This is a genomic window from Nocardia sp. NPDC005366, assembly GCF_040606855.1.
In the GTDB taxonomy this organism is placed as follows: Bacteria; Actinomycetota; Actinomycetes; order Mycobacteriales; family Mycobacteriaceae; genus Nocardia.
In genome coordinates this window covers 57,285-114,955 of record NZ_JBEXFQ010000016.1, presented here as the reverse complement: position 1 = coordinate 114,955, position 57,671 = coordinate 57,285, and the positions used below count along the sequence as shown (strand labels likewise).

Annotated in this window: 44 protein-coding genes and 8 pseudogenes (2 of these 52 cut by a window edge); 27 read left to right on the top strand and 25 right to left on the bottom strand. The window is 64.2% G+C overall.

All coding sequences use genetic code 11. The annotated features are described in order from the left end of the window. From ABZS43_RS19800 to ABZS43_RS19785, 4 genes are all read left to right on the top strand, one after another. Positions 1-534 carry the 3' portion of a transposase gene (locus ABZS43_RS19800; protein ID WP_355037432.1) on the top strand. It extends 201 nt beyond the left edge of the window, so 534 of the gene's 735 nt are visible here — the last part of the coding sequence; its start codon lies off the left edge, out of view; the stop codon is at positions 532-534. 773 nt (positions 535-1,307) lie between these two features. Next, positions 1,308-2,054 carry an acyl-CoA thioesterase gene (locus ABZS43_RS19795; protein ID WP_355037368.1) on the top strand — a complete coding sequence of 249 codons (747 nt, stop codon included), beginning with the start codon at positions 1,308-1,310 and terminating at the stop codon, positions 2,052-2,054. Between the two features lie 123 nt (positions 2,055-2,177). Then, positions 2,178-2,708 (top strand): MaoC/PaaZ C-terminal domain-containing protein, encoded by a 531-nt coding sequence (locus ABZS43_RS19790; RefSeq protein WP_355037367.1) that lies wholly within the window; start codon positions 2,178-2,180, stop codon positions 2,706-2,708. 309 nt (positions 2,709-3,017) lie between these two features. Further along, a complete protein-coding gene (locus ABZS43_RS19785; RefSeq protein WP_355037366.1) occupies positions 3,018-3,605 on the top strand; it encodes a helix-turn-helix domain-containing protein in 588 nt (195 codons plus the stop codon). A gap of 101 nt (positions 3,606-3,706) precedes the next feature. On the opposite strand, the gene ABZS43_RS19780 is transcribed toward ABZS43_RS19785, so the two are convergent. Continuing rightward, entirely contained in the window at positions 3,707-4,540 is an 834-nt protein-coding gene (locus tag ABZS43_RS19780; protein WP_355037365.1) for an SDR family NAD(P)-dependent oxidoreductase, read from the bottom strand. A gap of 112 nt (positions 4,541-4,652) precedes the next feature. Here ABZS43_RS19780 and ABZS43_RS19775 point away from each other — a divergent pair, with 112 nt between their 5' ends. The 3 genes from ABZS43_RS19775 to ABZS43_RS19765 are packed head-to-tail and all read left to right on the top strand — an operon-like array spanning position 4,653 to position 7,588. Continuing rightward, a complete protein-coding gene (locus ABZS43_RS19775) occupies positions 4,653-5,564 on the top strand; it encodes a TetR family transcriptional regulator (protein ID WP_355037364.1) in 912 nt (303 codons plus the stop codon). Positions 5,565-5,573: 9 nt separating this feature from the next. Next, positions 5,574-6,182, top strand: coding sequence for a CoA transferase (locus ABZS43_RS19770; RefSeq protein ID WP_355037363.1), 609 nt, complete (start codon positions 5,574-5,576; stop codon positions 6,180-6,182). Continuing rightward, on the top strand, positions 6,179-7,588 hold the full coding sequence (locus ABZS43_RS19765; RefSeq protein ID WP_355037362.1) for an amidohydrolase family protein: 1,410 nt from the start codon (positions 6,179-6,181) through the stop codon (positions 7,586-7,588). The genes ABZS43_RS19770 and ABZS43_RS19765 overlap by 4 nt, the downstream gene beginning before the upstream one ends. Before the next feature lie 319 nt (positions 7,589-7,907). On the opposite strand, the gene ABZS43_RS19760 is transcribed toward ABZS43_RS19765, so the two are convergent. The 3 genes from ABZS43_RS19760 to ABZS43_RS19750 all read right to left on the bottom strand — a co-directional run bounded on the left by ABZS43_RS19760 (position 7,908) and on the right by ABZS43_RS19750 (position 9,307). After that, positions 7,908-8,654, bottom strand: a complete 747-nt coding sequence (locus ABZS43_RS19760; RefSeq protein ID WP_355037431.1) for an acyl-CoA dehydrogenase family protein — start codon at positions 8,652-8,654, stop codon at positions 7,908-7,910. 6 nt (positions 8,655-8,660) lie between these two features. After that, a complete protein-coding gene (locus ABZS43_RS19755; protein ID WP_355037361.1) occupies positions 8,661-8,879 on the bottom strand; it encodes a hypothetical protein in 219 nt (72 codons plus the stop codon). 95 nt (positions 8,880-8,974) lie between these two features. Then, positions 8,975-9,307 (bottom strand): acyl-CoA dehydrogenase family protein, encoded by a 333-nt coding sequence (locus ABZS43_RS19750; protein WP_355037430.1) that lies wholly within the window; start codon positions 9,305-9,307, stop codon positions 8,975-8,977. A gap of 294 nt (positions 9,308-9,601) precedes the next feature. Here ABZS43_RS19750 and ABZS43_RS19745 point away from each other — a divergent pair, with 294 nt between their 5' ends. Together ABZS43_RS19745 and ABZS43_RS19740 are read left to right on the top strand one after the other, a co-directional pair. Beyond that, on the top strand, positions 9,602-9,886 hold the full coding sequence (locus ABZS43_RS19745; RefSeq protein WP_355037360.1) for a hypothetical protein: 285 nt from the start codon (positions 9,602-9,604) through the stop codon (positions 9,884-9,886). 39 nt (positions 9,887-9,925) lie between these two features. After that, entirely contained in the window at positions 9,926-11,434 is a 1,509-nt protein-coding gene (locus ABZS43_RS19740; protein WP_355037359.1) for a long-chain fatty acid--CoA ligase, read from the top strand. 102 nt (positions 11,435-11,536) lie between these two features. Here ABZS43_RS19740 and ABZS43_RS19735 read toward each other — a convergent pair whose 3' ends face one another. Further along, positions 11,537-12,346: a GntR family transcriptional regulator gene (locus tag ABZS43_RS19735; RefSeq protein WP_355037358.1), complete on the bottom strand. Its 810-nt coding sequence runs from the start codon at positions 12,344-12,346 to the stop codon at positions 11,537-11,539. A 164-nt stretch (positions 12,347-12,510) separates the two neighbouring features. Between ABZS43_RS19735 and ABZS43_RS19730 the strand changes: the two genes are divergently transcribed. Continuing rightward, complete coding sequence (locus tag ABZS43_RS19730; RefSeq protein ID WP_355037357.1) at positions 12,511-13,788, top strand: MaoC family dehydratase N-terminal domain-containing protein; 1,278 nt, start codon at positions 12,511-12,513, stop codon at positions 13,786-13,788. A gap of 72 nt (positions 13,789-13,860) precedes the next feature. Here ABZS43_RS19730 and ABZS43_RS19725 read toward each other — a convergent pair. Together ABZS43_RS19725 and ABZS43_RS19720 are read right to left on the bottom strand one after the other, a co-directional pair. Beyond that, a pseudogene (locus ABZS43_RS19725) lies at positions 13,861-14,031 on the bottom strand (IS3 family transposase); the annotation flags it as partial. 5 nt (positions 14,032-14,036) lie between these two features. Beyond that, a complete protein-coding gene (locus ABZS43_RS19720; RefSeq protein WP_355037356.1) occupies positions 14,037-15,329 on the bottom strand; it encodes an IS630 family transposase in 1,293 nt (430 codons plus the stop codon). 838 nt (positions 15,330-16,167) lie between these two features. On the opposite strand from ABZS43_RS19720, the pseudogene ABZS43_RS19715 reads away from it, so the two are divergent. Continuing rightward, positions 16,168-16,524: pseudogene (locus ABZS43_RS19715) on the top strand (recombinase family protein); the annotation flags it as partial. A gap of 20 nt (positions 16,525-16,544) precedes the next feature. Here ABZS43_RS19715 and ABZS43_RS19710 read toward each other — a convergent pair. Both ABZS43_RS19710 and ABZS43_RS19705 read right to left on the bottom strand, forming a co-directional pair. After that, positions 16,545-18,275, bottom strand: coding sequence for a hypothetical protein (locus ABZS43_RS19710; protein ID WP_355037355.1), 1,731 nt, complete (start codon positions 18,273-18,275; stop codon positions 16,545-16,547). Positions 18,276-18,362: 87 nt separating this feature from the next. Continuing rightward, positions 18,363-18,950, bottom strand: a complete 588-nt coding sequence (locus tag ABZS43_RS19705; protein WP_355037354.1) for an FAD-dependent oxidoreductase — start codon at positions 18,948-18,950, stop codon at positions 18,363-18,365. Positions 18,951-19,658: 708 nt separating this feature from the next. Between ABZS43_RS19705 and ABZS43_RS19700 the strand changes: the two are divergent. The 3 genes and pseudogenes from ABZS43_RS19700 to ABZS43_RS19690 all read left to right on the top strand — a co-directional run bounded on the left by ABZS43_RS19700 (position 19,659) and on the right by ABZS43_RS19690 (position 23,965). Next, positions 19,659-20,874, top strand: a pseudogene (locus ABZS43_RS19700) (IS256 family transposase). 165 nt (positions 20,875-21,039) lie between these two features. After that, positions 21,040-22,298 (top strand): IS3 family transposase gene (locus tag ABZS43_RS19695; protein ID WP_355037353.1). Its coding sequence is split into 2 segments (ribosomal slippage): positions 21,040-21,313 and positions 21,313-22,298, totalling 1,260 coding nucleotides; the frame shifts between segments, so codons are not numbered across the junction. Between the two features lie 608 nt (positions 22,299-22,906). Next, positions 22,907-23,965 (top strand): annotated as a pseudogene (locus tag ABZS43_RS19690) (IS110 family transposase). A 43-nt stretch (positions 23,966-24,008) separates the two neighbouring features. Here ABZS43_RS19690 and ABZS43_RS19685 read toward each other — a convergent pair. The 5 genes and pseudogenes from ABZS43_RS19685 to ABZS43_RS19665 all read right to left on the bottom strand — a co-directional run bounded on the left by ABZS43_RS19685 (position 24,009) and on the right by ABZS43_RS19665 (position 27,988). After that, the gene (locus ABZS43_RS19685; protein ID WP_355037352.1) at positions 24,009-24,263 is read right to left on the bottom strand and encodes an IS3 family transposase; all 255 of its coding nucleotides are present in this window, start codon (positions 24,261-24,263) and stop codon (positions 24,009-24,011) included. 89 nt (positions 24,264-24,352) lie between these two features. After that, positions 24,353-24,433: pseudogene (locus ABZS43_RS19680) on the bottom strand (hypothetical protein); the annotation flags it as partial. Between the two features lie 244 nt (positions 24,434-24,677). After that, positions 24,678-25,472, bottom strand: a complete 795-nt coding sequence (locus ABZS43_RS19675; RefSeq protein WP_355037351.1) for a GntR family transcriptional regulator — start codon at positions 25,470-25,472, stop codon at positions 24,678-24,680. A gap of 540 nt (positions 25,473-26,012) precedes the next feature. Next, positions 26,013-27,017, bottom strand: coding sequence for an NAD(P)-dependent oxidoreductase (locus tag ABZS43_RS19670; protein ID WP_355037350.1), 1,005 nt, complete (start codon positions 27,015-27,017; stop codon positions 26,013-26,015). After that, positions 26,918-27,988: an acyl-CoA dehydrogenase family protein gene (locus tag ABZS43_RS19665; RefSeq protein ID WP_355037349.1), complete on the bottom strand. Its 1,071-nt coding sequence runs from the start codon at positions 27,986-27,988 to the stop codon at positions 26,918-26,920. Before ABZS43_RS19665 ends, ABZS43_RS19670 begins: the two co-directional genes overlap by 100 nt. Positions 27,989-28,160: 172 nt before the next feature. Here ABZS43_RS19665 and ABZS43_RS19660 point away from each other — a divergent pair, with 172 nt between their 5' ends. From ABZS43_RS19660 to ABZS43_RS19645, 4 genes are read left to right on the top strand one after another with little or no spacing between them, the layout of a single operon-like run. Beyond that, positions 28,161-29,702, top strand: coding sequence for a fatty acid--CoA ligase family protein (locus tag ABZS43_RS19660; RefSeq protein ID WP_355037429.1), 1,542 nt, complete (start codon positions 28,161-28,163; stop codon positions 29,700-29,702). Positions 29,703-29,708: 6 nt separating this feature from the next. Beyond that, positions 29,709-30,857 (top strand): acyl-CoA dehydrogenase family protein, encoded by a 1,149-nt coding sequence (locus ABZS43_RS19655; protein ID WP_355037348.1) that lies wholly within the window; start codon positions 29,709-29,711, stop codon positions 30,855-30,857. A gap of 12 nt (positions 30,858-30,869) precedes the next feature. Then, positions 30,870-32,018, top strand: coding sequence for a thiolase family protein (locus ABZS43_RS19650; RefSeq protein WP_355037347.1), 1,149 nt, complete (start codon positions 30,870-30,872; stop codon positions 32,016-32,018). Further along, positions 32,018-32,815, top strand: coding sequence for a crotonase/enoyl-CoA hydratase family protein (locus ABZS43_RS19645; protein ID WP_355037346.1), 798 nt, complete (start codon positions 32,018-32,020; stop codon positions 32,813-32,815). The genes ABZS43_RS19650 and ABZS43_RS19645 overlap by 1 nt, the downstream gene beginning before the upstream one ends. 74 nt (positions 32,816-32,889) lie before the next feature. Here the strand turns inward: ABZS43_RS19645 and ABZS43_RS19640 are convergent. From ABZS43_RS19640 to ABZS43_RS19630, 3 genes and pseudogenes are all read right to left on the bottom strand, one after another. After that, a pseudogene (locus ABZS43_RS19640) lies at positions 32,890-33,036 on the bottom strand (IS1380 family transposase); the annotation flags it as partial. 199 nt (positions 33,037-33,235) lie between these two features. Beyond that, the gene (locus ABZS43_RS19635; RefSeq protein WP_355037428.1) at positions 33,236-34,078 is read right to left on the bottom strand and encodes a transposase; all 843 of its coding nucleotides are present in this window, start codon (positions 34,076-34,078) and stop codon (positions 33,236-33,238) included. A gap of 30 nt (positions 34,079-34,108) precedes the next feature. Continuing rightward, positions 34,109-34,207 (bottom strand): annotated as a pseudogene (locus ABZS43_RS19630) (hypothetical protein); the annotation flags it as partial. Positions 34,208-35,013: 806 nt separating this feature from the next. Here ABZS43_RS19630 and ABZS43_RS19625 point away from each other — a divergent pair. Continuing rightward, complete coding sequence (locus tag ABZS43_RS19625) at positions 35,014-36,078, top strand: IS630 family transposase (RefSeq protein ID WP_355037345.1); 1,065 nt, start codon at positions 35,014-35,016, stop codon at positions 36,076-36,078. Positions 36,079-36,261: 183 nt separating this feature from the next. Further along, positions 36,262-36,522: pseudogene (locus tag ABZS43_RS19620) on the top strand (transposase); the annotation flags it as partial. 230 nt (positions 36,523-36,752) lie between these two features. On the opposite strand, the gene ABZS43_RS19615 reads toward ABZS43_RS19620, so the two are convergent. Beyond that, positions 36,753-36,929, bottom strand: coding sequence for a hypothetical protein (locus ABZS43_RS19615; RefSeq protein WP_355037344.1), 177 nt, complete (start codon positions 36,927-36,929; stop codon positions 36,753-36,755). An 18-nt stretch (positions 36,930-36,947) separates the two neighbouring features. Beyond that, positions 36,948-37,502, bottom strand: coding sequence for a reverse transcriptase N-terminal domain-containing protein (locus ABZS43_RS19610; protein WP_355037343.1), 555 nt, complete (start codon positions 37,500-37,502; stop codon positions 36,948-36,950). Between the two features lie 1,725 nt (positions 37,503-39,227). On the opposite strand from ABZS43_RS19610, the gene ABZS43_RS19605 reads away from it, so the two are divergent. The 4 genes from ABZS43_RS19605 to ABZS43_RS19590 all read left to right on the top strand — a co-directional run bounded on the left by ABZS43_RS19605 (position 39,228) and on the right by ABZS43_RS19590 (position 45,493). Beyond that, a complete protein-coding gene (locus tag ABZS43_RS19605) occupies positions 39,228-42,230 on the top strand; it encodes a branched-chain amino acid ABC transporter permease/ATP-binding protein (protein WP_355037342.1) in 3,003 nt (1,000 codons plus the stop codon). After that, complete coding sequence (locus ABZS43_RS19600) at positions 42,227-42,940, top strand: ABC transporter ATP-binding protein (RefSeq protein WP_355037341.1); 714 nt, start codon at positions 42,227-42,229, stop codon at positions 42,938-42,940. The genes ABZS43_RS19605 and ABZS43_RS19600 overlap by 4 nt, the downstream gene beginning before the upstream one ends. A 73-nt stretch (positions 42,941-43,013) precedes the next feature. Next, positions 43,014-44,261, top strand: coding sequence for an ABC transporter substrate-binding protein (locus tag ABZS43_RS19595; RefSeq protein ID WP_355037340.1), 1,248 nt, complete (start codon positions 43,014-43,016; stop codon positions 44,259-44,261). Between the two features lie 143 nt (positions 44,262-44,404). Beyond that, positions 44,405-45,493, top strand: a complete 1,089-nt coding sequence (locus ABZS43_RS19590; protein ID WP_355037339.1) for a phosphotransferase — start codon at positions 44,405-44,407, stop codon at positions 45,491-45,493. Positions 45,494-45,676: 183 nt separating this feature from the next. On the opposite strand, the gene ABZS43_RS19585 is transcribed toward ABZS43_RS19590, so the two are convergent. Beyond that, on the bottom strand, positions 45,677-46,819 hold the full coding sequence (locus tag ABZS43_RS19585; RefSeq protein WP_355037338.1) for an acyl-CoA dehydrogenase family protein: 1,143 nt from the start codon (positions 46,817-46,819) through the stop codon (positions 45,677-45,679). A 229-nt stretch (positions 46,820-47,048) separates the two neighbouring features. On the opposite strand from ABZS43_RS19585, the gene ABZS43_RS19580 reads away from it, so the two are divergent. The 3 genes from ABZS43_RS19580 (at position 47,049) to ABZS43_RS19570 (ending at position 52,705) form a co-directional block, all read left to right on the top strand. Beyond that, positions 47,049-49,499: an alpha/beta fold hydrolase gene (locus ABZS43_RS19580; RefSeq protein WP_355037337.1), complete on the top strand. Its 2,451-nt coding sequence runs from the start codon at positions 47,049-47,051 to the stop codon at positions 49,497-49,499. A 190-nt stretch (positions 49,500-49,689) separates the two neighbouring features. After that, complete coding sequence (locus ABZS43_RS19575) at positions 49,690-50,898, top strand: cytochrome P450 (RefSeq protein WP_355037336.1); 1,209 nt, start codon at positions 49,690-49,692, stop codon at positions 50,896-50,898. Positions 50,899-51,055: 157 nt separating this feature from the next. Continuing rightward, positions 51,056-52,705 carry an FAD-dependent oxidoreductase gene (locus ABZS43_RS19570; RefSeq protein ID WP_355037335.1) on the top strand — a complete coding sequence of 550 codons (1,650 nt, stop codon included), beginning with the start codon at positions 51,056-51,058 and terminating at the stop codon, positions 52,703-52,705. A 125-nt stretch (positions 52,706-52,830) separates the two neighbouring features. On the opposite strand, the gene ABZS43_RS19565 is transcribed toward ABZS43_RS19570, so the two are convergent. The 5 genes from ABZS43_RS19565 to ABZS43_RS19545 all read right to left on the bottom strand — a co-directional run. Further along, a complete protein-coding gene (locus tag ABZS43_RS19565; RefSeq protein ID WP_355037334.1) occupies positions 52,831-54,312 on the bottom strand; it encodes an aldehyde dehydrogenase family protein in 1,482 nt (493 codons plus the stop codon). Between the two features lie 25 nt (positions 54,313-54,337). After that, entirely contained in the window at positions 54,338-55,192 is an 855-nt protein-coding gene (locus ABZS43_RS19560) for a mycofactocin-coupled SDR family oxidoreductase (protein ID WP_355037333.1), read from the bottom strand. A 374-nt stretch (positions 55,193-55,566) separates the two neighbouring features. Next, positions 55,567-56,871, bottom strand: a complete 1,305-nt coding sequence (locus tag ABZS43_RS19555) for an acyl-CoA dehydrogenase family protein (protein WP_355037332.1) — start codon at positions 56,869-56,871, stop codon at positions 55,567-55,569. A gap of 21 nt (positions 56,872-56,892) precedes the next feature. Next, a complete protein-coding gene (locus ABZS43_RS19550; protein ID WP_355037331.1) occupies positions 56,893-57,324 on the bottom strand; it encodes a nuclear transport factor 2 family protein in 432 nt (143 codons plus the stop codon). After that, positions 57,321-57,671 carry the 3' portion of an acyl-CoA dehydrogenase family protein gene (locus ABZS43_RS19545; protein WP_355037330.1) on the bottom strand. 777 nt of this gene lie beyond the right edge of the window, so the window shows 351 of its 1,128 coding nt (coding positions 778-1,128); its start codon lies beyond the right edge, outside the window; the stop codon is at positions 57,321-57,323. Before ABZS43_RS19545 ends, ABZS43_RS19550 begins: the two co-directional genes overlap by 4 nt.

Sequence of the window (57,671 nt, the reverse complement as noted above, 5' to 3'; positions counted from 1 at the left end):
CAGCGCCTGGCACTGTCCGGCGAGACAGCCACAACGATGCCGGTCAAACGCATCGCGCGCAAGGTGCTGGATCTGGACCGCGAGATCAAGGACACCGACAAACTCATCACTACCCGATTCCGGCGACACCCCTCGGCGCGCATCATCGAATCCCAACCCAGCATTGCCCCCGGACTTGAGGCGGAGTTCCCCTTCGGCACCGGCGGCAACCCGGCCACCTTCGCCCACGCGGGCCGCCTGGCCTCCAACGTCGGCCTTGGTCCGGCCCGCCGCGACTTCGGCCGCGTCAGCGGCAACCTGCACCGCTCGAAGCGCTATAACCGGTGCATTCGGCGGGTGTTCTACAAGACCGCTCTGTCGAGCCTGCGCTACGCCAAGGCGCCCTCGCGACGGTTCTGCGACCGAAAACGCGGTGAGCGACTCATCCATGTGCAAGCCCTTCTCGCCCTGGCCCGCCGCTTCGTCGACGTGTTGTGGACGCTGCTGCGAGACGGCCGCGAATTCAGTATGGAGAACCCGACTCCGGCGGTTTGACATGGTCATCGAGAGTCCCCTCCTCGGACAACACGGGACACAACTCGGCTGCATCACTCGGCGGTGGTGGGGGCACAAGCCGAGGTGTAGGTGAACGTAAGCACGGAAGCTATATATGTCAATAAGTGATCTAGGTTTACCAGGTCGCGGGATGAGGGGCTTGCCTGGTCGACCCCGTTTTGGCGCATCATGCTCTGCTGTTCAGTGCGGTATACAGGTACGGGGCGGTCGGCGGCAATGTCGCGTGGGGGCCGATCGGGTACGTCTTGCCCGCCACTCGACCCTTGCGAGACAACTAGAAAGTAATCTATGTTATCTATGTTCTGAGAGTTGGTGGCGCCACGCGGAGTACTTCGAGAGGTCGGCAGTGTGGAGACGGTCGTGACGTCCCGACTGGCGGAAACACGATCCCCAACCCCTGGGCCACGGCCAACCACGCCTGACAGCAGACACCGTGGAGAGCCCGTTGCGTTGAGAGACGCACGGCGGGTTCGGTGAGCGGCTCGCAGAGACGGGCCGGCGGCAACACCGGCACCGCGCTGCGAGCCGACTCAACCAGACCGGGCTTCAGGCTGCTCCGACCTGAGCCGTCGACTCGACGCTCTATCAGCTGAAGTTTCGCCAGCATATCCAAGCCTGCGGTGTCGAGGCGTTGCCTGTATGTCTTGCCGCGCTATCTCGGCACCGGCTTGAGCTGCTGAGACGACGTGATGCGGCCGAACTCGCACGCGGCGGCCGTCAGCTGGGAACGTGACAGAAGTAAGTGTCGGGCAGTGGCCCTGTCGAACTTCGCGTTCGCGAATGACTGTTCTCGCGCTGTGGATGAGGTTTCCGTTCGTGCGGTGGCCGGCGTCGATGCTGCGATACGACTGGACGAGATCGGTGCTCTTTACCAGCGGGGTGGCCCCGAGGGTGAGCACTTGCCGCACGAACTAGTATTACTAGTTAAAATAAGTGTGGTTCCATCGGGGTGCACCCAGGGCCGTGCGGCAAAAGAAGGCGAGTTCATGAGCAGCGGTGTCGAATCAGTTGATGATTCACTGTCGGATACGACCGGTCGCCCACATCCTGCGCGGTCCAGGGTCGAACTGTATCCCGTGATCGGAAGAACCCAGGCCCGCTATACCGACATGGACCCGAATGCGCATTTGAACAACCTGGCGCTGGAGTCGTTGCACGAAGACGCGCGTGCCGGCCTGACCGCGCGGGTGTTTCCCGGTGTACATGACCCCGGGGCGCGGCAAGTGCGGTTGGTCACGTCTCAAAACGTCGTCCATTTTCTCGCCGAAGCGCACTGGCCCGCAGTGATCGAGACCGGAGTAGGGATCGGTCGCGTGGGCCGAACCTCGTTCGTGGCATCCTCGGCGCTCTTTCGTGACGGAATATGTCTGAGCATCTGCGATACCGTGCTCGTCGCGGTGGGTGACGATGGACCCGTACCGATAGTGGGCTTTGCGCGAGAGATGCTACAAGAACTGCGGTTACGCGCGAGTTCCATATCGGCTGACCACAAGAGGTAGCCCGGAGCGCCTCGGTTACTTTGTGGAACTGCCCGGGTTGCGTCGTGCCCGGCTGCGTCGGCTGAGTACACAGCCAGCTTTTGTCGACGCCTGGTCGGCGGACGAGATGAATGGATGGCGTGAATGGATCACATACGTGAGTCTGCCTGGGCAGACGATCTCCACGTCGGTGACTCGTATCGGTTGGGCGAATACCAGGTCTCCGAGGATGAGCTGATCAGATTCGCACGACAATGGGATCCTCAGCTGTTCCATACCGATCGCGTAGTGGCGGGCGAGGGGTATTTCGGCGGTGTTATCGGAAGTGGTATCCACACGATCGCGATATGCCAGCGATTGGTCGTTCTCAGTGTGTATTCTCGATGGAACGTGATTGCCGGGCGTCGATTTCGAGAAGTGGAATTCTTGTCTCCGTTGCGTCCGAACGATGTACTCACCGGTGCACTCACCGTCGAGGGGGTCGTACTGGACAACCGATCGCGCGGACTCGTGACTGCCGCTGCCGAGGTTGTTACAAGCGAAGGGGTGAGGATCTTGACCATGGTGACCGAGATGTACGTACGCGCTAACACATCCTCAGCAGTGATCGACGGCCATGGAATCGGCGCGCGTGGTGCCGATGCGCCCCTGGCCTCCGGCGAAGCCGTCCAGTGACGACAGGTTTGTTCTTCGTCATGCGTTGATTTGTTCACGGGGTGCGCCGCGGGAGATACGGCCGCCGCGATCGTGATTCACGTCGGCGACTGAGCTGCCGCGTTGCTCTCAACCTCGTGCCGCGCAGTCGTCCGGGGTCGTGGTGGCGACGCGATCGCCGCGGTCAAGCGCGGTTTCGGCAAATGACCTGGCGAAGTGCCGGTGATGAACCAGACTTTGCTCATCGATGCCTCCTCCGGGATGCGATGTGAGCTTTGTTGGATCAGTACAATTATCTCTTAGTCTAAGAGTGTGGCTAAGGAGGCTCCGGTGTCCGGTCTGAGAGAGCAGAAGAAGTTGGCGGCATGGCGCGCGCTGCGTTCGGCCGCGCTGCGTCTGTTCGAGGAACGCGGCTACGAGGCCACCACCGTTGATCAGATTGCCGCCGCGGCCGGGGTGTCGCGTGCGACGTTCTTCAACTACTTCGTGAGCAAGGAGGCGGTGGTCTTCGATCCCGATCCCGAAGAACGGAAGAACTGGATCGAGGTGATGCGCGGCCGGGCCGACGGGGAGCCACTATGGGATTCGCTGACCGTGGTCCTGTTGGCGTTCATCGAGGCGTTGCGCGACCGGATGCCATTGCAGCGCAAGTTGAAACAGCGATCGCCGTCGCTGGCGCAATCCACCCATAACCTTGGCGAACTCTTTCGCAATGATCTTCATGAGTGGGCGTTGTCGCGCCCGGGTGCGGAGCAGATGTCGACCGTGCTCCAACTGAATCTCGCCCTCGCGGCCACCGCCACCGCGTATCAGACCTGGGGCGTGGATGCGTCCTTCGACGACTATCTGGTGTTACTGCGGCGGTGTCTGGACCTCGCGAGGCCGGGCGGGCTGAGCCCCGACCACCCACCTGATTGAACAACGCCGACGGTGGCCCGCATGAGATCGTCGGTTATGACAGTTCCGTAGACCCTCGGTCTTCTCGAGCCTCCGCTCGAATTGGCGCCTGAGGGCCACGGTTAAGCGCGAAGCATCTTCTCGCTGCGCTCCCAGAGCCGCCGAGCGAGGTCAGCGTCATTCGATTGCGGGTTGAGCTTGTTGGCCGGCGTTGCCTTCTTCTTCTCATAGAACTCCCCGGGCTGCCACGTCTGACCTGGCGTGCCCTCGGCCAGCCAGGTGAGCGTCTCGGCACCCTTGTCGGGAGTGATGAGCATCAAGCGGCGGCCGATTGGGTTGCGAACGATGTGGCGCATCCAGCTGCTGGTGTCCGATGCGAACCCGGTAGCAACACCGCCGGGGTGAAAGCAGGCTGCGGCGATCCCCATATTTCCGTAGCGCGTTTGCAGCTCTTTGGTGAACAAGATGTTGGCTAGCTTGGCGTCGCCGTAGGCCTTATTGGCGCTCCACTTACCCGTGTTGTTCAAGTCGTCGATGTCGATCTTCCCGAACATCTTGGCTGCATTGCTCGTGGTCTGAATGACCGAGGCATTGGAGGCAATCAGTCGGTCCATCAGGAGTTCGGTCAGCAGGAACGGTGCCAGGTGGTTGACCTGAAAGGTCTTGTCGAACTCGTCTTTGGTGGTCACCTCGGTGAAGATGCCGCCTGCGTTATTCGCCAGCACATCTATCTGCGGGTATTCCTTCAATAGCGTTGCGGCCAGGGCCTTGACCTGCTCCAGGTCTTGGAAGTCGGCGACGTGGTGTGGCGCGTCCAGCTCATTCGCCACTTGCCTGGTCTTCTCGGGAGAGCGGCCGACGATGATGACGCGTTCGCCTAGTGCTGACAGCTGACGTGCAGCTGCGGCACCGATGCCGTCGCTTGCTCCAGTGATGAGGACGGTCTTATTGGCCATGGTGCGGTCCCTTTCGTTGGTCATCGATGCGACTACGGCTACAGGCTGTCGCTGAAGGGCTCGAAAAAAGTAGACTAGTCTAAGGGTAGATGAGTATAACAAAGGAATCAAGATGGTCCTACGCGAACAGAAGAAGCTGAAGGCTTGGCGCACCATTCGCGCGGAGGCCCTACGCCTCTTCGAGGAGCGGGGCTACGAAGCCACCACGATCGAGCAGATCGTGGCGGCTGCTGGCGTCTCTCGCGCAACGTTCTTCAACTACTTCGACGCCAAGGCATCCGTTGTCTTTGATCAAGATCCCGCAGAGCGGGTCGCGTGGCACGAGATGATGGATTCGCAGCCGGACGCGCTGCCTCTGTGGGATGCGCTGGGAGCGATCATCCTGCAGATGACCGAGTCGCTGGGTGGTCGCATGCTGCTGCTACGACAGCTGAAGCAGAACGACCCAGTGCTCGTTCAGGCGACACAGGCCTACGGCCATTCGTTCCTCGAGGAGCTCACCTCGGGGGTGCAAGCACGAGCCGAGCGGTTGGACAGTGACGAGTTGGCGTCCAAGCTGCAGACCAACGTTGCGCTGGCTTGTGCGCCTATCAGGCCTGGGGTTCGGACGAGGCCTTCGAGGGCTTCGTCAGCCGCACGAGGCGATGTCTCAGGCAAGGGCGCCCCGCAAGCGTCGAGTAATGATCCGCCGCAACCAGAACACCCGGGAATCGGCCTTCTACCGCTGCGCGAACACCTCACCGGTGCCGCCTGCCCGACTGGTGGAAGTCGCCGGCCGCTGATGGTCGACACGGAGGATCGTCCTCGCCATCGAACACCCGGCAGACGATCCCCACATCGACCCGATTGCTCTGACCCGCAACGAATTATGACGCATGATCACCGCACTGACACTCAACCCGGCCCGCCCCTTCGCCCACCGGCTGTGCTGGGCGATCTGCCGACGCCGACATCAATACCGCGCCCGCCGCAGTCACTACCAGCGGCGATCTCAACTCACAGCACGAGGTCGGTGGAGTATTAGACTCGCGCTGTGCTCGACGTAATATCTGACTGGCACGCCAGCGGCATAATGGCGCTCACCGGCCGTCCAGACGGTCCTGAGATGCTGCCGCTAGGTAATGCCGCCACCGTCGCCCGCGAACTCTCGGCCTACCTCCGGAGTGCCACCGAGGGCACCGGCAATGTCATCGAAGCCTCCAGGCCCCGCGCTTTACGGCGCTTCGGATTGCACGCCGAGGATTTTGCGGACGCCGGCGGGGTGTGGGTTTCCATCAGTGCTCGTGGACGACAGTCCGATCGCGTCGGGTTCGGTGATGACATCGCTGCGGCAAGTGGGCTTTTCGCGCTGGACGAAGACGGTACGCCGCTGTTTGTCGGTGATGCCATCGCCGATCCGCTGTCCGGTTTGGCCGCCGCAGCGGCGGTCCTGAACACCGCCTCCGGAGCCGGCCGACTCGTAGAGATTGCGATGTCCGATGTCGTCAGCTCGACCCTTCGGGCGGACATCGATTGCGACGCCGCGTGCGTCCCGGCTTCGTCCGGAGCCGCGGCACCGCTTCGCAGCCGTCGACCGAGGGGCTCGGCCCCGGCCAGCGGCGAGAACACCGGTGCAGTGCTTCGTGAATTCGAACTGCGATGAGCGGTGCGAGCATGCTCGTCAAAAATGCGGACATCGGGCACCGGTCGACGCTGGACGTACGCATAGACGGCGGTCTCATCACTGAACTCGGCCCCGCGCTCGATCGATCCGACCTCGACGTACTCGATGCTGCGGGCGGTGCCGTAATCCCAGGCCTCACGGATCACCATCTGCATCTGCATGCTCTCGCGGCGGCCACCTCGTCGATTCGTTGCGGGCCACCGCACGTACGAACCGCCGAGGACCTCGCGGTGGCCTTGAGTCGCGCCACGCCGGACGATACCGGCTGGATTCGTGGGGTCGGCTACATCGAAACCGTTGCCGGAGAACTGGATCGGCAGGGACTGGACCACTTGCATTCCCGGCACCCGGTTCGAATACAGCACCGCAGTGGCGCGTTCTGGATACTTAACACGGTCGCGGGGGGTGCAGCAGGATTGGCAACCGCTCATCATCCAGGAATCGAACGGCTGCCGGGCGGACAGCCCACCGGACGGGTGTGGCGTGCTGACACTTGGCTGCGCTCGAGGCTGCCGGACAGTGCGCCGCCTAACCTGCGCGAGATCGGTCGGCATTTGAGTCGATACGGCCTGACTTCGGTCACGGACGCGACGCCCGACCTCGCAAACCAATCACTTCGATCTATTGACGACGCAGTGGTCAGTGGCGATATCAGGCAGAACATCTGCCTCCTCGGCGCCCCCTTGGAGTTCACGCCTGTCCGGTCTGGGCAGCATGAGCGGCTGACCTATGGCCCCTACAAAATTGTCATTGCCGACTCCGCCCTCCCCGATCTAGGCGAGTTGGAAGCCCTGATCGAAAGCGTCCACCGAACTGGGCGGGCTGTTGCCGTGCACAGCGTTTCTATCCCTGCGTTGGTGCTGCTGCTTGCCGCTTTCGACGCCACCGGAACCGTGTCGGGAGACCGCATCGAGCACGCATCCATCGTCCCTGACGACTGTGTTCCGAGGCTGAGGCAGCTCGGAGTTCGAGTCGTCACTCAGCCCGGCTTCATCGCCGACCGGGGTGACGACTACCTACGAGACGTTGATGCTCGTGATCTACCCGGTCTGTACCGCTGCCGGTCCCTGCTGGATGCATCAGTTCCCGTCGCTCTCTCGAGCGACGCCCCTTACGGCCCACTAGATCCCTGGACCGTCATCTCGGCAGCAGTACGCAGACAGACCATCTCGGGAGCGGTGGTGGGCCGTGGCGAACGGCTTGCAGCTCGCGCCGCGCTCGACGCTTACCTCGCGCCAGCTCACGATCCTGGCGGACCGCCTCGGCGCATTGCGGTGGGGGAACCCGCTGACTTCGTGGTACTCGACGCGCCGCTCGACGACGTCCTCGATTGCCTGAGCAGCGAGCTCGTCGTGCAGACCTTCATAGCGGGGGCACGCGTGTGACCTGGCTGGTCGACGGATCCGTCGACCAGCCTCGGTCCTGTCCGACGCATTTCGCAAGCGGCCACAATCCGCGGTCGTATTGCAAACGGCCAGAGAGGCATCCACACATTCTTGGGCGTGGTGAACTCCTGAATGCCGTACACGCCGCCCAGTTTGTCCGTTGCCTGATTGCTTCATACCGCCGAAGTGTGCACCGACCGGAAGATCGAAGAAGCCGTTCACCAAGACATGGCCGACATTGACGGCGCTCGCCGAGTTCAGTGAGCGCCGTCAGCATCGAGCGTTTCCGGTGCGGGCCCCGGATCATGTAGTCAGCGAGCTATGTACTCGCGGGGTAGCACGATAGGCGTTCGTCAATGACATTGCGATTGATCTCGGAGGTGCGCTTGGCGATGGTGTGGGCGCGGCCGAACAGGTAGTCCCGACTGATCTCCGGCAGTTGGCCGGTTACCGCAGCTTCGCCTGCGCGGCGCATCGCGGTTTCCGACGTGCGCCGCAGGTGCTCTGCTGAGAGCATCGTGGTGACACTGCTCTCAGGACCGGGTGAGGAGCCATTGACGACACGAGCGACCTGCCGCAGATTCAGCGCCTGTTGATGGTCCAGCAGCGCACCGACCTCGCGGATGTCGGTGGCGTTGTCGCGACCGATGCGCACCAAATCGATCAGGCCGAAAGGTGTACGCCCATGCGATATTCCGCCGATGGAGATGCGCTCGTTATCGAGCGCTGCACGAGCGATAGCCAAGCCGTTGTCGACATCCCCTACGACGTCAGTGTCCGGAACGAAAACATCGTAGAAGAAAACTTCGTTGAACAATGCATCTCCGGTGATCTCGCGTAGCGGCCGCACTTCCACGCCGGGCGCTTCGAGGTCGATCACCATGGCGGTGATGCCTCTGTGCTTGGGTGTGTTGCGATCGGTTCGAATGGTTGCCAGGCTGCGGTTGCAGTTCTGCGCGTTCGAGGTCCACACCTTTTGGCTGGTGACACGCCAGCCGCCCTCGACGCGCACGCCTCGCGTGCTCACTGCCGCCGCATCGGAGCCCGCGCCGGGTTCGGAGAACAGCTGGCATCAGACGAGTTCGCCGAGCAGCTTGGGGCGGATCCATTGTTCGACCTGCTCCGGTGAGCCGTGTTGACCCAAGGTCAGAATAACCCACGCTCTGATACCGAGGTTGGGGAGATCGACCTCCGCGAAATCTTCTTCTATGACAAGCTGCTCGATGGGACCGGCTTCGCGGCCGAATGGCTTGCGCCGGTGAGGCATCAAATAGCCGGAGTCGACCAGCATCTGTCGTCTGTTCGTCTCGGGCGCAGCGAGTAGGTCCGTGACGAAAGTGGCAGCCTGGGTGCGAAAGTCTTCTGCCTCCGGCGGCAGATCTACTGCTACTCCCGACGAATTCCGCCGGCCGCCGCTGCGTATACGGCATTGTGCGCCGAAGCCGGTCCTACGAACAATCCGCGGATGCTCTGAGCGCGGCGAAGGTACAGGTGGCAGTCGTGTTCCCTGGTGAAGTCGATACCGCCGTGGATTTGGAGGCTCTTCTCGGCATTGCTCACGTATTGGTCGTATGCCGTAACGCCCGCCACGTCGGCGGCCAGTTCGGCTTGTTCGCCGCGGGCATCTGCACGGGCAGCATCCCACGCCATGGTGACCGCGAGCTCAGAACCAGCGAGCATGTTCGCCAGGTGATGTTTGATCGCCTGGAAGGAGCCGATAGCTCGACCGAACTGCTCGCGTACTTTCGCATACCCCTGCGCGTCCTCGAGAGTCGCGCGCTCCGCCGGCGGCTTGCTTCCTGTCTGGCGTGTCCGTCACCGAACTGACGCGGTGCGACGGACCATTTTGCGCACGAGCTACACCGTGTTTTGCTTCGCTTACTTATAGTACTATCTTCACTATGTGAAAGGGGACACGGGCCGATGAGCTAATAGAAGCATCCGGAGAGAAGTTGGTCCGAGCCGTTACTGGACATGGATGGAGGCACTGTGATTCTCAAGGTTGGCCAAGCGTTGGCAAGCACCACCGATACGACCGCGCTCATCGTGGTGCGCGCGCCCGCGGGTGAGATAGCGCTCACCTGCGGTGGCGCGCAGATGGTCGCGGGCAAGGCCGGAACCGGGGACGGAAGTGCCATCGACCCGAACCGTAATTTCGGCACCCAGCTCGGTAAGCGGTATGTCGACGAGGAGGTTGGGGTCGAGGTGCTGTGTACCAAGGGCGGCCAAGGCTCGCTGGCAGTCGGTGACCGCCCGCTGGAGATCAAGCAGGCCAAGCCGTTGCCGTCATCGGACTGACTACCGGCTCGATCGGTGCCCCGAACTAGTGGAGTTCTAATGAATGTGAAGATGCTGCTCGAAATGGCCATCGACGGCTTCGGTGATCGGGTGGTGATCGGTCGTCGGGAGGGCGGAATAACTGCCGCTCGGCTCGGAGAAATGTCCGAAGCGGGCGCATCTGCGATCCGTGCGTCCGGTGCGGACGCGGTGGTGTACCTCGCGGTCAACGGGCCGGCCTTCCCGGTGGCGCTGTTTTCGGCAGCCCGAGCGGGGGTGCCGCTGGTGCCTGTGAATTATCGGCTCGGTGCTCAGCAATTGCAGTCTCTGCTGGCCAACCATCCCCGGGCGATCGGTATTGCCGACGAGGCTCAAACCCCGGTTCTGCGCGCCGCGGGTCTCACGGTCGTGACTCCGGAGCAGTGGCTGGCCCGGTGCGCTCAACCGCTCGTGGCCGACGGGGAGGGGGCCCGCGAGGACGATGAGGGCGACGCGCCCGCCGTCATCATCTACACCAGCGGAACCACGTCGGCACCCAAGGGGGTGTTGCTTCGACACGAGAACCTCACCTCGTATGTATTCGGCTCGGTCGAGTTCGCATCCGCCGAGTCCACCGATGCTGCCCTGATCAGCGTTCCGCCCTATCACATTGCGGCAGTGGCGAATACCATCACCAGCCTGTATTCGGGCCGGCGCACTCTTGTATTGGAACGATTTACGCCTGCGCAGTGGCTCCAGCTCGCTCGCGACGAGCGGATCACCAACGCCCTCGTCGTCCCTACGATGCTGGCTCGCATCGTCGAATCCGGCGATGAGAAGACTGTTCCCTCGCTGCGCAGTCTCGCTTACGGCGGAGCGCCCATGCCCGCAGCAGTTATCGAACGGGCTCTGCGGATGTGGCCGGAGGTGGGGTTCGTCAACGCGTACGGGCTCACCGAAACCAGCTCGACCGTGGCTGTACTCGGCCCCGACGATCATAGAGATGCGCTCGCCAGCGACGAACCAGCGATTCGGGCACGGTTGAGTTCGGTCGGTAGAGCTGTTCCGGGGATCGACCTCGAAATCAGGGATGAGAACGGCGTCGTCCTGGGGTCAAGGATCACGGGTAGCATCCATGTGAGGGGTGAGCAAGTCTCGGCCGAGTACGCGGGCATCGGACGCATGGTCGATGACCGAGGCTTCTTCAATACCCGCGACCAGGGGTATGTCGATGAGGACGGCTATCTGTACATCGGCGGGCGCGTGGATGACACCATCATCCGCGGCGCGGAGAATATCGCGCCCGCCGAGATCGAAGAGGTGATCCTCCGCCATCCGGCCGTGCTCGACACCGCCGTTGTCGGTGTCCCGGACGAGGAATGGGGACACCGGATCGAAGCGGCGGTGGTCGTACGTTCCGGTATGCAGCTCGACCCGGAAGAATTACGCGCCTTCGTGCGCGATGTGCTGCGCAGCAGCAAGACGCCCGAGCGGATCGTCTGTTGGGATGAGCTACCACGCACAGAGACGGGAAAGCTCGTCCGCCGTCATGTGCTCGAGCGTATTGTCGCTGACGACATGGTAGTTTGAATTTTGTCCCGAAAACGGTGGCGCCCTCTCCAAATCCATTGGGGGCGCAACTGTTTCGGCTGCCGTGTCGGCGCCCGGATCCTGGTAGGTTCTCGGTGTCCCTCAGGCGAAGAGATCGACAATGGCTGTCTCGCCAGGGCCGTCGTCGAAAACTTCGCGGCCTGCCGCGCGTATATGATCGGCCCAGTGCTTCTGAGCGCCCTCGGAGTCCCGCGACTCGATTAGGGCGACCAGCTTTTCGAGCGACTTCAGGTTGTGGTGAAAATTCTTACTCGGAGCTGCTGTCTTCGCGCCTTTTGCGAATGTACGGGCATGGTGTGTGTCGATAATCTCGCGCACAACTTCGGTCTGCACGGCCAGGGTCCGGTTTCCTGCCCGCTCAGTGATCAAGCGGTGAAATCGCGAAGTCAGCTGCGACCATTCGGTCAAAGAGGCCAGTGAACCCACACCGCGAACGCCCAACCGCCGCAGCACTTCGATGCAAGCCCGCAAGTCCGCGAGGTCTGTGTCGGACCGGCGCGCGGCCAGCAACCCGGCACATGCGGGCTCCGAGATCAGCCGCGCCTCGTACACATCGGCGAGAGTGGTGTTCTCCAACTGCAGGATGAGGCCGACATATCGTGCTGCTACGCCGATTTCGGGGACAGTCACCTGTGCGCCGCCGCGGGTTCCACGCCGGCCGCCGATCAAGGACTCGGTTTCGAGAATGCGGATTGCCTCGCGCAACGTCGGGCGCGAAATGCTGAACTCCTCCATCAGCTCGGCCTCGGTGGGAAGCACATCGCCGGGCGCTAGTTCGCCGTGCACGATCTTGCTCCGCAGTCGCATCGCCACGAGCTCCGCGGTTTTCGGCGCGTGAACCGCCTGCCGCTGATCGAGCCCTGGGCCGGAATGGGCCTTGTTACTGCTCACGAGGGGAGATCTTACCTCGATAACCTAGATAAAGATCTACGACAATCGACTCACCTCTTTCACTTAGTGAACTTTCTAAGTAGGTTGGGGCTGGGCCCTCCGAGTACGGGCTCGGTTGGCGATCGGCCGCGCGGGCCTGACCAGTTCACGACACGGAGGTACGAATGACGACACAAGAACAGCAGAAGGAAGCGTCGAAGGTATACACCTTCCGCGACGAGGACGTTCAGCGTGCGCACGACCTGGTCGGCACTTACCATGCCGTCACTCAACGTGAGCAGTTCACTCGGGCGACACCGGACGTCATGCGGAATTTCGCGCGCAGCTATGGCGATGACAACCCGCTGTTTGTAGATGAGGAACACGGCCTCGACACTCGGTGGGGTGGCCAGATCGCCCCTCCGATGATCAATATCGCACTCACGCGCGATCTCTTGGCGGACCCGATCCCGAAAGAGCAGCGCCGCCCCTCATTTCGCGGCATCCACGTGTTCGTTTCCGGGACCACCACCAACTGGTATCGCCCGGTCTACGACGGCGATACCCTATACTCGTTCCAGGGCTTCAGCGACGTCGAGTTGAAGGAATCGGAGTTCGCGGGTCGCTCGCTGATCGTCACCCGCTCGCATGTGCAGATGAACCAGCGGGCCGAGGTGGTGCAGGTTCAGAACGTCATCTCGATTCACACCGAGCGACACGAATCGAAGAAGCGCAACAAGTACCAGGCGATCGAACCAGCGTCCTACACGCCCGACGATATTGGGAAGATCGACGAAATCTATGCGGCTGAACAGCGTCGCGGTTCGAGCGCGCGGTACTACGAAGACGTCAAGGTGGGAGACGGTCTCGGTACGATGGCGAAAGGGCCGTTGACCGCCACTGACATGGTTGTATTCCATTCCGGTGGCTATGGTTTCGCTCCCTACACCCCCTGCACCGGTCGTCTGGCGTACCAGAATCGTCAGCGGATCGCGCCCTTCTACATCCCGAACGAACAGGGTGTGCCCGATGTAGCGCAGCGCATTCACTGGGACAGCGACTATGCGCGTTCGATCGGCTTGCCTGCCGCATACGACTACGGCATGATGCGCGACTGCTGGCTTTCGCACTACCTTACCGACTGGATGGGCGACGATGCCTGGCTGGTGACGATGTCGAGCCAGATGCGCAAGTTCAACTACGAGGGCGATACTCACACGATCACCGGCGAGATTGTCGGCAAGCGAGTCGAGGACGGCTGGCATCTGGTGGACATCGAGTTGCGTGGCATCAGCCAGCGGGGTGAAGTCACCTGTCCCGCGACAGCCATAATTGCGCTGCCCAGCAGGGAAAGCGGCTTGGCTGCGCTTCCGACCCCGCCCGAGGATCTGGAGGCCACGGCCAGGCAGATTCTGGCGCGCCACGGTGAGCTGCGTGCCGCCGCACGAGCCGTTCGCAACTGAATCTGCGCGCAAAGATGAACGGGCACGTGGGCCCTGATGTTCCCCGGTTTCGTGGAGTCGGCACAGTGGACTTCAGGCCACGGGTTGGATGGTTGACTGCCTCATCTCGTACTCGATCGGGGTTCGCATACCGAGAGCGGAATGTCGGCGGCGGTTGTGGAAGATCTCGAGGTATTCGAAGATCGCGTTGGCCAGCTCGATTCTTGTTTTCCATCGTTGCCGGTCGAGTAGCTCGGTTTGCATCCGCCCTAGTGTGTCGCGCCTGAGATCCGTCGAAGATATTTAGCGAGTGATTCGAGGATCTCTTCCGCGGTTTTGCGCCAGACGAAGGGCTTCGGGTCGGCGTTCCATTGCTCGATCCATGTGGTGATGTCTTTGTCCAGTGCCGCGACGCTCTTGTGGACTCCTCTGCGAAGGAGTTGGTCGGTGAGGAACCCGAACCAGCGTTCGACCTGGTTGAGCCAGGACGAGCCGGTCGGGGTGAAATGCATGTGGAACCGTGGGTGTTTGGCCAGCCAGGTGTTGATCGCCGGTGTCTTGTGGGTGGAGAGGTTGTCGCAGACCAAGTGCACGTCCAGCTCCGCGGGCACGGCTTTGTCGATCGCGACGAGGAATTTCTTGAATTCGGTGGCGCGGCGGCGAGAGTACAACTTGGAGATCACGACTCCGTCGGTGATGTCGAACGCCGCGAACAGGCTGGTCACACCATGGCGGACATAGTCGTGGGAGTATCGCTCGGGCATGCCGGGCATCATCGGCAACACCGGTTGCGAGCGGTCCAGCGCCTGGATCCCCGACTTCTCGTCCACGCACAGCACGACCGCTTTTTCCGGTGGATTGTGATACAGCCCGACCACGTCGACGACCTTGTCCACGAACAACGGGTCGGTCGAGAGTTTGAACCCGTCGGCCACATGAGGTTTCAGCTCGAACTTGCGCCAGATCCGCCCGATAGTCGATGGTGACAAGCCACTTCGTCGGGCCATCGAGGTTCGTGACCAGTGCGTCGCGTTCACCGGTTTCTGTTCCAGGGTCGTGGTGAGAACTTCTTCGACCTTGTCCAGCAGGATCGACGGAGCCCGGCCCGGACGCGGCTCGTCGGACAGACCCTCGAGGCGTTTGCGCGCGAAGCGCGTGCGCCACTTACCCACCGTCTGGGCTGTGATACCCAACTCGGCCGCCACATCCTGATTGGATTTGCCTGCCGCGCAACTCAATACGATCCGGCAGCGTTCCGCGAGCGCCTGTGACGACTTGGCTCGACGCGCCCACCTCAGCAACGTCTCGTGTTCTTGGTCGGTCAACACGATCTCGGCTACCGGCCGCCCACCTCGATCGCGATCACCCAGCCCGCCCAGCCCCTCGGCGGCGAACTGCCGCCGCCATCTCGCCACCGATCCCACCGAGACACCGACAAGCCGCGCGGCGCCCGCATTCGACATACCCTCCGAACACGCCAACACGATCCGCGCCCGTTGCGCCGCACGCCGATCCGACGACTCCACCATGCCCATGAGCACCACCCGCTCAGCATCGGACACAACGATCTCAACAGCCGAAGGCCCACGATGCGACACACAAACAGGCTAACAACTTAAGCGACGGATCTCAGGCGCGACACACTAGAATGATTCGACGATGGCGTTGTCGTAGCCGTCGATCGAGCCCGTCGACCAGCCGACCACTTGACGGGAGAACGCGTCGGGCACGACGGCGCAGTAGTCCTTGCCTACCCGGGCTCCGATGTTCGGTAACGTCGTTGAACCACAACTGATTTGGGTTCGATCGCGTGAACGACCGGTTGACAAGATCTCTTGCGGTCGGGGTTTGATGCTTGGGCATGGGTCGGCGGTTACCGGGCAGTCCCTTGATCCCGGCGCGGGCCATCGACAGCTCGATCTGGCCGTGGCCCACGCTGATCCCGAGACCGAGAGTGAGTTCGGCGTGAAGACGATGGGCGCCGTTGGTGGGGTCACCGACTTTCGCCGAAAATCCATCGAAGTTCGTTGAATAGCTGGTCAGGGCGGGTGAGGACTTGCATCAGCGGTGGTTCGCGTCGGGGAAGCGAGCCGGATTCGACGTCGGTCCGAACCAGTGCCCGGATCGCGCCGACCCCTCGCTCCCCTCTGCTGATCACCGACACCGGTCTCGTCGGCGCTTTCAGCACGTGCTCGGCGTACCTTCTCGAATCGAGCAGCCGCACCCAGGAGCTCTTTTAGATCGGCAGATAGACACACGCGCAAGGACTGGCGAGCGCGTCCCGCCGAAGTGGCTGAGCCCAGAGCGCGGGAGTCGTGCGAAAACGGTCGGTGCGGCACATGACCGAACTCGCCGCCGCCCTCGACGACCGCGGCATCGACCTGGTCGTGCTCAAACAAGGCATCGACATCACTACCCGCCGGGCGGTTCCTGTTCCACGTCATCGCCGCCATGGACGAGATGACCGCCGACCTCATCAGCGAAGGCACCCTCGAAGGACTCGAATCCGCCCGTGCTCGCGGCCGGGTCGACGGGCGACCGGCGGCGCTGACCGAGTTGCAGGTGATCAAGGTTCGCGAGATGTACGACGAAACCGACAAGACAGCAAACGCCGCTACACCGTCGCCCAGGTCGCCGAAACCTTCGCCATCTCACGCAAAACCATCTACCGACACCTCGACTGCGACACCACCACCTGACGGACTGTGGCTCTTAACACACCCGCTTGAACGACAAAGCCGCTGGTCAAGCCATTGACGTCTTTTTCCGTGCGATTGCTACCTGAACCCCCAGTCGCCGGATCGGGTCGCGAATTCGGCGAGTCCGGTCGATACCGCCTCGGGTTGTCCGTTGTTCTGCCGCGCGGCGGCGGTGAGCACGTCGATGTGGTTGTAGCCGGGTAATTCGATGACCTCGTCGCGCGGATTACCTGAATCGGCGACCGGAATTCCGCCGCTGCCGCGGAAGGTCAGTATCGGGTTGCGGTTCACCCCGTCGAGATGAATGTGGTTGCGCGCGAACGACGGCGCCGAGGTTTGTTGCAGGTCGAGTGACAGCCGAGTCGGGAAATACCATTCGGTGAAATCCAGCGGCGGTTCGCTGAGATCGCGGGCGAGTTCGGCGATGGAGGTCACTTCGCTGCCTGGGCTGGTGTACGGGCGCGCGTCCGGTCCCGTCAGCGCCGCGATGTCGTCGTAGTCCAGCCAGCGGTAGACCGTGTCGGGGGCGAACACCGTCGGCGACACCTTGGGCGCGTCGCCGAACATGCCCATCGCGAGCGGGCTGCGCGCGATCGCGTCGGGGACCGGGAAGGTTTTCGGTCCCACCGGCCCGCCGCCGACGAATCCCACGCTGGTCTGTAGGAATGCGAACGGCTGAGAATTGTCGTCGAGAATCGCCCCGAGCACGGCTTCGTTGGTCGCGTTCAGATCCCGCACATCCGGAACTCCGGTGGCGAAGATACCCGCGTCCTGTGAGAGCAATGTCCGCAAGGTCGCGGTGATATTGAGATTGTCCGGGAGCCGTCGAACGAGATCGTTGACACCGTCGGGGTTCAGCCTGGCGGCGAGCCCGGCCAATGCCAGCAGGTTGGTGGTCTCGGGGTTGATGACGGCGGGCAGCCGAAGGACCGGCGCGGCGGTATCCAGTTGCAGCGAAACGCTTTCCACTGCCGCGGCGATCGGCGCGGGCAGATCGGGGACTTGCACGCCGCGCAGACTCAGACCGGCCGCGATGGTGGTGTCGAGCGCGAAATAGCCGGAACACTGGTTGTATCCGGCGTCATCGGTGGTCGCCGAGTCGCCGTCGAAATCCCATTCCGCGAAATAGCCCGTGACGAACCCGCCCAGCGAATGTCCGCCGCAGAGGACTTTTCGCTTGCGCACCGCCGGGTCCGGGAATTCCAGGCGCAGCACGTCGTATTCGTCGCGCAGTGTCTGCTCTAGTCCCTGATCGCGCAGCCATGCCGTCGCCGCGCCCTCGGCGACCCCTGCGAAGCGGCGACCGTCCGCCTCGGCTCCGTGGAAGTAGTAGTCCGCCGCGGTGTCGAACGAGCCGCTGCGCAGTGCCGCTCGGACCCCCGTATGGTCCTCCAGGCAGTTCGACCGCCGGTCCAGTGCCCAGAACTCGATATGGCTTCCCAGCTCGGCGGCGCGCGAAACCGTATTGCGGGCAACGCTTTCGAACGCGCCTGCGCCCTCGAAGACACCGGGTTGCGCGACCAGGACGCGATCGGCGTCGGCCGAGGAACGCGGTCCGTCGACAGAGCGCCATCGCAGATAGGACACCGTGTCGCAGGCCGCGGGGTGTGGCGGACTCCCCGGTGGTAACGGCGCGGCGAGGGTCACCACCGAGGAGACGACCGATGTCACCGGCGACGACGACGCGTAGACCGACTCCGTCCGGCCCGGCACGTCACCGTCCGCTACCGGCGTCGCCGAGGACACCGCTACTCCCGTACCCGCCAGCACCACCAACACCACTAAGAGACCGTTTCGCCGCAGTCGCATCCGCCCATCCCTTCACACCGCCGATCACGCTCATCGAACCGCTCGGTGAGCTACCCGGCCGGTGGTTCGGCCCGACTCTGGCACACCTCACAATTCGGACCTGGTCGAGTCGGGACCGCGCACACTGTTGCATATCGACGACAGCTGTTCCGCGTCGCGGAGGCCACCGTCGATGCTGGGGACAAGCTGTTGCGCGACACAGTGTTTCCGGAGATCGGGTCGAGCATCAGCGATCTCGGAAGCCGTTTCGATGCCGGTCGATCCACCGCCGACGACCGTCACAACGCTCGCCCAGGGAAGCGCGGCCAACGCCGAACGCGCCGACTCCGCTCCCTCCCACATCCCCACTGCGACCGCGCCCGGCAGCGGTGCGACCGTGCTCCCCACCGCGAGGAACAGATAGTCGAAAGTCTCGCTTGCGCCGTCACCGAGCGTGACGCACCCGTCACCGATCTTGTTCACGGTCCCCAACCGCACGGTGATCCCCGCGCGCAGCATCGAGGTGAGCGGTGTAGATGCCACACCCGTCGCGGCGACCTGCTCGTGCAAACGCACCCGCTCAACGAATTCCGAGCGCGGGTTGATCACCGTGATCCGCGCCTCGGGCACTTTGCCCGCGAGCCGGTTCGCCGCGATCGTGCCCGCGTAGCCAGCGCCTATCACCACAACCTTCATGTCTGCCTCCCTATGGGATCGAATCGCATATGGGATGCCGGTCGCCGACCGCCTGTGACACGACAGTCCGGTGACGCATATCACAGCAGTGACTCGCTCCGTGTCGCCGTCCTCGGCGCGCGCCTGCCCACCCCTGCGCGACGTCGATGACCGCCTCGACGGGTTCGCAGTCGGGGTCGCTTTGGTAATTGGCCGAATTTCGGGCGGATAGTGCGTCACGAACACAGAGAGGGGCTGGAAATGTAGGAGAAGCTTCTCGAAGCGGTGCTGCGTGAGAGATGGAGGATGCTCGGCCCTCCAGCGTCGCCCTGCATTGGGGAGGCGTTAAAACCGCCCTCTGCTGCGTTAGCTGACGACTGTCGTGGTGAGCGATGGGGAAAACGTCTGTCTGAGGCGTCAGGTAGGGATCAGGAAGGCGTTGCACTTAAATGCCCCGAAAGGGGTCCGCTGTTGAAGCGTCGAAATGAAAAGACGACATCGAAACCTGGGCTTTATCTGGCCTTGGGATGAGTCTTGCGGGAGTCTGCTTACTGGCCAGATGATGTCCGGCGTGAAGGCGGCGCGAGCCTGATCTGCTGCGGTTGAGTCCAGCAGGATGGTGTACGACCGGACGCCAGCAAAGTCTGGGCGTGTCGTAGCCGGATAGAGGGTGGTCACCGCGTGATCCTTCAGAAGACCTACCAAGTCATGAGAAGGAAGTTTTACGCGATGACCTCTGTCCAGCCTATCGACCCGTCGGGGATGCTGTCCGAACAACTCGCCGCCGCGAGCCCGGACCTGCTGCGCTTGATGATGTCCACGTTCATCCAGGCGTTGATGAGCGCCGAAGCCGACGCGATGTGCGGCGCCGGTCACGGCGAACGCTCCGAGGCGCGGGTCAACCACCGCAACGGATACCGCCACCGCGACTTCGACACCCGCGTCGGCACGATCGATGTGGCGATCCCGAAGCTGCGGTCGGGCTCCTTTTCCCGGACTGGCTACTCGAGCGCCGCAAACGCGCCGAACGGGCCCTGACCAGCGTGGTGGCGACCTGCTACCTGCTCGGCGTCTCGACGCGCCGGATCGAGAAACTGGTCGAATCACTCGGTGTGACATAACTTTCCAAGTCACAGGTCTCGATCATGTCCGCCGAACTCGACACCGCGGTCGAAGCGTTCCGCACCCGCCCACTCGATCAAGGCCCGTACACCTTCGTCGCCGCCGACGCCCTGGTGTTGAAAGTCCGCGAGAACGGCCGCGTGGTCAACGTCCACACCCTGGTCGCGACCGGCGTCAACGCCGAGGGCTACCGGGAGATCCTCGGTATCCAGGTCACCTCCGGCGAGGACGGGGCGGGTTGGTTGGCGTTCTTCCGCGACCTGGTCGCCCGCGGCCTGTCCGGGGTCTCCATGGTGACCTCCGACGCTCACGCCGGGCTGGTCGCCGCGATCGGCGCGACCCTGCCCGGCGCGTCCTGGCAGAGATGCCGCACCCATTACACCGTGAACCTCATGAGCATCACCCCGAAATCCTCGTGGCCGTGGGTACGGACGCTGCTGCACTCGGTGTTCGACCAAGCAGACACTGAATCCGTTGCTGCACAATATGATCGGATACTCGACGCCTTGGCCGAGAAACTGCCGAAGGTCGCCGCGCACCTCGATACCGCGCGCGTGGATCTGCTCGCGTTCACCGCCTTCCCGAACAGATCTGGTCGAACAACCCACAAGAACGGTTAAACAAGGAAATCCGCCGCCGCACCGATGTGGTCGGCATCTTCCCCGACCGCAACTCGATCATCCGCCTCGTCGGAGCCGTCCTGGCCGAGCAACACGATGAATGGATCGAGGGCCGCCGCTACCTCGGCCTCGACGTCCTGGCCCGCTCACGCGCCACCCTCGACCCCACAGAACAGGAGAACACCCCAGCACTGACCGCCTGACCGAAACAGGGTCACGCGGCGATCACCCCGATACACCACACATTTGGACTTGACCTCTGCTGCTCTTGCGCGGAACGTGAGAAGGCGCGTCCCGACGCTTCCGTCCGCGATGTCTGAACCGCCCCGACTTTTCGGCCGCTTCCTTCTTTGTGAAGGATGTGGGCCATGCCCAAGCGTTATCCGATCGAGCAGCGTGAGCGTGCGGTGAAGATGGTGCTGGACCGACTCGATGGGTATCCGTCGGCGTATACCGCCTGTCAGGCGCTCGCGCCGAAACTCGGTGTCCACCCGGAGTCGTTGCGTGTCTGGGTGAAGCAGGCCCAGATCGATACCGGGAAGGCCCCCGGTGTGACGAGTGCTGAGCAGGCACGGATCAAGGAACTCGAACGTCAAGTGCGAGATCTGAAGGAGGCCAACGAGATTCTGAAAGCGGCCTCGATTTTCTTCGCGCGGGAGATCGACCCGCGCCGCCGTTGATCTGTGCGTTCATCGATCAGATGCGTGGGCTGGGTTACCGGGTCGATCCGATCTGTCGCGTGCTCACCGAGTTGGGCGTGCAGGTCGCCGGACGCACCTATCGGAACTGGAAAACCGCGCCGGCTTCGGCGCGAACGGTGACAGACGCGCATCTGACCGACGCATTGCTGGCCACCATCGGCACGCCCGAGGGGATGTATGGGCGCCGCAAGATGACCCCGTATCTGCGCCGCCAGGGCCTGCGGGTCGGGATCGGCACCGTCGATCGACTTATGCGTGACGAAGGCCTGTCGGGTGTGGTCCGCGGCGGCAAACACCGCACCACGATCGGCGCGAAAGGCGCCGGTCATCGCCGCGCCCCGGACCTCCTCGACCGCGACTTCACCGCGACCGAGCCAAATCGCAAGTGGGTCACCGACTTTACTTATGTGCCCACCTGGTCGGGATTCGTGTACGTGGCGTTCGTGATCGACTGCTTCTCACGATCGATCGTGGGCTGGCAGGCCGCCACGATCAAGGACACCGTCATGGTCACCACTGCACTGAGAATGGCGCTGTGGCGGCGCGACCGCGACGGTCACGCCGTTGAGAATGGATTGATTCATCACAGCGACGCCGGATCGCAATACACCTCGATCAGATTCGCGGAAACCCTTGCCGCCGAACAGATTGCGGCCTCGATCGGCAGCATCGGCGACGCCTACGACAACGCCCTGGCGGAGTCGACGATCGGGCTGTTCAAGACCGAGGCCGTCGCCCGTGACAGCCCATTTCTCACCGGGCCACTGCGGGCGCTCGACGACGTCGAGTACGCAACGATGGAATGGGTCGACTGGTACAACAACCGGCGGCTGCACAGCCTGCTCGGCCATATCCCACCCGTCGAGTACGAAGTCGCCTACTACGCTCAACAACAGCCATCCCAGCCGGTGATGACTCAACCATGAAGCCGGCCGGAAAGTGGGGACGGTTCAGTCAGCGCGGACGGAGAGAGGAAGTATCCCAAGCGGAGAACCTGCAAGGGACTGAGTACCGTCGCAAGACGGCGCTGGCGGACTGGCCTGTAGTAGCTGCGAAACTCCTGCTTGGTGCGGCGGGAGCGGAGCCAAGGGGCCAGGTCATCCGTGGCTGGACTTGTTCGATCAACCAGGCGATGCCTGGGAGGAGTCGCGTGAGCGAGCTGAATTCAATAGGCAAGCCGTTCGAGATCTCCAAGCGAGAGGTCTGGGAGGCATGGAAGAAGGTCAAGGCGAACAAGGGCTGAATCCCTTGTAAGTGTTGGTGGTGGCTGGCCTGGGGCTGGCTGGCAGGGTGGTGCTGGTTCTTCAGACCGGGTGTGACTCGTGAATCCCCTGGCCCCCGGTAGGGGTGCACTTCCCGGGAGTTGTCCTCTCGGTTTGAAGGCCGGCACCGCCCCGGCCCACGACGATGGCCTGATCAGAAGCTTGTCCAACCGCAGGAGCGGTTGTGGCTCATTACAGGTCTGCCTCGTAGTGACTCTCACCCGGACCGACGCCGGTCACGACGTCCACCCCGGCTGGAGGAGAACACCGCATTGACCATCGTGGCAGACCACTTCCGATTCGTCGTCGGCGTCGACACCCACGCCGCGACACACAGTTACGCCATCATCGAATGTCCGACCGGCCGGATCATCGACCAGGCAACGTTTCCGACGACGACGGCGGGACTCTCACGCGCCCAGACATGGATCGGTCGCCGAACCAACCGCGAGATCGACACGGTGCTGATCGCTGCCGAGGGCACCGGCAGCTATGGTGCGGTAGCCGCCGGCAGGTTCGAACATGCCGGCTACCGGGTGGTCGAGGCGCCGACGCCATCGGTGAAACGGTTGCGGGACAACGGGAAAACCGACGCTCTCGACGCCGTCGCCGCCGCCCGATCGACGATCGTCACCGATCTCGACGATCTATGCGACTGGCGCCGCGGCCAGATACGGGCCGCGCTGAACATCCTCACCGTCGCCCGCGACCAGATGGCCACCGAACGAACCCGCACCGTGAACGCACTCACCGCATTGATCCGGTCCTACGACCTGGGCATCGACGCGCGGCGGGCGCTGTCGGCCACATAGATCACCGAGGTCTCCTGCTGGCGACGCCGTGACGAGCCGATCGGGTCAGCGGTTGCCCGCGCCGAGGCGATCCGTCTGGCACGCCGGATCAACGAACTCGGCGATCAGCTGAAAACCAATCGCGCCCAGCTCGACGAGATTCTTGCCGAGCACGCTCCCCACCTGCTGGCGCTGCACGGGGTCGGACCGGTCACCGCCGCGGTCATCCGCGCCGTCTGGTCGCACCCAGGCTGGATCAGAACCGAGGCTGCGCTGGCGAAAATCGCTGGGACCGCACCGATTCCGGCGTCATCGGGCAATACAACTCGACACCGGCTCAGCCGTGGTGGTGACTGCCGGCTCAACAGAGCGATCCACACGATCGTGCTGACCCGGCTGCGGACCGACGCCGACACCCGCGCCTACCTCAAGCGCCACCTGGCCGCAGGCAAGACCAAACGCGAGGTCACACGTTGCCTGAAACGGTATGTCACACGACAGATCCACCGAACACTGACGCAGGCCCCCGCGACGACTTGACAAATGATGTTCCCCCGGTTTCGTGGAGTCGACATAGTTGACTTCAGGCCACGGGTTGGATGGATGACTGCATCATCTCGTACTCGATCGGGGATCGCATGCCCAGAGCCGAATGACGGCGGCGACGGTTGTGGAATATCTCCAGGTATTCGAAGATCGCGTTGGCCAGCTCGATTCTTTTTCCATCTTTGCCGGTCGAGTAGCTCGGTTTGCATTCTGCCCTAGAATGATTCGATGATGGCGTTGTCGCAGTCGCCGATCGAGCCCATCGAGGGCACCAGTCCGGACTTCCGGGCACGGTCGGTGAAGGCCCAGGAGGTGAATTGCTCCGTGGTCGGAATGAATGATCGTCCCGGCCTGCGGTGAGCGGTTGGCGATGGCCATGCCCAGCGCGTTGGTCACCAGTGCGGCGGTCTGGGGCGAGTCGATCGACCAGCCGACGACCCGGCGGGAGGACGTGTCGAGCACGACGGCGCAGTAGACCCTGCCTTCCCGGACACACTGTTCATCGAAGCACTTGCAGTGAGTTTCTTTCTGTTGCAGGAAGAAGCATCACTCAAGGGCTTCATTCAAGATCAATCCGGGGCCGCCGAGTCAGCCCAGAGGTTAAAACTCAAGCTAGCGGAATATCCGCTCAGGCTACGTGCCCGTTCTGATTACTGCTGAGTTCGCGGCGGCGATGGCCGCTTTCGGAAAGCGTTCCGGTGACTACTTATTCGAGGATGTCTCGAACCTGCACGTTCTCCCGGCCTTTCATCAGCGACAGGCGGGCGTTGACCATATGCTTCTTCCAATGCTCGAATGCGCCGTCGGCATCCCGAGCGCGAAGTAGTTTGATCAGCCGGCGGCAGGATCGAATCTCCAATTTGTAGGAGGATTCGTAAAATTCTTTGTCTGCCCGCGTCTCGAGTATCACGGCTTCAGTGTGACGTTCGGTGATCTCGTGCAGCATACCGGCGATGATGGCGAGCGTGGCATTGCCGGACAACTGCACCATCCGCAGATGGAAGGCAGATGTGCCGGCCGCCAGATTGTCGGAGGCGAAGGCCGCGGGAATTTCCTCATCGACGAGGCGTTCGAGCTCGTCGAAATCCTCATCGGTTCCCTCGTCGGCCAGGATTCGGGCGACGTCAGGTTCGATGGCCTCGCGGGCGACAAACACGTCGGCAACTGTGGCGCCCGAGAGCTCCAGCAGTAGCGAGGCCGGCCTTGCAACGATTTCCGGCCCGGGGACGCACACCCGGGCGCCGGAGCGTGATCCGCGGCGCACCTCGACGAGACGTTCGGATTCGAGGACACGAACTGCCTCGCGAAGCGTTGGGCGACTGACAGAGTAGTGCAGCATCAGCTCGGCTTCGTGGGGGAGGTGGTCGCCGTCCTTCAGGCTGCCGTCGATGATCATGCGGCGAAGGTTGCGGGCCACGAGCTGCGCTGTCTTCGGCGTCCTGATCGGTCGCGAAGCCGCGTTGCGCGCGTCGAAGATCGGCGCGCGGACTTTGTCAGCCACTGCTGTACCTCCCGTTGATCGTATTCGTCGGCCAAGGAACCACCTGGCCCTACCCGTGCCGGAGCTCTCGGCTTCATGGTGCCGATTTCCGGAGGTTCCTTGAACGCTGAATGTAGCGTACTAAGTTTAACAAGTTAGCACGTGGGCGCGCCTCGCGCAGTCGATGGCCGCGCATCGGGAAGGATGCATGCTCACCCGACGACTCCCTGAACTCGCAGATTGCGATGGCATCGCTGTCGATCCGAGCTCGGTGAGAAGAGCATCGGTGTGGGCGGCGGTGAGGCAGCCGGCGTCGGCTTTGGTCCAGTGATCGTGAGAATGTCGTCACCGGTGTGAGCCTGCGATGCACGTCGACGGTGGGACGCACTGCCATCACGCTGTCGTCGGCTTCGAAGAACTCGTCTTCCCACAGCGTCCCATCCCGAGCTCGGCGTATTCGAGCAGCGCAGCTGTCATCAATTTCTCGTCCAATTCGGGATCGCGCGGGCGTCCGAGTCGCGTGGCTGGCTGCGGCATCGGTAGGCCGGACCGCAAGCCAATTCAGTTGCCGCGCAGAGAATCGCGCCAGCTGAACTTCGGCTCGTAGTTGAGATCTCGGCGTGCCTTGTCGATACAGAGCAGCGTCTCGTGTCCGGCAAATTCGCGAGTAGTGGGGACGTCGGGGAACTGCTCGGCAACGAGTTCCGCCGTCGGGCGTTCGACCACCGTGTCGGCGTTCGCGATAACGAACATGCGGTATCCCGGTACAGCGTGCTCGAGGGCCTTTCGTACGGCTTGTGCGCCGTCTCGTTTGTCGACGTATGCCCAGAGGTTCGAGCGTCGTCGTACCGTCGCGTCGGCCTGGTGATCGGCGAGCCGCGGGTAATCTGTTTCGTCCAGCACGTTCGACAGTCGCAGCGCCGTCAGCGACAGATCCGGATTCCACCGTGCTACCTCGGTGGCCATCGTCTCCTCGAGATGCTTGGCAAGCGAGTACGACGATTCGGGCCTTGCCGGACAGTTCTCGTCGACCGGCAGATAGGGAGGTGCGGCGGTGAACGGAATGCCGAGCAGTGTCTCACTCGACGCCCACACGACCGTGTTCACGCCCGCGCGAATCGCGGAAGTGAACAGGTTGTAGGTCGTCATGAGATTGTTCTCGAATGTCGCCGAGTTGGTAGCTAGTCCTGGTCCGGGAACGGCCGCCAGATGGACAAGTGCGTCAACCCGGCGGAATCTGCTGTCGACTGTGCTGAGGACCTCAGTCGCTTGGCCGAGGTCGCGGAGGTCGGCGACCACTGACGCAACCTCGCGGTCGGGGTGCGGCACTTTGTCTACAACAACCGGCTTCCACCCGTGTGCGCGCAGTTCAGCCACGACTGCCTTGCCGAGCTTCCCGCTTCCGCCAGTGACGACTACTCGTCGGGCCACGGCAATCTCCTCCGGTTGCGATTGTTTCACCCGGATCACGCTCCGGCCAGCCGCCTGCGGTGCCAGCTGACCGAGCCGTTCAGCAATTCGTCTACTTTGATCCGGCGGGCCAACAGATGCAGATCGTGCTCCCATGTGAACCCGATTCCGCCGTGCACTTGCAGTGCGGTCGAAGCGACTGTCGAGGTTGCGTCTCCGGCATACGCTGCCGCGGCCGATACTGCCACCGCGCGCTGCGCCGGCTGATTCCCATCGAGAGCGACCGCAGCGGCCCACAATGAGGATCGTGCAGCCTCGGTTTGCAGCGTCATGTTGGCACAATGGTGTTTGACGGCCTGAAATCCGCCGATCGGCTGTCCGAACTGGGTGCGCTGACCGGCGTACTCGACAGTCTGGTCGACCAGTCGCTGCGCCGCCCCGAGTGCGTCCATCTTGCGGTAGAAGGCGAGGGCATCCGACAGATGGGAGACGGTGCCCGTGGGAACCGTTGTCCAGTCCTTTTCTGACACTGTGAGGTCGAGGTCGAGTGTGGACCACGACCGGGTGAGATCGAGGGTCGAGAGGGTTCGCAGGCTCAGGCCAGCGGTGTCGCTGGCCACGTGCACGAGAATTTCGGTTTCGTCCTGTGATGTCAGCGCGAGCAAGAATCCGGTCGCGTCCAGTGCTGCCGTGACAGGACTCGTGGTGCCGGTGATCCTCAGATTGCCACCTCGGATCTCGGTCGTCAGCGGTACGCCTTCCGATGATCCGATAACGAGTGCGATCGATTGTGCACCGGTGGTGTTCGCGTTAGCGAGGGCCGCGAGCTGCGGTGGCAACGTTTCGAGGGTCGCGGTGGCCAGTGCGAGCTCGGCGAGTGGAGATGGGCTGGCGGCACGGCCATGTTCTTCGACGAGCACCGCAAGGTCGACGTGTGTTCCTCCCATATCGCTTGTGAGCAGGCCGATAAGGCCGGACTCCACCAGGTGCTTTGCGGCGTCGTCGGGAATTCTCGCCGGACCGGAGTCGATGTCAGGTCGTCGGGCGGCGATGGGGTCATGTTTGGCCAGCCAGGCGCGCTCGCCAGCGGCCAGATCTTCCTGTTCGGCGCTCAGTGCGAAGTCCACAGCATCCCTCCTCGTGAATGTTGACCTAGTTAACCATGTCAGCTATCTTCTGAATAGAGCATACGACAGCCGGGATTCCGGATGCGTGATCATGGCGATCGACATGGCCGGGCGCAGCAAAACGCGGCGTTCCGACTCGGTGGCCCGCTACCGCATAAGTGGGAGGGAACGAATGACGAGCATCAGGAGCGCGCTGGCACGGCTATGGGCGGCCGACGACGCCGCCGCCATGATCCAGCAGGGTGAAACTTGGTTCACCTGGGGAGAGGTCCGTGCGCTGGCCGAGACCTTGGATGCGGCACTGAACGAAGCAGGCTGCCGCGAGGGCAGCAGAGTCGGTGTCGTGCTGGACAACCGGATGGAGTCGATAGCCGCGCTGATCGCCATCCTTCGCGAGGGGCGCACTGTCATCACCCTCAACCCGATGCAGCCGGTGATGCGACTGAGAAACGATATGACCAATGCTCGTCCCCGTGCCGTTCTGGCCTCGGCGGACATGTGGAACGAGCCACTCTTTCGGTCCGCGGCCGAAGTCGACAACATGATCGGGTTCGCTGTCGACGGGGTGGAGGTCATTCCGATGACTGGTGTCGACCGGCACGGTTCGCCGCACTCGGAAGATGCGATCGTCGAGCCGGTCGGGGTCGAGATGTTCACCTCCGGTACCACCGGACCGCCGAAGCGGATCCCGCTCACCTGGCGCCAGCTCGAGGCCGCGCTTACCGCGGTGCACGGACATACCGGCGCGGCGGGACCCGATGATCAGAAACCGTTCACCGGTCGCGTGGCACTGGTAACACTTCCGATCGTACATATCGGAGGTCTGTGGGGTGTGCTCCAGAATCTGGCCGAGGCGCGGCCCTTTGTCATGCTGCCCCGCTTCACGGTCGAAGGTTGGTGCGCGGCGGTGCGGGAACATCGGCCGAAGGTTGCCGGTCTGCCGCCGGCAGCGATGCGAGCGGTAATCAGCGCCGATGTGCCGGCCGCCGACCTGGCCAGCTTGCGTGCCATCACAGCGGGAACAACTTTCGTGAATCCGGATCTCGCCGACGAGTTCACCGCCAAGTACGGCATTCCGGTACTGGTCATGTACGGAGCAACCGAGTTCTCGGGGGCGATCGCCGGGTGGACCAAGCCCATGCATGGACAGTGGTGGGCCGAAAAGCGAGGCAGTGTCGGGCGGGCGATGCCTGGCGTCGAGCTCAGGGTCATCAGCGACGACGGAGTGATCCTGCCGCTCGGAGAATCCGGCCGACTCGAAGTGAGCTCCAGTCAAACTGGAACAGGGAAGGGTGACTGGGTCCGAACCTCGGATCTCGGCCATGTGGACGAGGACGGCTTTCTCTATATCGATGGTCGCGCGGACGATGTAATTGTTCGCGGCGGCTTCAAGATTCAGCCGGAAACAGTGGCCGAAGCACTACGCGCCCACGATGCAGTTCTCGACGCCACTGTCTACGGGCGCGAGGACGAGCGGCTCGGAAATGTGCCCGTCGGCGTCGTCGAGCTGGTCGATGGTGCCGCGCCGGTCACCGAGGACGAGCTGAAGGCGTTTTGCCGTGCTCAGCTCACCGCGTACGAGATCCCCGTTCGGGTCTACACGGTGGCGGAGCTTCCCAGAAGCGTTTCGCTGAAGGTCGACCGGCGGCGCCTTCTCGAAATGGTCTCGGAGATCGACGAGTCCAGAACAGCCGCAGCGGCATCGGGAAGGTAGACGAACATGCAACGAGAAATCTTCGACAGTGAACATCACCAGTACCGCGAAACGGTACGGGGGTTTCTCGCCCGCTACGCGACTCCGCATCAAGAGCAGTGGGCGAAAGACGGCATCATCGACAAGCAGTTGTACGTCGATGCCGCCAAGTTCGGGGTGCTTGGCTTCTCGGTTCCGGAGGAGTTCGGCGGTGGTGGGGTGGCCGGCGATTTCCGCTACAACGTCATTGTCGCCGAGGAATCGGCTCGCGCCTCCTCCGATGGCCCGGCCTTCACCCTGCAGAACGATGTGCTGGCGCCTTACATGCTCGAACTCACCAATGACGAACAGAAGGCGCGATGGCTGCCGGCATTCGCGAGAGGCGAGCTGGTCGCCGCGGTAGCCATGACCGAACCGGGTGCGGGCAGCGACCTGCAGGGAATCCGCACCTCGGCGTATCGAGACGGCGACGACTGGGTGCTGACAGGCTCGAAAACCTTCATCTCGTCGGGTATCCATGCCGATCTCGTCATCGTGGTGGCCCGAACTGACCCCGATGCCAAGGCCAGCAACGCATTCACTCTTCTGGGCGTGGAACGCGACATGGTCGGATTTACACGCGGTCGAAACCTGGACAAACTCGGCTTGCACTCTCAGGACACTGCGGAACTAAATTTCGACGCGGTGCGGGTGCCAGCAAAGAATATAGTTGGTGAGGTAGGCAAGGGATTCCTGCATCTGATGCGGAACCTGCCGATGGAACGAATGTCGATCGCTGTCACCGCGGTCGCGTCGTGCCGGTCGGTACTGGACACTACCCTGGAATATGTCAAGTCCCGCAAAGCATTCGGTGCTCCGATCGGTTCCTTCCAGTCCAACAAATTCGAACTGGCCACGCTCGAGACCGAGGTCGATCTCGCGCAGGTGTACGTCGACCGGTGTATCACCGCGCTCAACGCGGGCACCCTCGATGGCGTCGACGCCGCAAAAGCGAAGTGGTGGACCACCGAGCTGCAGCAGCGGCTCATCTACACCTGCCAGCAGATGCATGGCGGCTATGGATTCATGATGGAATATCCGGTCGCCAGGGCGTATGCCGATGCTCGAATTCAGACTATCTACGGCGGCTCGACTCAAATCATGAAAGAAATCATCGGGCGCTCGCTCGGACTGTAGAAAGGAAATTCAATGGGTGCGGTAATTGTCGAGGCTGTCCGGACGCCGGTCGGAAGACGCAACGGGGGCTTGTCCGGGATCCACCCGGTCGACCTGTCGGCGGTCGTGTTGCAAGAGCTGGTCAAGCGTGCGGGTATCGATCCGGCGCTGATCGAGGATGTCATCTGGGGGTGTGTCGGTCAGGTCGGTGAGCAGACCCATGACATCGCCCGCAACGCGGTCCTGGCAGCCGGCTGGCCGGAGACGGTGCCGGGTGTCACGGTCGATCGCCAGTGCGGATCCTCGCAGCAATCGTTGAATTTCGCGGTTGCCAGCGTGCTCGCGGGTCACTACCAAGCGGTGGTTGCCGGTGGCGTCGAGTCGATGTCGCGAGTGCCGATGGGTGCGGCGGCCTCAGTGGGCGGCAGTCCGGTCAGCCCTCAGTTCCTGGAGCGATACAACAACACTTCTCCGAATCAGGGCCTCGGTGCCGAGATGATGGCCGAGAAGTGGGCGTTGTCGCGGGCTGATGTGGACGCCTTCGCGACTCGCTCGCACGAGCGCGCGGCCGCGGCCCAGGACGCCGGCCTGTTCGACGAGCAGATCGTTCCCGTTACTCTGCCGGACGGCACCGTGGTGTCGAAGGATGAGGGGATCCGGCGAGGCACGACCGTCGACAAGCTGGCTGGTTTGAAGGTGGTTTTCAAGGAGGACGGTGTGATTCACGCCGGCAACTCCTCGCAGATCTCCGACGGTGCGGCAGCATTGCTGATCGTCAGTGACGAGTTTGCGAGCGAACACGGACTGACTCCGATCGCCCGCGTACATACCGCCGTGGTGGCCGGCGCCGATCCCGTGATGATGCTCAGTGCACCGATCCCCGCGACCGAGAAGGCACTGGAACGTTCCGGTCTCACGGTCGACGATATCGGAGTCTTCGAGGTCAACGAGGCCTTCGCGCCGGTGCCGATGGCTTGGCAGAAAGAGATCGGCGCGCCGGACGAGAAGCTCAACCCCAACGGTGGTGCGATCGCCCTCGGCCACCCGCTCGGTGGGTCGGGTGCGCGGATCCTCACCGACTTGATTTTCCATATGCGCCGCAACGACATTCGTTATGGCCTGCAGACCATGTGCGAGGGTGGCGGCCAGGCCAACGCGACGATCCTGGAACTGGTGAAGTGATGTCGGCGGCAACCGAGGTCGGCGCGCTCACCGAACGCCGGGGCAACGTCCTGCTGATCACGATCAACCGTCCGGAAGCCCGCAACGCGGTCAACTCGGCGGTGAGTTCCGCTGTCGGCGCCGCATTGGTCGACGCCGAGAACGACCCGGAAATCCGCGTCGTCGTCATCACCGGCGCCGGTGACAAGTCCTTCTGCGCCGGTGCGGATCTCAAAGCGATCTCACGTGGCGAGAACTTGTCCGCACCCGGCAACGAACACTGGGGCTTCGCAGGTTTCGTCCGCCATGTCATCAGCAAGCCCACGATTGCCGCGGTAAACGGCACCGCTCTCGGTGGTGGTACCGAGCTCGCGTTGTCCGCAGACCTCATCGTGGCCTCGGACAGTGCCAGCTTCGGGCTCCCCGAGGTCAAGCGGGGATTGCTCGCAGGCGCGGGAGGGGTTTTCCGGCTGCCCGCCCAGATCCCTCAGCGCCTGGCGATGGAGATGATCCTGACGGGCGACCCGATCACGGCTGTGAAGGCGCGCGAATACGGCCTGATCAACAGTGTCGTGCCGGATGGCACCGTGGTCGAAGCCGCCCTCGCGCTCGCGGAACGGATCGCGGTCAACGCGCCGCTGTCGGTTCAGGCCAGCAAGCGAATCGCACTCGAGATCCAGGCCGGTGATCGCCCGGCCGAAAACGGCAGGTGGGCAGACTCCGAGGCCGAATGGCTGAAGCTGATGAACAGCGAGGACGCAAAGGAAGGCCCACTGGCCTTCGCTGAGAAGCGTGCACCCGTCTGGAAATCGCGGTAGCCGCCCGAGAACTGTTCTGCCCTGCCAAGTTGAACGCCAACGCGTGTCCGTCCCTGTCGATCGACACGGACGGACTTGGCGTTTTTGATGCGGTCCTCGCAACGAGCCCGCTGCCGGTGGCCAAACTCCAGGTTGGGGAGCTGACCTCGGGAGGTGTTGGTGACGAACGCGGCCAACCGCAGTCCGTCGCGGTGGGTGAACCGCAACTGCCCGCCGGGATGGTTGAGTCGGCTCGCAGCGCGGCGCAGGTGTGGCCACCGGTCCGTCTCTGCGAGCCGCTCGCAGAACCCGGCGTGCGCGTTGCCTGGCGGGACCTGCCCGAACGGTACGGGCCCTGGAAAACGGTGTATGGCTCTGAGCGCGAATTCTGGGATCTGGCTCACTTTTCGTGATGGCCGGGTGACCGTGGGGTTGCCGGTATCAGCGTTGCGCGGCCGTGAGTAGGAGGCGTTTTCGTAGCAGCGGAAGTCCTGCTCGGCCGAACATCTGTCTCTTGATCATTTTGATGAGATTGACCCGGCCCTCGACGGGGCCGGAGTTCCAGTGCGTGGTCAGACCGGCGACAACGGCATCGAAGTCGGATTCGAGCCCGTTGGCGAACGAGGTCAGGCCGGGCAAGGCATCGGCGCGGACAGCGGCGATCCAGTCCGGTAGCCGTTGGCCCTGCAACGTCGTGACGATCTCACCGAAAGCACGGACGTGTCTCTCGGCGGCCTGTAGCTGGGCGCACTGTTCCAGCACGGCTTTCAGTCGCGGCCGGTCGTCCTCGCCGAGGGTGTCGGGATGGCGGGTCAGCCACCCGGTGACCTCCCGGACTGTCGGTGGCCTCGCGGCGATGGGTTCCGGGTTGTCGCGGTGTTGTTCCAGGTAGCGGCGCACCAGCGAATAGCTGCCGTTGTAGCCGCGCTCGGTGATCTCCCGATGCAGATCCACAGCATTGCGACATCCTGCTTCCCAAGCTTGACGCAGGTAGGGCTTGAACGGGTCCAGCTTGCTGGGACGCGGACCCTTCCACTTGCCGTCGACCAACTCCTGCCAGGTGGCCGCGCGGGCGTAGCGCTGCACCGTGCGCTGGCCCCAGCCCAAGCCGCGAGCGATACCGCGGATGCTGTGTCCTGCGGCGAGCAGATCGTGAACCTGCCTGTGATGCCGCTGAGCGCGCTGAGCGAACCTGCCGACAGGCTCCTCATCACCAGGCTGAGGATTCGACGGGGTGACTGACTCGGGCTCGGTGGCGCGCAGGCAGTCGCGGTGGCGTGCCACGCAGCGCTCGACGGCTTTGCCGAGGTTCTGCCAGAGGTGGAACCTGTCGGCAACCTGGATCGCGTCCGGGGCGCCGACCCGGGCTCCTTCGGCATAAGATCCGGAACGGTCTCGGCATATCACCTCCACCCCAGGATGAGCCGCCAGCCAGTTCGCCAGTGTCGCGGCGTCTCTGCCCGCCAACAACTCCCGGGGTGCCGGTCTCGCAGTCGATCAACACGGTGCCGTAGTTATGACCGCGCCGCAGCGCGAAGTCGTCCACCCCCAACACCCGTGGCGTCGTCGCGGCCGGATCCGGCAACGCCTCGAGCAGGCGCAGCAGAGTGGACCGACTCACCGAGGCATGCAGCCCGGCGGCCAACCGGGCACCGGCCCGCCCTGCCAGTGCGACCGCGATCCCCTCCAACATCGCCCGCAACAACGGTGTCCGCCTCCCGTGCCGCACCGTCAACCCCGCGACCTGCTCCACGAAAGTCGCTACCCCACAAGATCGTTCATCACAGAACCATCGCCGCACCCGCAGCCGCACCACCAACCGCCGTCCACCCACCGGCGCGTCGGCCAAGCGACGCTCGTACCAGCTGTGCACCCTGTTCGCCTCACACCCGCAACGCGAACAGACCACGGTCGCCGCCAGTGCGGACGCTCGGACACACACCGCGCCCGCCACCTCTTCGACCGCCTCGACCACCACCCCGGCCAGGTGCGGAAACAGCACGCGCACAACATGATCAACACACAGCCGGACATCATCCCCGAGACCCGGGCCACCCTCCAAACTTGGCCACGCCCATCACGAAAAGTGCGCCAGATCCCGACTTTGGCGCTCAAAACCACGGTGTACAACCGGGTTCTGGCGGTGGTCGCGTAACGGCACTCTAGTGGTTCGCCTTCGAAGTTGTTGGACAGTGTGGTCGTCTGGTTGAATTTGTCGGGTGCGGGCTGCTGCTCTGGTGTTGGGTGAGGGTGATCGGGAGGTCTTGCAGGGCTGGATCCGGTCGCAGTCGATGAGGGCCGGGTTGGTGTTGCGGGCTCGGATCATCGTGTTGGCAGCTGATGGTGTCGCGCACGCCGAGATCGCGCGCCGGTTCGGTATCTCGCGTCAGACGGTGATCAACTGGCGTGCTCGTTACCAGGCCGGCGGGGTAGAGGGTTTGCGTGATGAGGATCGTTCGGGACGGCCACGGACGTTGGATCGGGACAAGTTGATCACCACCACGTTGACTCCGCCGCCGAAGAAATATGGTGTGACGCATTGGAGTTCGCGTCTGTTGGCCGAGCATCTGGGGATCGCGCACGGCACGGTGTCGAAGGTATGGCGCGAGTACGGAGTGCAGCCGTGGCGGGCGGAGACGTTCAAGTTCTCCACCGATCCTGAGTTGGCGGGCAAGGTCACCGACATCGTCGGGCTGTATCTGAACCCGCCGCAGAACGCGATCGTTCTGTGTGTCGATGAGAAGTCCCAGATCCAAGCCTTGGACCGGACCGCGCCGACGCTGCCGATGCAGATCGGTATTCCCGAGCGACAAACCCACGACTACATCCGCCACGGCACCACCACTTTGTTCGCGGCCTTGGAGATCGCGACCGGCAAGGTCACCGGTGTCTGCAAACCGCGCCATCGTCATCAGGAGTTCCTTGCGTTCCTGCGCCACCTCGCCCGCGTCTATCCGGGCCGGGAGTTGCATCTGGTGATGGACAACTACGCCGCCCACAAGAAAGCCGAAGTGCGGGACTGGCTCGCCGAGAACCCCCGTATCCGAGTGCATTTCACCCCGACCTCCGCGTCGTGGATGAACCTGGTCGAGGTGTGGTTCGGCATCATCGAACGCCAAGCCATCCACCGCGGAACCTTCCGCAACGTCCGAGAACTCACCACCAAAATCCGGACGTTCATCAACGGCTGGAACCCACGAGCCAAACCCTTCGTCTGGACCAAGACCGCCGACCAGATCCTCACCAAAGCCCAACGCCCAAACACTTCGAATACGGGGCACTAGGGATGGTGGTGGGCAAGGTGCGGGTGGTCGCCGCGGCAGTGGCCGAACTCGATCTCGATCGTGAGGTGTCGATCGATTCGACGATCGTGCGCGCCCATCAGCATTCCGCGGGTGGGCGTACGCGTGTGGTTCACCCAGGGGAACAACGGATCCGGCGGCGGGTACAGCGAACCAGTTGATCATGCTATCGGTCGTTCCCGTGGTGGGCTGACCACCAAGATCCATCTGGCCTGTGAAGGGCTCGGACGACCTGTGAGCATGGTGTTGACCGCGTGCAACGTCAACGACTGCACCATGTTCACCCAGGTGTTGGCCAGGACCCGGATGCCGCGCGTGGGCCGAGGTCGACCCTGGACACGGACACGGCGGGTCTTGGCCGACAAGGGCTACTCCACACGCGCGATCCGCCACCACCCACGTCAGCGCGGTATCGTCGCAACGATTCGCTCGCCGCCAACCTCGAGGGATTCCTCGGCCAACTCCACAGCAAAGCCGAAATCTCGACCGTCACCGAACGCCAACGCGCTACGACTATTCGTCAAAGACGTCCTGATCGGGCTCCGACAAGATCACCATCCGCCACCGCGTCCCCATCCGGGAACGCACCGGCCACGACACCCCGAACACCGACACCACCGACTTGGAGGACGAACATTACCCATTGCGTTGGAGGCCTACTGACCCCCGCCTTGGGGCGTGCCCTCCTCGGTCGGGGCGAAACGACCGCGATCGAGTACTCCCGCCTTCAGCCAACCGGCCACCAGTCCCCGGGCGGGAAACGTGGCCAGCGCAGCGAGCAGATGGTTGTGATCGATGCGGTCGAACGCCGCTTTCAGGTCCGCGTCCAACACCCACACGCGTTGCGGATTTTAACCTTTCAACGTGAGGTAGAAGGCCGAAATTGCGTTCTGACAAGCACGGCCCGGCCGGAAGTTGTATGACTTCGGCTCGAACCGTGCCTCCCACTCGGGCTCCAGCGCGTTGACTACCCACGCTTGAAGCACCCGATCAGCGATCACCGCGATTCCGAGCGGGCGCTGCTTCCCGCCCGCCTTCGGGATGAATGCCCGCTTGACCGCTCGAGGCGTCCACGATGACGAGCAATGCTGCGCCCAGTCGGCCAGTTCGGCGTTCTCCTGAGCCAATAGCACCGCCCGGCCATCCACCCCGGGCGTCTTGCGGCCAGCATTGATCTCTGTCACCCGCCGCACGCTCAACAGCGTGTTCGCCCGGGATCGGAGCATCAACTTCTGCAGATTGCAGACCTTCTTGAGGTCGCCCGCCTGCGTCGCCGTGAAGATCCTCTGCCTCGAACGCCGTACTTCGCCCTCGACGGCTCGGCAATCGATCGACTGCCAATCGAGAAGGTCGTCCTCCGGTCCGTTCACCATGACGTCATCGACCGCCGCGGCTGCCTCGATCATGGTGTCCAACTTGTCCTTCGGTTCCGGTGTCGTTGTCGTCGTCTCTTCACAGGCTCACCTGGCCCACGTCAGCACCCTTTCGGGTCCGGGCGATGCCCGTATCCGGCCGGTTATGCGAAACCCGTCGGCGGAGGAGCCGACCACGAACGTCTCGATTTCCCGCTGCCTTTCGGCCACCGGCATCGGCTTCTTGGGCCATCCTGCGCCCGCTGGAGAATCGGGCCTTCCTCACGGTCGGCTTGCCGACGACGCAAACGTCGCCGGACTCCAACGGGGTTGTCACGTTCCACACGAATGAGATACGGCCGGGTCGGGTGCCCCCTATACCCCGAGGACGGCGGTGTTCTCCCGACCGGCTTAGAGTCCTCCGGTCGGCGCCTGCGCGTTTCAGCGACCAGTCCTTGGCCCCGCTACTACTACCCATCTGCGGGTTTCCGATGACGAGGTCTCATCAGGGGTTCACGGTTGTTCACCCTTCCGGCCTTCCCCGTGACTTGTAACTCCCGGATGGAACGGGAGCCCTCGAGCCTTCCGACCTGAGCTTCGCACCCCACCGTTACCGGCGACGCACGTCAGGCCCGGGGACAGATCTTCGAACACTGATCCGTAACTACATCTTCGGCATCCGCCGACCTCCTTCGATGAAGCTCACTCAACTCGTGCGACCTCGTGTCGCACCCCGTCCTCCGACTACTACCGGCTCTCCGCCCCGCCTCGGGCCATCGGCGGACGACGCGCCTTCCCTGCCGACCCACCTGGAGGGCGGGTTCGAAGCGGGAGCTCCGAGGTGGTTCCCACGTTCACTGCGTTCCGTTCGTCGGGTGAGGCGGCCAGCTTTGCCCCTGCGGCATCGCCACGGCTACGCCGCAGTCCTTCACCGTGGCCTCCCGCCCGGCAAGATCAATCCGATCCACGAGTTCCCGCCCATACAGGCGGTGCGCACCGCAATCCAGCCCAGATCCACCGGGTTTTCGAGCTGGCGGAGGTCTTGAGGGGCTTTACACTGCTGGTTCCTCGCGTCCACCTTCCCGTCTCGCTTGCCGGACCCGCACCGTCGGGTAGTGCCGGTACGTCCCGTCGTTGTCGGGGCTGCTTACCACCAAGCCCGGTCGTCTCACCGGACCCGGCTGCCCCCAGCTTCTACCGCTCCGCTGCGACGGAACGGCGGCGCGGGCTTCACACCCGCACACGGACACACACCGCCTCGTGGCGCACGGTCTCTCACCTCCATTCGGATCAACAGCGCCTTACGGCGCACCGGGCGCTCCTTGCGCACGATCAGCCGCATTCCGGGTGGCCACCCGAACAGTTCTGAGTTGTCCGGGGTAATCACCGCGAACACGTCGCTGGAATACACGATTGCAACTGTTGATCGTCCTGCTTTTCGGACTCTGTGGCGAGCCGCACGCTCGCCGGAGCCCCAAACGGCGGCTGGTCGACGAGCCTGACTTTTGTGCCGCTCTGCCGCGAGTCGAACAAGGTTCCGGTGCGCGCTCGCGGACGCGTTCGTCGGCGAGCCCGAAGGATCACGCGGCCGCCGCACCATCTGTAGACGGCAATTAAGGCCAAGGATTTCCGGCTATCGCTGACATATATCGGCCCTGATGTGAGAATTTGGGCGTGAGGACTGTGAAAGAGGATCCTCTGATGGCATAGTGTGGCCTGGATCACCACGATTGATACCGGCGATCGGCGTCACTCGATCTGCTGCAAACGAAGGAAGTAATGTCCAGTTTTTTGGAGTACGCCGTGCTGAGCCTTGGGGCTGCCGGTGTCTACGCCTGGGTGGCCCTCGGCGTGGTCGTGGTCCACCGTGGTTCCGGCGTATTGAACTTCGCGCAGGGCGCGATGCTGATGCTGAGCGCCTATGTGTTCAACGATCTTCGCGAGTCGTGGGGCGCGTGGCCCGCTGCGGTGTTCGCCGTGTTGCTCACCGGAGCGCTCTCGCTCGCCACCCATGTCTTCGTCATGCGGCCGCTGCGCAATGCGGCGCCGCTCACGCGGACGGTGGCCACCCTCGGCGTACTCATCGTGCTCCAGTCGCTCGTGGTGCTGATCTACGGCACCGAGTCCAAGCCGACGTTGCCCGTCCTGTCGGACGGTCAGGTGAACGTGCTCGGCACCGACGTTGGCATAAACCGCCTTCTCGTCCTCGCCGGAGCCGTGCTGGTCGCTGCTGGGCTCTGGGCGTTCTTCCGCTGGACGACAGCGGGTCTCGCCGTGTCGGCTGCCGCTGAGAACCCGCGCGCCATGGCCACGCTGGGTTGGTCCCCGAATGTGATCGCGGGCTCCGGCTGGTTCGGCGGCGGCGTGATCGCCGGGGTCGCGGGCATCATCATCGCGCCCCAGCAGGGCCCACTCTCGGCAACCAACCTCATTCTGCTCATCGTCCCCGGCCTGGCAGTCGCTGTCGTCGGCTCCTTCCGCTCCTTCCCCCTGGTCATCGTCGGCGCCGTGGGGCTGGCGCTGCTCGAGCTGGAGGCCAAGGTGCAGCTGGCCGATCGGTACGACTGGCTGCAAGGCGTGGAGAAAGCCATGCCGCTGGCCGTCGTGGTCGCGGTGCTGACACTGCGGGGGAGTGCCATACCCGGGCGCGGGCACGAAGCCGAGGGCAGGCCGGAGCTCGGCACTGGGCGCGTGAATCCCTGGCTGCTCGTCGGTGGAATCGGCATCCTCGGTGTCCTTATGCTGACGATCTTCAGCGAGAACTGGACCAACGCACTCACGGCGAACCTCGCCTGGGCCATCATCATGCTGTCGGTCGTGGTCTTGGTCGGCTACACCGGTCAGCTCTCGCTCGGTCAGCTCGCTTTCTCCGGCGTGGCAGCGCTCGTCGCCGGCCGCCTGGTGGCCACGACCGACGTACCGTTCTGGCTTGCCGTGCTGCTCGGCGTCCTCGCGACAGTGCCGGTCGGGGTGTTGTTCGCACTCCCGGCGCTGCGAACCCGAGGTCTGGATCTGGCCGTGGTGACCCTGAGCCTGGCGGTGGCGGTGGAGCAGATCGCCTTCAAGCGGGCCTATACCTCGCCCTCGCCCGACGGCGTCGAGGTCGGGGGCTTCCTCGCGGAGTTCAGCAAGACCCGCGAAGGCACGGTGGTCCAGGGCGAGGTGCGGCTGTTCGGGTTCAGCCTGGACCGGATCGACCACCCCACGTCCTACGCATTCTTCGCCCTCGGATGCTTTGTCATCTGCGCACTTCTGGTGGCCAACTTGCGGCGCAGCCGGGCGGGCCGCCGCCTCATCGCGGTCCGCACCAACGAACGCGCCGCGTCGTCACTCGGCATCAGCGTCGTGGGGGCCAAGATCTACGCCTTCGCCCTGTCGGCGGCAATCGCCGGTCTGGGTGGCATCGTCCTGTCATTCCAACAGCGAACCCTCGGCTTCGGCTCCGGCGAGTTCGACGCGTTCAAATCCATCCTCGTGGTGGCCTTCGCCGTTGTCGGCGGGGTCGGCTACGTCTCCGGGTCCCTGTTCGGAGCACAGCTCATGCCGGCTGCGCTCGGCGCCGCGATCAGCCGTTTCGTCAGCGAGCGGCTGATAACGCTCGGGAGCGGCGTCAAGGCCGTTGCCGTTGCCGCCTCGGTGCTGGTCGGTCTGCTGGTCGGCCGCTCCGTGCACCGGAACCTGCCCAAGCGGACGGGTGCGTGGAAGTTCCTGCCACTCGCGGTCGCGGTGGCAATCGGCGTGCTCGGTCTGCTGCAGGCGGACCGGGTGGCGGGGTGGCTTCGCGAGCTCGATCTGTACGTGCCGCTGATCGGTGGCGTGTTACTCATCGTGCTGATCATCAAGAACGCAGGCGGAATAGCCTCCGACATCGCCCATGCCACGGCCCGGTTACCCCTTCGAGCGCGTCGCCCGGCAGATGTCCTCGCCCCCGCGGGGGACGAGGCCAAGGTCCGTCCCGAGAGCCTGAACGTGTCGGGGCTGACCGTCCGCTTCGGTGCGGTGACGGCTGTCGACGACGTCAGTTTCGAGGTTCCCCCCGGGCAGATCGTCGGGCTCATCGGCCCGAACGGGGCGGGCAAGACGACCGTCGTCGACGCGCTCACCGGCTACGCCAAGGCCGCGTCGGGGCAGGTGTCGCTGTCGTCCCGATCGCTCGACGGGCTGTCGGCTCATCAGCGCGCACGCGCCGGCCTCAGCCGGTCCTTCCAAAGCCTCGAGCTCTTCGACGATCTGACGGTCCTCGAGAACATCGCCGCCGCCAGCGACTCTCGTGACGGGCTCGGCTACCTCACCTCACTGCTGCGGCCCGGCCGTCTGAAGCTGAGCGGGGCCGCCGCAGCTGCGGTACGGGAGTTCCGACTCGAGGACGACCTGCACACCCGCGTTTCGTCACTGCCCTACGGGCGTCGCCGGCTCGTCGCCATCGCTCGAGCGATCGCTGCCCGCCCCTCGGTCCTGCTGCTCGACGAACCTGCGGCCGGCCTCGACGAGACCGAGAGCCGCGAGCTCGCCGCCCTGGTACGCCGTCTGTGCGACGAGTGGGGACTGGCGGTTCTGCTCATCGAGCACGACATGGCCTTCGTCATGGGCGTCTGTGACCGCGTCGTGGTCCTCGACCACGGGCAGCGCATCGCAGACGGCACACCGGAGGAGACGCAGCGCAACGCTGCTGTCCTCGCTGCTTACCTGGGTGGGGAGGCGGAGGCCGAAGAGCTTGCGTCCACCGCATCGACGACGTCGACTACACCGGGCCTCGTCTCGGTCTCGGAGGTGATCTCATGAGCGCCGCACCCCTGCTGGAAGCTGTCGGCCTGAATGCCGGTTATGGAGCGGGCCCGGTGGTCCACGACCTCGACCTGGTGGTCGACGCGGGTGAGGTCGTGGCCCTCATCGGTCCGAACGGTGCGGGCAAGAGCACGACGATGCTCAGCCTGGCCGGAGAGCTGCCGCCGATCGGCGGCGTCATCCGGCAAGACGGTGTCGACGTGCGGGCTCCGCTGTACCGCCGCGCCCGCAACGGACTCGGGTTCGTTCCCGAAGAGCGGTCCGTCATCGCCAGCATGACCGCTCGGCAGAACCTGCGGCTGGCCCGCGTCGATCCGCAGGCCGCGATCGAGATGTTTCCCGAGCTCGAAGAGCACCTCGATCGCCGAGCCGGGCTGCTTTCCGGCGGGCAACAGCAGATTCTGACGCTCGCTCGGGTGCTGGCTCGCAAGCCTCGCGTCCTGCTCGCCGACGAACTGAGCCTCGGCCTTGCGCCGAAGGTCGTAGACCGGTTGCTCACCGCCGTCCGCCAAGCCGCGGATCAGGGCCTCGGGGTGCTGCTCGTCGAGCAGCACATACGCAAGGCCCTCGCTGTCGCCGACCGCGTCTATGTGCTCCATCACGGAAGCGTCACCTGGTCCGGCACCGCCGAGGAGGCGCTCCGGCGACAAACCGAGTTGGAGGAGTCGTTCCTCACCGGCGGCACGGCGTCGCCGCCGGTCCCTTGACGCTCGATTCCTGATTCCTCTCTCCGCTTCGTCGCACTCGCGACGAGGCTCTTCACACCCGAAAGGGAACATCATGTTCACTCCAACGAAGGCGCGACTGGCAGTGTGTCTGCTCAGCGTTGCCTTGGTCACCGCGGCCTGCGGTTCATCCGACGACGACACGTCGGCTGGCGGCTCTTCCACCGGGGCCGGGGCGTCCGGAGCTCCGGTCAAGATCGGGGTCATCCTGCCCACCGGTACCCAGGAGGCGAACTGGCCGCAGAACCTCGCCGCGGTGAAGGCCGCCGTCGCGGGCGTGAACTCGCGCAACGGGCTGGGCGGCCACAAGGTCGAGATCGTGTACTGCAACGAGAAGAACGACGCGGCCGCGGCCGAGGCCTGCGGTCGCCAGATCGTCAAGGACGACGTGATCGCCGTGGTGTCCATGTTCTCGCGATTCGGGGGCATCTCGCCGCAACTGGAGAAGGCCGGCATCCCGTCGGTCGGCGGACTGGGCGTCGCCCGAGACGAGCTCACCTCGCCCTCGAGCTACTTCCTGGGCGCGCAGGTCCTGGCGTTCGCCGCCTGCCCGGCGGTCCTCGCCGAGGCTGGCGCGGCACCGCTCGGCATGGCGCGTTTCGACGTCGAGGCGTCGGCGGTGACGGAGACCTTCGCTCAGGCCGGTGCGGTTGCGTCCACCGGGAAACCATTGGCGAAGGTGGTCGCGACGCCCCCGACCACCGCTGACTACGCACCGTTGGCGGCGCAGCTGGCGGGTGCCGACGTCAAGGGTGTGACCATGTCGCTGACGGAGCAGGCGTCCGTCGCGTTGATGCAGGCAGGCGGCGACAAGTTCAGCTACTGCCACTCGGACGCAGCGCTGTCCGATGCGAGCCTCAAGGGTCTCGGGGCCCTGGGCGGGAAGTTCAGTGCGGCGTCCTCCACCTACACCGCGCAGCAGACCGACAAGCCGGCGATCAAGCAGTTCAACGACGAGCTCGACGCTGCGGTGGGGTCCGACCCCGACGCCGCGGTGAACCTGCGCAACAACAACCAGGTCTCGGCCTGGGGGTCGGTGCATGTTCTCGAGGAGATCCTGAAGGACAAGACGGGCGACCTGACTGCCAAGACGGTGACCGACGCCCTGAAGGCGCAGACCGCGCTCGACACCGGGTTCCTCGTGGCGCCCATCAATTTCTCGAAGGACGGGCCGGTACCGGGACTGGGCCGCATCGTCAACCTGATCCAGCAGGGCCTGCAGTGGGACCCGGCCAAGGGTGTCTTTACTCCGACCGGCAAGACGATCAACATCGGTGAGCTGCTCGCCAAGGCCGGCGGCTAGCAGTTCCGTTAGGCTGGTGAATGGGCCCGTGGCGAAATTACCACGGGCCCATTCGGCTTCTCATCGGACGTTCGCCGGCCGCACCGAGTCGACCTGACCCCAACGGGTTTCAAAACGGAGCACACGAAACGGAGTACGAAAGGATGGCGAGAGACTTGACCCGGACCGGCAATCATTGGCCGACCTCATCGGCCGATATCACGCCCGAATGGCTGAGCTGGGCCCTGAGCGAACGCCACCCCGGCACCATCGTCACGGACGTCAGCGTTCCGGACATCGTGTACAGGTCGGCTGTGAAGGCGCACCTGGCGATCACCTACGAGGCGGGGGCGAGCAACGGACTGCCGGAGTCGATGTACCTCAAAGGGGGCCTCGGCGGGGAGATGGCCGCGATCTCCGGGCCCGCGTATATCAACGAGGTGCGCTTCTTCTCCGAGTTCGCGGATCGCATCCCGGTCGACAAGCCGCGACACTTCTACGCGGGAATCGGCAGCAACGGTGACGGTCTGCTGCTCATGGAAGACCTGAGCGAACGGGCGAGCTTCGGGCGCGCGGCGTCAGGAGAGTCCTTCACCGTGGAGATGGTCGCCCAGATCCTGGAGCAGCAGGCGACGCTGCACGCGCTCTTCTGGGAGAGCCCCGAACTCGAGGAGCGGGATTGGTTGAATCCTGCCGTCGACGATCTTCGAGGGTTGATCATCAACTTCATCTTGTCGAAGGACAACTGGGACAAGCAGGTCGGGGCGCGGTCCGAGGTGGTGCCGGAGTCTGTGCGGGACAGGGACGCCGTGATCGAGGCCCTGCGGCGCATGTGGGCGTTCAACGACACGTTGCCCCGCACCCTCCTGCACGGCGACCCGCATCAGGACAACTGCTTCATCACCCGGGACGGCGTGCCCGCCCTGCTGGACTGGCAGACGGCCCAGGCCGGAGTGTGGGCGCACGACGTCACCTACACGATCATCGGCTGTCTCAGCATCGAGGACCGGCGGGCAAGCTTGACCGGGCTGCTGGACGGCTACCTGAACGCCCTCGCCGGCAAGGGGGTCACGTCGGCACCCGGTCGCGAGGAGGCTTTGCTGGCGGTGCGTCGCAATGTCTGGCACAGCTTCCTGTGGTGGCTGACGCCCGTCGAGATGCAGCCCGACGCCACCAGCCGGATCGTGGGCGAGCGCTTCGCGGTTGCCGCACTCGATCTCGAGAGCTTCGCTGCAGTCGGCATGGAGCGCTGACCGACTGCTGGTCGGTCTGTCTCGGACTCGCGCGACCCGGTCCCACTGCGCCAAAGGTACCGGGTCGCGTGGGCAGTCTCAGGGTGCCTGTGCCCCACCGGTTCGTCCGGTGTGGGCCATCGCTGCGGCCCCTGTCTGCGGGCAGCCCGGTGACATCCCCGTACTACTGCTCTCGATGCCGTGTCAGAAGCCCATGTCGCGGCCGATGAGGTCTTTCATGATCTCTGTGGTGCCGCCCAGGATCGTGCTGATCCTGACGTCTTGGTAGGCACGCGCGACCGGGTACTCGAGCATGTAGCCGTAGCCGCCGTGCAGTTGCAGGCACTGGTCGACGACCTTCTTGTGCAGCTCGGTGCACCACCACTTCGCCTTGGCCGCATCGACCGCGGTCAGGGTGTCGTCCAGAACCCTCTCGATCAGGGAGTCGACGTAGATTCGGGCAATGTCGAGCTCTGTGGACATTTCCGCGATCGTGAACCGGTTGTGTTGGAAGCTGCCGATCGACTGCCCGAACGCGACGCGGTCCTTCGCATACTTCTTGGTCGTATCGAAGATGGTCTCGGCGCCCGCGATCGCCCCGACGGCGATCGCGAGGCGCTCGGAGGGCAGATTCTCCATCAGGTGATAGAAGCCGCGGCCCTCGGTGCCGAGCAGATTGCTAGCCGGTACCCGGCAGTCGGAGAAGAAGAGTTCGGCCGTGTCCTGGGCGCGGAGTCCGATCTTGTCCAGCTTCCGTCCACGCTCGAAACCTGGCGTGCCGTCCTCGACGACGATGAGGCTAAAACCCTTGTGTCCCGCCTCGGGGTCGGTACGGCAGAGCACCACGACAGCGTCGGAGAGGATGCCGTTGGAGATGAAGGTCTTCTGCCCGTTGATCACCCACTCGTCACCGTCGCGATGTGCGGAGGTACGGGCGCCTGCCAGGTCGGAGCCGGCGGCGGGCTCGCTCATGGCGATCGCCCAGGTCATCTCGCCCGCGGCGAGCTTGGTCAGCCATCGCTGACGCTGTGCCTCGTCGGTCAGACGGAGCAGGTACGGCGCGATGATGTCGTTGAGCAGGGTCAACGCCACCCCGCCGCTGCCGTGACGTGCCAACTCTTCGGTGACCAGGACGTTGTAGCGGAAGTCGTCGATGCCGAGGCCGCCGTACTCGGTTGGAACGGAAAAGCCGAGCACGCCGGCCTCCGCGGCGGCCTTGTAGACGGCCTTGTCGACGAGGCCGCGCTCGTTCCACTTCTCGCTGTTCGGAGCGATCTCCCGACTGATGAACCCCTTGACCAGGGATCGGAACTCTTCGTGGTCAGGGGTGAACAGGGTGCGGGTCATGGTCTTACTTCCTTTGGTGATCTCTGACGCTGCGGTGCAGCACGGTGGATGAATCTGGCCGTCGGTGGAACCAACTGGCGTGGTCGAGGCTGGACGAGGAGGTGAACTTTCGTCGTGGAACCGCACCGGTCCGATCGAGATCGAGCAGTTCGATGATTGATCCTCGGCAGAGGGCATCCGGCTCATTCGGCTCGGTCACAGGGCACCTCGGGGAACGATATCGACGGGCGTGAGATCGTCGGAGACAACGGGATATTTAATTGAGTATCCTATACCGGTGTACCACGTACCTTCTCTCGATTCATTGCTGACCCGGTCTGTCGACGTCAATGGGGTCTCGATCCGCTACGGCGTCCAGGGTGGCGGTGAACGGACGCTGGTCCTGGTTCACGGATTCCAGGCGCATCACCTGTGGTGGCATGACGTCGCGGAGCGACTGATGTCGCAGTATCGGATTGTCGTGGTGGACCTCAGCGGCCATGGCGGCAGTGGACATCGTGAAGCTGGCTACGTCGGCAGTGTGTTCGCCGATGACGTCATCGGTGTCCTCGAAGCCGTCGGCGGGGCCCCCGTACTGCTCGTCGGGCACAGCATGGGCGGACGTGTCTGCGCGGTGGCCGCAGCCCGTCGTCCTGATCTCGTCAACGGCGTGGTGTTACTGGACAGTGCTGTGAGATTCTTCCGCGGCCGGGAGCTGTACCCCTGGGCGCCGGAGCGAGTGCCGCGTCACTTCGAGACGCGGGCCGAGGCCGTGGGGCGTTTTCGGCTCAAGCCCGAACAAGCCATCGCCCCGGAGCGGCTCGCACGGGTTGCCGAATTCTCGGTGCGTGCGCACGACGCCGGCTGGACGTGGAAGCACGACCAGCGGGGCATCCCCGGTGTGGACCAGGACGCGTACACGCGCGCGCTCGCAAACCTCGCGGTGCCGCTGCGCTTCGTCCGGGCTACGGCAAGTCCGATCGCGGAGGGAGCCGAAGAGTTTCTCGGCGAGTTCGACTTTCCAGCAGGGTGCGAGATCCACGTCGCTCCTGGCCTGCAGCATCATCTGATCCTGGAAGATCCGGACTTCTGCGCGACGCTGATCGATCGATTGGCCGGCGACATCTTCGCACTGCGGCACCGCACCGAGGTTGTGGTCGATGAGCGCGGGCTGGTGACGTGGCAGCCGGCGCCGCCCCCCGTCGGCCCGACCACCGTCGCAGACGTCCTCGCTCCGATCGTGTCGCTCGACCCTGGTCGCCTCGCCCTCATCGATGACGATCGAGAGCTGACCTACGCAGAGCTTGATCGCCGTGCCAACCAGATCGCCCACGTTCTGACAGCCGAAGGGCTGCGCGGCGGCGACCGTCTCGGCGTCCGACTGGCGAACAACGCCGAGGTCGTGGTGCTTTTCCTCGCTGCTATGCGAATGGGGTTGGTCTGGGTCGGGCTGAACCGGAGTCTCGCGCTCGCCGAGCTTGCTCTCTTGATCGACGACGCCGGCGTCGCGGTGGTCGTCGCCGAGCCCGGCACCGAGCTCGACGTCGCCCGAGTGGTCGAGGTGGACGAGGCCTGGCACCAGCGGGTGGCCGCCGCGTCGACACTGCGGCCGGAGGTGGTCATCGATCCACACGCTCCCGCTGCCATCGCCTATACCAGCGGTACGACGGGTAGGCCGAAGGGCGCGGTGCACAGCCAGCACAACATGCTCCTTCCCGGCATCGTTTCCCTCCACGAAGGCAGCATCGCGCCGGAGTCGCGACAGGGGGTGGTGCTGCCGCTGACAATCCTCAATCTCCAGATCTTGGGTCCGGTCGCTGCCTGGGTCTGCGGCGCGACCTGCGTAGCGCTCGGGCGAATCGACGCCGAGGGCCTGGCACAGGCAGTAGGGCGCCATCGAGTCTGTCGAGTCGCGACCCCACCGACCACGGCGTACGACCTACTCACCCATCCGGCTGTCCAGCCCGACGACCTCGCGACTCTCGAAGAGCTCGGCGTGGGCGGTGCGGGCGCGCCGACCGAACTCAACGACCGATACCGTGCGCGGTTCGGCCGACTCTTCACGACGAGCTACGGACTGACCGAAGCGCCGACCGCAGCCACCGTCGAGGACCGAGAGGATAGCCTGCTCGGCAGCGCCGGGCGCGCCCTGGCCCACCTGGCGGTCGCCATCGTCGGCGAGAACGGCACCCGTCTGTCCTCGGGGGTCGAGGGGCAGATCTGTCTCGGTCCGCGCACGGAAGGCCCGTTCGCGGACGTCTACCGGCCCATGCTCGGCTACTGGAACAGGCCGGACGCGACACGGGCTACTTTGACCACCGACGGATGGCTGCGCACAGGGGACCAGGGCTACCTGGATCCTGATGGCTCCCTGCACGTCGTCGGGCGGCGCAACGACCTGATCATCCGAGGTGGGGCAAACGTGTATCCGGCCGAGGTCGAGGTTGCGCTGCTCGACCACCCCGCCGTCGCCGAGGCCGCCGTCATCGGGCGCCCCGACGAGCGGCTGGGCGAGACGGTCGTCGCCGTTGTACGGCTTGTCGCGCCGACCGAGCTCGAGGAGCTTCGTCAGCATTGCTCCGATCGACTGGCGCGCTACAAGGTGCCGGCCGAGTTCATCGTCGCTACGGATATGCCCCACAACGCCATGGGGAAGATCGTCAAGAAAGAGCTACGACTCGAGCATCTCGGAGGGGCGTGACCTCGGAGCGCGTCGCCGATCTGCGACGCAGTTCGGGCGCGGCAACCAAGCCGACAGTCTCCACGATGCGCTGGCGAGGTCTGCGTTTTCGGTCGATTGGACTCGCACGCCGACGAACTGAGGATACTCTTTGGTGTGAAGCGGATCACGTCAGTCGCTGACAGTAGCGGCTCAGACGACAGGGACAACGATGAAGGCGTCAGAAGTACCAACTTTCACCGACCACTTCCTCGTGGGTAACGGTTCGGTCGAAGACATCGCCGGGCGGTTTGACAGGTTGCGCGTGGAGAACCGCATCGTCAAGGTGGACACTGCCCAGGGCACGTACTGGATGGTGCTCGACTACGAGCTGATGCGTGAATGCCTTCAGAACCCCGCGGTCTTCTCCAGCTCTTCGGTGACACCACTGACCCCGGACCCTGAGTTCAAGATGATCCCGATCAACCTCGACCCGCCGGAGCACACCAAGTGGCGCCGCAAGATGGCGCCCTACTTCGCCCTTTCGAAGATCGCGGCGATGCGCGAGCCCCTCGAACGCCGTGCCGAAGAGCTGATCAACGGCATCAAGGAGCGCGGCGGGTGCGACTACGTCGCGGCGTTCGCCCACGAGTTCCCGACCGTCGTCTTTCTGGAACTGATGGGGTTGCCGATCGAGAACCTGTCTACCTTCTTGGAGTGGGAGGCCAAGATCCTGTTGCCTCCGCGCGACGGTGTTTTCGACAGCGACCGCCCGCAGGAGGGCATCTTCGCGGTGATCGGCTACTTCACCGAAGAGGTCGGGCGCCGCCGCGAGACCGGCGACCGGCCCGCTGGATTGCTCTCGGACATGATGGATTGGGACATCGACGGTGAGCAGATTCCGATCGAGTCCCTGCTGAACTGCTGCCTCATCCTGTTCATGGCGGGTCTCGACACAGTCGCCGACAGCATGTCGTTGATGATGTACCACCTGGCCAAAGTACCCGCCGACCGCGCGCTGGTCGCCCGACAGGCCAGCGAGAGCGGCTCGGTCGCTGATGTCGTCGAGGAGCTGCTGCGCTTTCACGCGGTAGCGGAGATCGGCCGCAAGATCACCGAGGACATCGAGCTCGACGGCGCGCAACTGAAGGCCGGCGAGTTGATCCTCTTTCCGCTCGTCTCGGCCAATCGCGACCAGACGCTGGTCGACGGCGGCGAGCACGTCGACCTGAACCGCGGCGAGCCCGTGCCGCACCTCGCATTCGGGGTAGGTCCGCACCGTTGCATCGGGTCGCACCTCGCGCGCCTGGAAATGGACATCGCGCTCACGACCTGGCACCGGCTCATTCCCTCCTACGAGCTCGTCAAAGAGCCGACCGGTTACTGGGGTAACACACATGGCGTCTACGACCTCGAGTTGGGCTCGTTCGGGGGCGCCTGACGAAGGTCGTCGCCGAGGTCGAACGCTGCTCAGGCCCCGTCCGCTGCGCCGCCCTCGCGGAAGATCTCTTCCACTCGACGACATCGGTTACACCACCGCGACCGACTTCGAGGTTCTGGCTGGTCGCGAAAACGAAAGACGAAAGGAAGCATCCAGCATGACGCACGTCATCACGCGCTCTTGCTGTAGTGATGCAGCGTGCGTACCGGTCTGTCCGGTCAACTGCATCCATCCGACGCCGGAGGAGCGGGCGTATGCGACGACCGAGATGCTCTACATCGACCCGGTGTCCTGCATCGACTGTGGCGCGTGTGTGGACGTGTGCCCGGTGAACGCGATTGTCCCCGACTACGATCTGCCGGCGAAGGACGAGGTCTTTCTTCGTCTCAACGAGCTGTACTACGAGGGTGACGGTCGTACCGGCTATGTCCGTGAGCGTGCTCGCCCGGCGGGGAGTGCTGTTGAACAGTACGGTCCGCTGAAGATCGTCGTCGTCGGGTCAGGGCCAGCGGCTCTGTACGCTGCTGAGGATCTGTTGGGTCGGCGTGGTCTGGACGTGAGCGTCGACATCATCGAGCGACTTCCGGTGGTGGGCGGACTCGTCCGGTACGGCGTCGCCCCCGATCACCAGGACACCAAGGCTGCCGAGACGGCATTCGCGCGAACGATGCGCAGACCGAACTTGCGCCTGCTGCTCAACACCGAGGTCGGCTCTGACGTCACGTCTAGGCAGCTGAGCGAGCACTATCACGCCGTCCTCTACGCATACGGCGCCGGAACCAGCAAGGCGTTGTGCATTCCCGGGGAGGAACTCGACGGCAGCCACTCCGCCACCGAGTTCGTCGCCTGGTACAACGGCTACCCCGACCAGGCCGAGGCCCGGTTCGATCTCTCGGGCGAGCGTGTCGTCGTCGTGGGCAACGGAAATGTGGCACTGGACGTGGCACGAATCCTGGTGTCCGGTTCGGCGCGTCTGGAACGCACCGACATCGCCGATCATGCGCTCGTGGCGCTGCGGGCCAGTGCCGTCGAAGAGGTGGTGCTGGTCGCTCGCCGTGGCCCGGCCGAGTCGGCGTTCACGGCGAAGGAGCTGCTCAGCCTGATCGCACTTGAGGATGTCGACGTGGTGGTCGACACCGGTGGCCGGTCGGTCTCCGATGCCGTCTCGGATCCGCTGATCGCCTACAAGGTCGAGTTGCTGGCGGGCCTGCCGACAGCGGACACCCCCCGTGCCCCCGGTCGCCGCCGGATTGTCCTGAAATATTTCTCCGCGCCCGAGAGCGTCGGAGGCCGCGGCAGGGTCGAGGCCATCATGCTTCAGCGGATGCAGCCGGTCGGTGACGGCGTCTTCGAGAACACGAGTGAGATCGAGACGCTCGTGACCGGTCTCGTGCTGCGTTCGGTCGGCTATCGCGGGGTCGCGATCCCCGGCCTGCCGTTCGACGATGTTCGTGGTCTCGTACCCAACGAGGGTGGACGTGTGCTCGCGGAACCAGGCGGTGCTCCCGTACCGGGGGCTTACGTCACGGGCTGGATCAAGCGAGGGCCCTCAGGGGTGATCGGCACCAACAAGCAGTGCGCCCGGGAGACCGTGGCCGCGATCCTGGAGGACTACCAGGCGGACCGGCTGCCGCTGCCCGCGGCGCATGCCGAGGACATCGCGGACGCCATCACCAACCACCTCGACCTGGCTGCATGGAAGCGCATCGACGCCTACGAGAAGAACGCCGGTAAGGCGGAGCGACGTCCCCGCGTGAAGGTCACCGACCTCGACGAGCTGCTGAAGATCGGTCGCGGACAAGGCTGACCGGCGGATACGGCACGGTCGCGAAGGAACAGCGGGCACTGAACAGCAGGACAGCACGAGAAAGGCCCCCGGTCTGCAAACCGGGGGCCTTCCTCGTGCTGTGGAACGTTTGCTCGGAGTGGGTGTCAGACGAAGGACGCGTCGCCGAGCCCGATCCACACGTTCTTGAGCTGGGTGAACTCCTCGATGCCCCAGCGCCCGCCGAGTCGCCCGTGCCCGCTGGCCTTCCAGCCACCGAACGGCGCCGAGACCGGGATGCCGGTGAAGCCGTTGACCCACACGTTGCCGGCCTCGAGCTTGGCTGCCACCCGATGCGTTCGCCGCAGGTCGTTCGTCTCGATGTAGGCCGCCAGGCCGAAGGGGGAGTCGTTGGCGAGGCGCACTGCTTCGTCCTCGTCCTTGAACCGCAGGATCGACAGGATGGGGCCGAATACCTCGTTCTGGGCGATGTAGGACGAATTCTGCACATCCGCGACGATGGTCGGCTCGATGAAGTAGCCGCCGGCCAGGTCCCCGCCCATCCGGTTGCCGCCCGTGGTGATCCGGGCCCCATCCTCGGTCGAGCGCTCGATCATTCCCAGGATCCGCTGCGCGGCGGCCTCGTTGATGACCGGACCCATCATGGTGGTCGGGTCGTAGGGATCACCCATCTTGATCTGTTGCATCACGGCGGTCACCGTAGCCACGACCTCGTCGTACACGCCCTCCTGGACGAGCAGACGAGTCGGGTTGATGCAGCCCTGGCCGGAGAGGGTGATCAAACCCCAGATGAGGTGGGGAATCGAGCTGGCCACATCGATGTCATCGAAGATGAGATTGGCGGACTTGCCTCCCAGCTCGAGTCCGACTGGCGTCAGATTGTCCATCGCCGCGGTGAGGATGTGCTTCGCGGTGGCACCGCTGCCCGTGAAATGGACCTTGTCCACGCCCGGGTGGCGTACGAGCGCGTCGCCGCCGACGGGGCCACCGGGCACCACGTTGAACACCCCTGGCGGCAGCCCTGCCTCGAGAGCGAGCTCACCCAACCGGAGTGCGGTGTACGGCGTCAGCTCCGGCGGCTTGATGATGACGGCATTGCCGGCGGCGAGTGCGGGGCTCGCCGTCATGCCGATGCTGACGAGCGGGCCGTTCCACGGGATGATGATCGCGACGACGCCATACGCCTGCCGCACGGCGTAGTCGAGGGCGTCCGTCGGCCACGTCGGGACGACCGTGCCTTCGATGCGGTCGGTCCAACCCGCGTTGTAGCGGAACAGCTCCGCCGTGCCGGGCGCTACCTGCCCGGTGATGGCCCGCGGTGTGCCGTTGTCGATCGTGCTGAGGTGGCTGAGGAGATCGGCATCACGTTCGATCAGATCGGCAAGCTTGAGCAGAATGGCTCGACGCGCCGGGCCGGGCATTGCCGCCCAGCCGGGCTGGGCCGCGCGAGCGGTGCGGACCGCGAGGTCGATCTCCGCGGGCCCGGCCAGCGGGATCTCGGCGGTGACCTCCCCGGATCCCGGGTAGCGGTGCTCGAAAGTTCCGCCTTCGGCATCGCTGACACGCTGATCGCCGATCAGCAGGCCGGTGGCGGGTAGATGCTCGAGCGGTGGTGCGATGACACTCATGACGGTGTTCTCCTACGGCGTCGGATCAAGGCTTGTTGGTGTTGCCGGCGTCAACCGGAAGCTGGACCCCGGTGATGTAGCGCGACTCGTCGGAGGCGAGGAAGGCGACCACCTGCGAGACGTCGGAGGGTTGCAGAACGGGGAGCGGGGCGAACTCGCCGGTGATCGGCTGGTCGAGGTCGACCAGTATGTTTGTCGCTCCCATGAGGAAAAGAGGCTCGGTTGCGACGAGATCGCCGGCGTCTGGATGTGTTCCCATGGCGGTCAACACCCCGGTCGGGTGGATCGTGTTCACTCGGATGCCGTGGCGACCGAACTCGTTCGCGAAGGACTTGGCCATCCCGACGATGGCGTGCTTGGAGGCGGCGTAGTGCGCGTAGGGCGCCTGTCCGCGGATGCCTGCCGCCGAGCTCGTGATGATGATCGAGCCGCCCCGCTTGGCCTCGATCATGCTGGGGGCCGTTGCCTGGATGGTGTTCCAGACGCCCTTCTGGTTGACGTCGACGACCAGGTCGTAGACCTCCTCCGTGATGTCGAGGGAGGAGTGGTGGAAGGTGATCACGCCGGCGTTGGCGACAACAGTGTCGATGTGTCCGAACTCTTTGATGCCTGCCTCGACGGCGGCTTTCAACGCAGCCAGATCTCGGACATCGGCCTTGGCTGTGATACAGCGACCGCCTGCCTTCTCTACCAGCTTCCGGGTCTCCTCGAGGTCATCGGCGCCGGCTTGTCCGTAGCGCATCGCAGGATGGATAGAGGTCTCACAGACATCGGTGGCAATGATGTCTGCACCGTCTTCGGCCAAACGGATCGCGTGCGAACGCCCCTGCCCCTGTCCTGCTCCGGTGATGAACGCAACCTTGCCGCTCAAACGAGCCACTAGAAATCTCCTTGCACGTTCGCTTTTATAGTGTGACGGCGGCCACACCTGACTGAAGCTTATTAGGTGTAAGGAATTATGGCTAGGGAAATTGCTGCAAACGCCGTTTCCGGTATCGAGCTCCTGCCTTTCCGTCGAGCCGCGGGTGTATTCGGTCGGCCGGTGCGGTTCAGTTCACGCACTTCGCAGCGTTATTCGTCAACCCGTCTTCGCGGCTTGGCCAGATCGGCCGTCGCGCTCCTCGGTGCTCGTAGGTTGCTCGATTCCACCATGCGGCGCGCCTACCCCTCGTGAGCCCGTACGGCCTTGTGGGGATACTCAATGTGCCGGACGAGAACATCCTCGCCGTCGCCGGAGCGTTGTCTGTCCCGGCCTCAGCGAGGGATGTCCTTGAAGGCGACGTCGCGGTCTCCGCGAGGCTCGTCGGGAAGGCCGAGTACGCGCTCGCCGATGATGTTGTGCTGGATCTCGTCGGATCCGCCTGCGATCCGGTTGCCCACTCGTCCGAGCAGGAACGAGGACCAGGCGAAGGTGCCCCACTCGCCGGTGTTCGCAGCCAGTCGAGGGCCGAGAAGGTGCGCGGCAGTCTCGGCGACCCGACTCTGCTGACGGGTGAACAGCAGCTTGCTGATCGAACCCTCAGGCCCCGGTGGTAGGCCCGCCTTGTGACGCTCGGCTGCGCGTCGAGCACCGAGGGAGAGTACGTGGTGGCCGATGTAGAGCTCGGCGAGCTCTTGGCGTACCACCGGATCCTTCGTGACACCGAGCCACTTGGCGAGCTCGAAGACATCGCGATAGGTGCCGCCACGTGCCTCGCCGCCACCGCCGCGCTCGAAGCCGAGCGTGGTCAGCGCGACTTTCCAGCCGCCGTCGACCTCACCGATGCGGTAGCGGTCCGGGATGCGGACGTCGGTCAGGAACACCTCGCAGAACGTCGACCCGCCGCTCATCTGCTTGATCGGGCGTACCTCGACACCCGGCAAGCTGAGATCGAGCATGAAGGCGGTGATGCCTCGGTGCTTCGGGGCGTCCGGGTTGGTCCGGGTGAGGAGCTCGCCCCACTGGGAGAACTGCGCCCCTGAGCTCCAGATCTTCTGCCCGCTGACCACCCAGTCGTCCCCATCACGTACCGCACGGGTGCTGAGGCCGGCGAGATCGGAGCCGGCGCCCGGCTCTGAAAAGAGCTGGCAGGCAAGGATTTCCGATCGCAGCAGTGGTCGGAGGAACTGCTCGCGTAGGTCAGGGGTTCCGAGCACGCGCAGGGTGTTGCCGACGAGACCCATGCTGACGCTATGCGTCTCGTGTGCCTTGGGAGTGACGAAGCGAGATTCCTCGCGACGGAAGGCACGCTCGTAGGCTCCGGGAAGGCCGCGCCCGCCGTACTCCACCGGCCAGGTCAGTGCTCCGTAGCCGGCGTCGTATTTCTTCTGCTGCCAGTCGAGATTGGCCTGGAGTAGATCGCGCTCCTCTTCGAATGTGAGCTGGTGGAACACCGCGAGGCTGTCGGACCCGACGCCCCAAGGTCGTTTCCCGGAGGAGCGAGGCTTGGGTTCGAGATGCTCGGCGAGCCAGGCGGCCGCGTCGGTGCGGAACGCCTCCAGGTCTGGCTTTTCGGTGACCGTGTCGTCAGTGGTCATGTCGATCCCATCGCGTCGGTCGTGGCGATCGACGTCGCCCATCCAATAATTGAATACCCATATTCAGCTCTCCAGCGAAATAGATTCGGGCCGGCGCAGGGTCGCGGTGCGGTGCACGAACCTCCAGCCGGCGGCCGTGCGCACTGCACGGTCGGTGTAGGTCACGCTTCCGACCCGACCATTGGCACCGACTCCGAGCCCCTTCGTGATCACTTCCGCGGAGCCGTCCGTGAGCTCGGTGACGAGCACGCTGGTGGCGTGGTGGGCGAGGGGGTGGGCCGCTGTACGCCACGACGCGATCACCGCGGGGATGCCGCGCATGATGCCGAGGCCGAAATCGCTGAGGTCGTAGACGACATCCGCGGTGAACACTTCATCGATGCGAGAGAAGGCGCGCTCGTCGACGATGTGGCCGTCCAGGTCGGCCAGCCTGCGGATCTCGATGTGATCCAGGGCCTCGAGCACGGGTTCTCCGATGGTGGTAGTCGTGGTCATCGGACCGTGACGGGGCCGAGATCCAGGTCCGCGATGTGGCGGCGATGGGCCCGCGAGCTGCCGAACAGGACCTGGTTGAGCTTGGCCCGCTTGAGCAGGAAGTGCAGGTCGTGCTCCCACGTGAAGCCCATACCGCCGTGCAGCGTCACACCGAGAGCCACGACATCCGCGGCTGCGTCGCAGGCGTACGACTTCGCCATCGAGACCAGGATCTCACGGTCCGCGCGATCGGCGGCGAGCGCGTCGAGGGCCTCGTGCACGATGACCCGAGCCGTCTCCACACTGATGAGCATGTCGGCAGCCTGGTGCTTCACCGCCTGGAAGGATCCGATGACGCGATCGAACTG

Bases quoted from the DNA above. Each gene is read 5' to 3' on its own strand.
- ABZS43_RS19705 (WP_355037354.1), bottom strand. From the start codon at position 18,950: ATGAAGGTTGTGGTGATAGGCGCTGGCTACGCGGGCACGATCGCGGCG.
- ABZS43_RS19650 (WP_355037347.1), top strand. From the start codon at position 30,870: ATGGGTGCGGTAATTGTCGAGGCTGTCCGGACGCCGGTCGGAAGACGC.
- ABZS43_RS19775 (WP_355037364.1), top strand. From the start codon at position 4,653: ATGGTCCTACGCGAACAGAAGAAGCTGAAGGCTTGGCGCACCATTCGC.
- ABZS43_RS19575 (WP_355037336.1), top strand. From the start codon at position 49,690: ATGAAGGCGTCAGAAGTACCAACTTTCACCGACCACTTCCTCGTGGGT.
- ABZS43_RS19565 (WP_355037334.1), bottom strand. From the start codon at position 54,312: ATGAGTGTCATCGCACCACCGCTCGAGCATCTACCCGCCACCGGCCTG.
- ABZS43_RS19555 (WP_355037332.1), bottom strand. From the start codon at position 56,871: ATGGGCGACGTCGATCGCCACGACCGACGCGATGGGATCGACATGACC.
- ABZS43_RS19590 (WP_355037339.1), top strand. From the start codon at position 44,405: ATGGCGAGAGACTTGACCCGGACCGGCAATCATTGGCCGACCTCATCG.
- ABZS43_RS19740 (WP_355037359.1), top strand. From the start codon at position 9,926: ATGAATGTGAAGATGCTGCTCGAAATGGCCATCGACGGCTTCGGTGAT.
- ABZS43_RS19660 (WP_355037429.1), top strand. From the start codon at position 28,161: ATGACGAGCATCAGGAGCGCGCTGGCACGGCTATGGGCGGCCGACGAC.
- ABZS43_RS19610 (WP_355037343.1), bottom strand. From the start codon at position 37,502: ATGATCGAGGCAGCCGCGGCGGTCGATGACGTCATGGTGAACGGACCG.
- ABZS43_RS19570 (WP_355037335.1), top strand. From the start codon at position 51,056: ATGACGCACGTCATCACGCGCTCTTGCTGTAGTGATGCAGCGTGCGTA.
- ABZS43_RS19595 (WP_355037340.1), top strand. From the start codon at position 43,014: ATGTTCACTCCAACGAAGGCGCGACTGGCAGTGTGTCTGCTCAGCGTT.
- ABZS43_RS19655 (WP_355037348.1), top strand. From the start codon at position 29,709: ATGCAACGAGAAATCTTCGACAGTGAACATCACCAGTACCGCGAAACG.
- ABZS43_RS19755 (WP_355037361.1), bottom strand. From the start codon at position 8,879: ATGCTGGTCGACTCCGGCTATTTGATGCCTCACCGGCGCAAGCCATTC.
- ABZS43_RS19710 (WP_355037355.1), bottom strand. From the start codon at position 18,275: ATGCGACTGCGGCGAAACGGTCTCTTAGTGGTGTTGGTGGTGCTGGCG.
- ABZS43_RS19730 (WP_355037357.1), top strand. From the start codon at position 12,511: ATGACGACACAAGAACAGCAGAAGGAAGCGTCGAAGGTATACACCTTC.
- ABZS43_RS19605 (WP_355037342.1), top strand. From the start codon at position 39,228: ATGTCCAGTTTTTTGGAGTACGCCGTGCTGAGCCTTGGGGCTGCCGGT.
- ABZS43_RS19765 (WP_355037362.1), top strand. From the start codon at position 6,179: ATGAGCGGTGCGAGCATGCTCGTCAAAAATGCGGACATCGGGCACCGG.
- ABZS43_RS19600 (WP_355037341.1), top strand. From the start codon at position 42,227: ATGAGCGCCGCACCCCTGCTGGAAGCTGTCGGCCTGAATGCCGGTTAT.
- ABZS43_RS19550 (WP_355037331.1), bottom strand. From the start codon at position 57,324: ATGACCACGACTACCACCATCGGAGAACCCGTGCTCGAGGCCCTGGAT.
- ABZS43_RS19780 (WP_355037365.1), bottom strand. From the start codon at position 4,540: ATGGCCAATAAGACCGTCCTCATCACTGGAGCAAGCGACGGCATCGGT.
- ABZS43_RS19670 (WP_355037350.1), bottom strand. From the start codon at position 27,017: ATGGGAGCACGATCTGCATCTGTTGGCCCGCCGGATCAAAGTAGACGA.
- ABZS43_RS19645 (WP_355037346.1), top strand. From the start codon at position 32,018: ATGTCGGCGGCAACCGAGGTCGGCGCGCTCACCGAACGCCGGGGCAAC.
- ABZS43_RS19790 (WP_355037367.1), top strand. From the start codon at position 2,178: ATGGATCACATACGTGAGTCTGCCTGGGCAGACGATCTCCACGTCGGT.
- ABZS43_RS19585 (WP_355037338.1), bottom strand. From the start codon at position 46,819: ATGACCCGCACCCTGTTCACCCCTGACCACGAAGAGTTCCGATCCCTG.